The sequence below is a fragment of the Mucilaginibacter sp. genome (assembly GCF_039921305.1).
Lineage (GTDB): Bacteria > Bacteroidota > Bacteroidia > Sphingobacteriales > Sphingobacteriaceae > Mucilaginibacter.
In genome coordinates, this window is sequence record NZ_JBDSCA010000047.1 from 57,672 (window position 1) to 115,342 (window position 57,671).

The 57,671-nt window shown below is 40.6% G+C and carries 51 protein-coding genes (2 of these 51 cut by a window edge); 41 read left to right on the plus strand and 10 right to left on the minus strand.

Annotated features, from left to right (window positions below; genetic code table 11):
- The 8 genes from ABIN91_RS14580 to bglX form a co-directional block, all read left to right on the plus strand.
- Nucleotides 1-2,119: the 3' portion of a TonB-dependent receptor gene (locus ABIN91_RS14580; protein WP_348051950.1), read on the plus strand. It extends 1,061 nt beyond the left edge of the window; only the last 2,119 of its 3,180 coding nucleotides appear in the window; its start codon lies beyond the left edge, outside the window; its stop codon occupies nt 2,117-2,119.
- Nucleotides 2,120-2,123: 4 nt separating this feature from the next.
- Nucleotides 2,124-3,833 carry a RagB/SusD family nutrient uptake outer membrane protein gene (locus ABIN91_RS14585; RefSeq protein ID WP_348051952.1) on the plus strand — a complete coding sequence of 570 codons (1,710 nt, stop codon included), beginning with the start codon at nt 2,124-2,126 and terminating at the stop codon, nt 3,831-3,833.
- Between the two features lie 37 nt (nt 3,834-3,870).
- Entirely contained in the window at nt 3,871-6,948 is a 3,078-nt protein-coding gene (locus ABIN91_RS14590) for a TonB-dependent receptor (protein WP_348051954.1), read from the plus strand.
- Nucleotides 6,949-6,966: 18 nt separating this feature from the next.
- The gene (locus ABIN91_RS14595; protein WP_348051955.1) at nt 6,967-8,679 is read left to right on the plus strand and encodes a RagB/SusD family nutrient uptake outer membrane protein; all 1,713 of its coding nucleotides are present in this window, start codon (nt 6,967-6,969) and stop codon (nt 8,677-8,679) included.
- A 105-nt stretch (nt 8,680-8,784) separates the two neighbouring features.
- Nucleotides 8,785-10,305, plus strand: coding sequence for a glycoside hydrolase family 30 beta sandwich domain-containing protein (locus tag ABIN91_RS14600; RefSeq protein ID WP_348051956.1), 1,521 nt, complete (start codon nt 8,785-8,787; stop codon nt 10,303-10,305).
- A 12-nt stretch (nt 10,306-10,317) separates the two neighbouring features.
- A complete protein-coding gene (locus ABIN91_RS14605; RefSeq protein WP_348051957.1) occupies nt 10,318-12,144 on the plus strand; it encodes a glycoside hydrolase family 2 TIM barrel-domain containing protein in 1,827 nt (608 codons plus the stop codon).
- Nucleotides 12,145-12,170: 26 nt separating this feature from the next.
- Nucleotides 12,171-13,262, plus strand: coding sequence for an endo-1,4-beta-xylanase (locus tag ABIN91_RS14610; protein WP_348051958.1), 1,092 nt, complete (start codon nt 12,171-12,173; stop codon nt 13,260-13,262).
- 12 nt (nt 13,263-13,274) lie between these two features.
- Nucleotides 13,275-15,500, plus strand: a complete 2,226-nt coding sequence (gene bglX / locus ABIN91_RS14615) for a beta-glucosidase BglX (protein WP_348051959.1) — start codon at nt 13,275-13,277, stop codon at nt 15,498-15,500.
- Between the two features lie 189 nt (nt 15,501-15,689).
- Here the strand turns inward: bglX and ABIN91_RS14620 are convergent, their stop codons facing one another.
- The 3 genes from ABIN91_RS14620 to ABIN91_RS14630 form a co-directional block, all read right to left on the minus strand.
- A complete protein-coding gene (locus tag ABIN91_RS14620; protein ID WP_348051960.1) occupies nt 15,690-15,848 on the minus strand; it encodes a hypothetical protein in 159 nt (52 codons plus the stop codon).
- A 132-nt stretch (nt 15,849-15,980) separates the two neighbouring features.
- Nucleotides 15,981-18,584, minus strand: coding sequence for a galactose oxidase (locus tag ABIN91_RS14625; protein WP_348051961.1), 2,604 nt, complete (start codon nt 18,582-18,584; stop codon nt 15,981-15,983).
- A 130-nt stretch (nt 18,585-18,714) separates the two neighbouring features.
- Nucleotides 18,715-18,894 (minus strand): hypothetical protein, encoded by a 180-nt coding sequence (locus ABIN91_RS14630; protein ID WP_348051963.1) that lies wholly within the window; start codon nt 18,892-18,894, stop codon nt 18,715-18,717.
- Between the two features lie 664 nt (nt 18,895-19,558).
- Between ABIN91_RS14630 and ABIN91_RS14635 the strand changes: the two genes are divergently transcribed.
- Nucleotides 19,559-21,067 carry a CARDB domain-containing protein gene (locus ABIN91_RS14635; RefSeq protein WP_348051964.1) on the plus strand — a complete coding sequence of 503 codons (1,509 nt, stop codon included), beginning with the start codon at nt 19,559-19,561 and terminating at the stop codon, nt 21,065-21,067.
- Nucleotides 21,068-21,350: 283 nt separating this feature from the next.
- On the opposite strand, the gene ABIN91_RS14640 is transcribed toward ABIN91_RS14635, so the two are convergent.
- Nucleotides 21,351-23,816: a TonB-dependent receptor gene (locus tag ABIN91_RS14640; RefSeq protein ID WP_348051966.1), complete on the minus strand. Its 2,466-nt coding sequence runs from the start codon at nt 23,814-23,816 to the stop codon at nt 21,351-21,353.
- 111 nt (nt 23,817-23,927) lie between these two features.
- Here ABIN91_RS14640 and ABIN91_RS14645 point away from each other — a divergent pair, with 111 nt between their 5' ends.
- Nucleotides 23,928-24,581, plus strand: coding sequence for a metal-dependent transcriptional regulator (locus ABIN91_RS14645; protein WP_348051967.1), 654 nt, complete (start codon nt 23,928-23,930; stop codon nt 24,579-24,581).
- A 767-nt stretch (nt 24,582-25,348) separates the two neighbouring features.
- On the opposite strand, the gene ABIN91_RS14650 is transcribed toward ABIN91_RS14645, so the two are convergent.
- Together ABIN91_RS14650 and ABIN91_RS14655 are read right to left on the minus strand one after the other, a co-directional pair.
- Nucleotides 25,349-26,188 (minus strand): agmatine deiminase family protein, encoded by an 840-nt coding sequence (locus ABIN91_RS14650; RefSeq protein ID WP_348051968.1) that lies wholly within the window; start codon nt 26,186-26,188, stop codon nt 25,349-25,351.
- Between the two features lies 1 nt (nt 26,189).
- Nucleotides 26,190-26,873, minus strand: a complete 684-nt coding sequence (locus ABIN91_RS14655; protein ID WP_348051969.1) for a hypothetical protein — start codon at nt 26,871-26,873, stop codon at nt 26,190-26,192.
- 155 nt (nt 26,874-27,028) lie between these two features.
- On the opposite strand from ABIN91_RS14655, the gene ABIN91_RS14660 reads away from it, so the two are divergent.
- The 23 genes from ABIN91_RS14660 to ABIN91_RS14770 all read left to right on the plus strand — a co-directional run bounded on the left by ABIN91_RS14660 (nt 27,029) and on the right by ABIN91_RS14770 (nt 45,375).
- Nucleotides 27,029-27,346: a helix-turn-helix domain-containing protein gene (locus ABIN91_RS14660; RefSeq protein ID WP_348051971.1), complete on the plus strand. Its 318-nt coding sequence runs from the start codon at nt 27,029-27,031 to the stop codon at nt 27,344-27,346.
- A 3-nt stretch (nt 27,347-27,349) separates the two neighbouring features.
- Nucleotides 27,350-27,685 carry a hypothetical protein gene (locus tag ABIN91_RS14665; RefSeq protein WP_348051972.1) on the plus strand — a complete coding sequence of 112 codons (336 nt, stop codon included), beginning with the start codon at nt 27,350-27,352 and terminating at the stop codon, nt 27,683-27,685.
- A gap of 192 nt (nt 27,686-27,877) precedes the next feature.
- A complete protein-coding gene (locus tag ABIN91_RS14670; RefSeq protein ID WP_348051973.1) occupies nt 27,878-28,483 on the plus strand; it encodes a ParA family protein in 606 nt (201 codons plus the stop codon).
- 70 nt (nt 28,484-28,553) lie between these two features.
- A complete protein-coding gene (locus ABIN91_RS14675; RefSeq protein WP_348051974.1) occupies nt 28,554-28,811 on the plus strand; it encodes a hypothetical protein in 258 nt (85 codons plus the stop codon).
- Between the two features lie 179 nt (nt 28,812-28,990).
- A complete protein-coding gene (locus ABIN91_RS14680; protein ID WP_348051975.1) occupies nt 28,991-29,413 on the plus strand; it encodes a hypothetical protein in 423 nt (140 codons plus the stop codon).
- The gene (locus ABIN91_RS14685; RefSeq protein ID WP_348051976.1) at nt 29,368-30,609 is read left to right on the plus strand and encodes a relaxase/mobilization nuclease domain-containing protein; all 1,242 of its coding nucleotides are present in this window, start codon (nt 29,368-29,370) and stop codon (nt 30,607-30,609) included. The genes ABIN91_RS14680 and ABIN91_RS14685 overlap by 46 nt, the downstream gene beginning before the upstream one ends.
- A gap of 10 nt (nt 30,610-30,619) precedes the next feature.
- On the plus strand, nt 30,620-32,557 hold the full coding sequence (gene mobC / locus ABIN91_RS14690) for a conjugal transfer protein MobC (RefSeq protein ID WP_348051977.1): 1,938 nt from the start codon (nt 30,620-30,622) through the stop codon (nt 32,555-32,557).
- Between the two features lie 98 nt (nt 32,558-32,655).
- Nucleotides 32,656-32,889: a helix-turn-helix transcriptional regulator gene (locus ABIN91_RS14695; RefSeq protein ID WP_128534656.1), complete on the plus strand. Its 234-nt coding sequence runs from the start codon at nt 32,656-32,658 to the stop codon at nt 32,887-32,889.
- A 145-nt stretch (nt 32,890-33,034) separates the two neighbouring features.
- Complete coding sequence (locus ABIN91_RS14700) at nt 33,035-33,904, plus strand: RteC domain-containing protein (RefSeq protein WP_348051978.1); 870 nt, start codon at nt 33,035-33,037, stop codon at nt 33,902-33,904.
- Nucleotides 33,905-34,054: 150 nt separating this feature from the next.
- Complete coding sequence (locus ABIN91_RS14705; protein WP_348051979.1) at nt 34,055-34,594, plus strand: hypothetical protein; 540 nt, start codon at nt 34,055-34,057, stop codon at nt 34,592-34,594.
- A 27-nt stretch (nt 34,595-34,621) separates the two neighbouring features.
- Nucleotides 34,622-34,960: a DUF4134 domain-containing protein gene (locus tag ABIN91_RS14710; RefSeq protein WP_348051980.1), complete on the plus strand. Its 339-nt coding sequence runs from the start codon at nt 34,622-34,624 to the stop codon at nt 34,958-34,960.
- Between the two features lie 10 nt (nt 34,961-34,970).
- The gene (locus tag ABIN91_RS14715) at nt 34,971-35,285 is read left to right on the plus strand and encodes a DUF4133 domain-containing protein (protein WP_348051981.1); all 315 of its coding nucleotides are present in this window, start codon (nt 34,971-34,973) and stop codon (nt 35,283-35,285) included.
- A 2-nt stretch (nt 35,286-35,287) separates the two neighbouring features.
- Entirely contained in the window at nt 35,288-37,777 is a 2,490-nt protein-coding gene (locus ABIN91_RS14720; protein ID WP_348051982.1) for a TraG family conjugative transposon ATPase, read from the plus strand.
- 16 nt (nt 37,778-37,793) lie between these two features.
- Complete coding sequence (locus ABIN91_RS14725; protein WP_348051983.1) at nt 37,794-38,165, plus strand: hypothetical protein; 372 nt, start codon at nt 37,794-37,796, stop codon at nt 38,163-38,165.
- Nucleotides 38,166-38,222: 57 nt separating this feature from the next.
- On the plus strand, nt 38,223-38,906 hold the full coding sequence (locus tag ABIN91_RS14730; protein ID WP_348051984.1) for a conjugal transfer protein TraI: 684 nt from the start codon (nt 38,223-38,225) through the stop codon (nt 38,904-38,906).
- Nucleotides 38,893-39,585, plus strand: a complete 693-nt coding sequence (locus tag ABIN91_RS14735) for a hypothetical protein (RefSeq protein WP_348051985.1) — start codon at nt 38,893-38,895, stop codon at nt 39,583-39,585. Before ABIN91_RS14730 ends, ABIN91_RS14735 begins: the two co-directional genes overlap by 14 nt.
- A gap of 7 nt (nt 39,586-39,592) precedes the next feature.
- Nucleotides 39,593-40,240: a TerB family tellurite resistance protein gene (locus ABIN91_RS14740; protein WP_348051986.1), complete on the plus strand. Its 648-nt coding sequence runs from the start codon at nt 39,593-39,595 to the stop codon at nt 40,238-40,240.
- A 10-nt stretch (nt 40,241-40,250) separates the two neighbouring features.
- Nucleotides 40,251-41,468 (plus strand): conjugative transposon protein TraJ, encoded by a 1,218-nt coding sequence (gene traJ, locus ABIN91_RS14745; protein ID WP_348051987.1) that lies wholly within the window; start codon nt 40,251-40,253, stop codon nt 41,466-41,468.
- 24 nt (nt 41,469-41,492) lie between these two features.
- Nucleotides 41,493-42,107, plus strand: a complete 615-nt coding sequence (traK, locus tag ABIN91_RS14750) for a conjugative transposon protein TraK (protein ID WP_348051988.1) — start codon at nt 41,493-41,495, stop codon at nt 42,105-42,107.
- Between the two features lie 4 nt (nt 42,108-42,111).
- Nucleotides 42,112-42,453 carry a hypothetical protein gene (locus ABIN91_RS14755; protein WP_348051989.1) on the plus strand — a complete coding sequence of 114 codons (342 nt, stop codon included), beginning with the start codon at nt 42,112-42,114 and terminating at the stop codon, nt 42,451-42,453.
- A gap of 3 nt (nt 42,454-42,456) precedes the next feature.
- Entirely contained in the window at nt 42,457-43,728 is a 1,272-nt protein-coding gene (gene traM, locus ABIN91_RS14760) for a conjugative transposon protein TraM (RefSeq protein ID WP_348051990.1), read from the plus strand.
- A 10-nt stretch (nt 43,729-43,738) separates the two neighbouring features.
- Nucleotides 43,739-44,569, plus strand: coding sequence for a DUF4138 domain-containing protein (locus tag ABIN91_RS14765; protein WP_348051991.1), 831 nt, complete (start codon nt 43,739-43,741; stop codon nt 44,567-44,569).
- 35 nt (nt 44,570-44,604) lie between these two features.
- Entirely contained in the window at nt 44,605-45,375 is a 771-nt protein-coding gene (locus ABIN91_RS14770) for a hypothetical protein (protein WP_348051992.1), read from the plus strand.
- Between the two features lie 180 nt (nt 45,376-45,555).
- Here the strand turns inward: ABIN91_RS14770 and ABIN91_RS14775 are convergent, their stop codons facing one another.
- The 3 genes from ABIN91_RS14775 to ABIN91_RS14785 are packed head-to-tail and all read right to left on the minus strand — an operon-like array spanning nt 45,556 to nt 49,622.
- The gene (locus tag ABIN91_RS14775; protein ID WP_348051993.1) at nt 45,556-45,942 is read right to left on the minus strand and encodes a response regulator; all 387 of its coding nucleotides are present in this window, start codon (nt 45,940-45,942) and stop codon (nt 45,556-45,558) included.
- A gap of 32 nt (nt 45,943-45,974) precedes the next feature.
- Nucleotides 45,975-46,364, minus strand: coding sequence for a response regulator (locus ABIN91_RS14780; RefSeq protein ID WP_348051994.1), 390 nt, complete (start codon nt 46,362-46,364; stop codon nt 45,975-45,977).
- 54 nt (nt 46,365-46,418) lie between these two features.
- The gene (locus ABIN91_RS14785) at nt 46,419-49,622 is read right to left on the minus strand and encodes a chemotaxis protein CheB (RefSeq protein ID WP_348051995.1); all 3,204 of its coding nucleotides are present in this window, start codon (nt 49,620-49,622) and stop codon (nt 46,419-46,421) included.
- Nucleotides 49,623-49,993: 371 nt separating this feature from the next.
- Here ABIN91_RS14785 and ABIN91_RS14790 point away from each other — a divergent pair, with 371 nt between their 5' ends.
- The 6 genes from ABIN91_RS14790 to ABIN91_RS14815 all read left to right on the plus strand — a co-directional run bounded on the left by ABIN91_RS14790 (nt 49,994) and on the right by ABIN91_RS14815 (nt 55,347).
- Entirely contained in the window at nt 49,994-50,164 is a 171-nt protein-coding gene (locus ABIN91_RS14790; protein ID WP_348051996.1) for a hypothetical protein, read from the plus strand.
- A 96-nt stretch (nt 50,165-50,260) separates the two neighbouring features.
- Entirely contained in the window at nt 50,261-51,388 is a 1,128-nt protein-coding gene (locus ABIN91_RS14795) for an ATP-binding protein (protein ID WP_348051997.1), read from the plus strand.
- 285 nt (nt 51,389-51,673) lie between these two features.
- On the plus strand, nt 51,674-53,620 hold the full coding sequence (locus tag ABIN91_RS14800; RefSeq protein ID WP_348051998.1) for an ATP-binding protein: 1,947 nt from the start codon (nt 51,674-51,676) through the stop codon (nt 53,618-53,620).
- 353 nt (nt 53,621-53,973) lie between these two features.
- On the plus strand, nt 53,974-54,210 hold the full coding sequence (locus ABIN91_RS14805; RefSeq protein ID WP_348051999.1) for a hypothetical protein: 237 nt from the start codon (nt 53,974-53,976) through the stop codon (nt 54,208-54,210).
- A 2-nt stretch (nt 54,211-54,212) separates the two neighbouring features.
- On the plus strand, nt 54,213-55,034 hold the full coding sequence (locus tag ABIN91_RS14810) for an SOS response-associated peptidase family protein (RefSeq protein WP_348052000.1): 822 nt from the start codon (nt 54,213-54,215) through the stop codon (nt 55,032-55,034).
- Between the two features lie 88 nt (nt 55,035-55,122).
- On the plus strand, nt 55,123-55,347 hold the full coding sequence (locus ABIN91_RS14815) for a DUF4287 domain-containing protein (RefSeq protein ID WP_348052001.1): 225 nt from the start codon (nt 55,123-55,125) through the stop codon (nt 55,345-55,347).
- A gap of 53 nt (nt 55,348-55,400) precedes the next feature.
- Here the strand turns inward: ABIN91_RS14815 and ABIN91_RS14820 are convergent, their stop codons facing one another.
- Complete coding sequence (locus ABIN91_RS14820) at nt 55,401-55,637, minus strand: hypothetical protein (RefSeq protein ID WP_348052002.1); 237 nt, start codon at nt 55,635-55,637, stop codon at nt 55,401-55,403.
- 117 nt (nt 55,638-55,754) lie between these two features.
- Here ABIN91_RS14820 and dinB point away from each other — a divergent pair, with 117 nt between their 5' ends.
- Both dinB and dnaE read left to right on the plus strand, forming a co-directional pair.
- On the plus strand, nt 55,755-56,912 hold the full coding sequence (dinB, locus tag ABIN91_RS14825; RefSeq protein ID WP_128534675.1) for a DNA polymerase IV: 1,158 nt from the start codon (nt 55,755-55,757) through the stop codon (nt 56,910-56,912).
- A gap of 2 nt (nt 56,913-56,914) precedes the next feature.
- A protein-coding gene (gene dnaE, locus ABIN91_RS14830; protein ID WP_348052003.1) for a DNA polymerase III subunit alpha crosses the window boundary here: on the plus strand, nt 56,915-57,671 show its 5' end (the start). Its footprint extends 2,186 nt past the window's final position; only the first 757 of its 2,943 coding nucleotides appear in the window; it begins with the start codon at nt 56,915-56,917; its stop codon lies beyond the right edge, outside the window.

Genomic DNA, 57,671 nt, shown 5'->3' on the forward strand with positions numbered 1-57,671 from the left:
TGGGATCTTCAAAAAGTTTGATTCGCCGTTCGGTATCAATTCCACGCCCGATTATAGCCGTTATAACCTGCGCTCCAACATTGATATTACCCTGAGTAAAGATCTGACGGTTGGGATAAAACTGGGCGGCCGCTTAGAGCAGCGTTACAGCCCGTCGGGTTTACGTTCATCATCGGGTACTTTCTCTTATGATAACCTGGAGGGGATGATATCGCGTATCCTGCAAACGCCATCATTTGCCTACCCTGTGTTTTTACCCGATGGCCGTATAGCGCAAAATCCGGACGTGGGTACCAACGTTTGGAACCCCTTGGCAACCATTACCCGCTGGGGAACCCGTAACGATGATAACAATACCATTGAAAGTACCTTTAACGTAAACTACAAGCTTGATGCTTTGGTTAAAGGCTTGGGCTTTACCACCAACTATGGTTACGATTCGTACTATACCAGCACCACCCGCCGCAATGCGGTTTGGGCTGCTTATGTATGGGACAGGCAAACCGGCAACATCACCGTATCGCCGGACAGGCCGCGCGATGAGCCTTTGAGTACCCTTTTGGCAGATTATGGTGGTACCATCCGCAGCAACCTGCAATCGGGCTTTAACTTTCAGCGTAGTTTCCATGATAATCATATTTCCGCTTTAGCCTTATTTACCCGCCAATTGGTTAGCGTATCAGGTAGTACTGCTACGACTGCGCCACCGCGTGCGGCTCAGGGTTTGGTTGCCCGCGCCACTTATGATTTTAAAGAGCGCTATTTTTTAGAATTTGACGCCGCCTATAACGGGTCCGAAAATTTTGCATCAGGCAAAAAGTATGGTTTCTTCCCTGCCATATCAGCTGGATGGACGCTTACCAATATGCCGTTTCTTAAAAACACTCAAAAATGGTTAACCTTTTTAAAGATCAGAGGTAGTTACGGTTTGGTTGGTAATGATCAGTTAAACAGCCGTTACCTTTTCTTAACCAACTATGTGGCGCAAACAGGCGGGATACAGTTTGGTAATCCAACATCACCAACTACGTACCCAACTACCATACTACCTAACGACCCAAGCACAGCAGCTGGCAGTTTAGGTAATGGATTAGGCAACGAGGATGTAACCTGGGAAACCGGTACTAAAAGAAACATCGGTTTCGAGAGCCAGTTTTTTGATAGCAAATTGAAATTTAATGTTGATTTTTTTGATGAAACCCGCCGTGATATTTTGACTGCACGTACCGCAACTTCGGGTTCTGGTTTGTTACAGTTTGGTCACCTTTATCCGGCTGTTAACGTAGGCGAGGTTTACAACAAAGGTTACGAGGTTGAATTAGACTTTGGCGATAAACTTGGCGATTTTAGTTACGGTATCAACACCCAGTTATCTTATGCGCACAACCGCATCATTAATCAGGACGAACCACAAGGTAGGCCCGATTATCAAAAAAACCAGGGTAAACCGGTAGGCCAGTTTTTTGGCTATAAAACTTTAGGTTTTTACAGTGCCGATGATATTGCCAACCCAAGCGTAGCTAAACCAAACTTTGCTACCGTTATCCCCGGCGATCTGAAATATTTTGATTACAACGGCGATGGCATTATCAGCAGCGAAGATCAGGTGGCTATAGGCTACTCGCGCACGCCCGAATATACATACAGCTTTACCCCGCGCATGGCTTACAAAAGCGTTTCGCTTAATGTGATGTTTCAGGGAGTGGCCAATGTAAGTTCGGACCTGGTATTGACCGAGCAGAACAACGGCCAGCAGATGTATGATTTTATGCTTAACCGCTGGACACCTGCTACCGCTGCAACGGCTACATGGCCGGCTTTACACTCTCGTGCAAGTTCGTTCCCAAGCTACCAGCCTAACGAGTTTATTTTGCAAAACGCCGCTTATTTAAAATTGCGTAATGTGGAGCTTTCATGGCAATTGCCTAAAAACTGGGTAAGTAAAATTCACCTTTCGGGAATAAGAGTTTATGCCAGCGGGCAAAACCTGTACACCTGGACCAAGTTTAAAATGTACTTAGACCCGGAGAATGTCAACTTATCAAACACCAGTTTTTCTAAGCAGTCGCTTTACCCATCATCAAAGGTGTACAACTTAGGTGTAAACATTCAATTCTAATATCATGAAGATCAATCATATATTCAAAATATCCGCTGTTTTGCTTTTGCTGAGCCAGGCCTCATGCAAAAAGGATTTTCTGGACAGAACTCCCGGTGTTTCCCTTCCGGAAGATGCCGTATTCAGCGATCCAGTTCAAACGTCGCAGTTTGCCAATAATGCCTATAATTTTTTGGTTGACGATTATGTTCGCTTTAACGATCACCGGGGCACAACTTCACAAGCTTCGGACGAAGCCGTATCGGGTAACCTTGACCCATCGGTTTACCTTTTAAACCAGGGTTTGTTTAATGATTACTCCGAAAAAACGCCAACCCTGAATGACATTGTCGATATCTGGAACCGAGAGTACCAGGGTATCCGTATCACCAACCAGGTTTTGGCAGCCATACCAAATATTACCTGGCCATCGGCTTACAGCCCCACCCGTATTGAAGGCGAAATGCACTTTTTACGCGCCTTTTTCTATTTCGAGTTGATCAAACGTTTTGGTGGCGTACCTATTATTGATAAGGTTTATGGCGTAAATGATAATGTTGATTTTCCGCGTGCCAGTTATGATGACTGCGTAAAATTTATTGTTGCCGACCTGGATAAAGCCGAGCAGCAATTACCCGAGGATTACGATGCCAGCAATTATGGCCGTGCTACTTTAGGCGCTGCCAGGGCGTTACGCGCCCGTACCTTGCTTTATGCGGCGAGCCCGCTAAGCAACCCCACCAACGATTTAACCAAATGGCAAAAAGCTGCCGACGCGGCAAACGTGATCATCACCAGTGGAAAATACCAGTTACAGACTACCTATAACGATATATTGAACGTGGCATCGTCACCGGAATATATCATGACCAAGGTGCGGGCGGCCCGTATCAATACCGATGGTAAAATTATCGATTTTGCCATGTCGCCCGGTTCCGGTGGTGCCAACGGACAAATGAATCCGACACAAAACCACGTTGACCTGTACGAAATGTTAAACGGTAAAGCCATTACCGATGCAACATCGGGTTACAACCCACAAGCGCCTTATACTAACCGCGACCCGCGACTTACCGCCAACGTGATCTATAATGATGAAACTTACCAGGGTCGTAAAATTGGTATGTGGTCGCAAACAGCAACTAATGGAAGTATAACTTATGGTTTGGATTTTAATCCTACCAACGTAATTTACACGGCCACACGTTACTATTGCCGCAAAATGTGGCCCGAGGCTTATGTGCGTAACACATCCGGAACGGCGCTTATCAACTACGTGTTTTTCCGTTATGCCGAAATACTATTGGATTATGCCGAAGCTAAAAACGAAGCTGTAACTACACCGGGTAGCGATGTGTACTCGGCCGTTAACCTGGTAAGGCAACGGATGCACGTTGGCGATGTGTTGACTAACCCGACCATGCCTGGCTTGCCTGCCGGTTTAACCCAATCACAAATGCGCGATGCCATCCGCCATGAAAGGGCCATAGAGCTGGCCTTTGAAGACCAACGCTGGTACGATATTATGCGCTGGAAAGCCGGAATTGACATTGTGGCCCAACCCGTTTACGGGATGAATGTGGTTAAAAACACCAACGGCACATTTACTTACACCAAGGTTTTGCTATCAAACGCGTACCAAAAAACATTTAAAGATTACATGCACAGGTACCCTATCCCTCGCCAGGAGGTGTACAAAAGTGCCGGCAACTTAGTACAGAACCCGGGTTGGTAAGCAATTGATATAATTTTTAAACGTAGAATTAACCTTTATGAAATTAAGATATTTAATATATATAACCTGCTTGTTTAGCCTGTGCCTTTACGGCACAGCCCGGGCGCAAAAACCCGATGAGCAGCTTACCGTAACCGGTAAGATTACCGATAATAACAAAAGGCCGCTGCCGGGTGTGAATGTTTTTGTGCAGGAATCAAAAAACACGGGTGTAAATACCGGTGCCGATGGTTCGTTCACGTTAAAATGTTCAACCAACGATGTATTGGTTTTCCAGATGAAGGGGTACAATACCGCCACACGCACGGCATACGAATCGCGCGATATGACGCTGGCCTTAGAGCCAAGTCTAATTGATGCCGGCGATAACGATAATGTTTACATTCCGTTCGGCGTGCGTAAAAAACGCCAGGTAAGTGCATCGGTAAGTACCATTAATGGCGATGCTTTACCGCAACTGCCATCATCAACCTTAAACAATGTGTTGGCGGGCCGTTTACCGGGATTATACATACAGCAACTGGGCACACGTCCGGGTACCGATGATGCCAGCTTTTTAATTCGTGGCCGCTCATCCTACAACAGCAACCAGGCCCCCCTGGTATTGGTTGATGGTGTACAGCGCGATTTTGTGGACATGGACCTGAACGAGATAGAAAGCATCAGCGTGTTAAAAGATGCCGCGTCATTATCATGGTACGGTATGTATGGAGCCAACGGTATTATTTACGTACGCACCAAAAGGGGCGAGGCTACCAAAACCAAAGTTACCTTAGATGTGGTAGCAGGCCTGCAGGCACCAACACATGTAACCCGTCCGCTTGATTCGTATACTTACGCCACATTGTATAACGAAGCGCAAGCCAACAGCGGTATCGCCCCTTTATATGATGCCACAGCTTTGGCAGGATACCAAAACGGTACCGACCCATACAAATACCCCAGCAACAACTTTACCGATCAGTTTATTCAAAAGGTAGCCCCTGTACAACGCTACGTGGCTACGGTAAGCGGCGGTAACTCGTTTGCACGCTACTATACCATGGTAAGTTACTTTAACCAGGATGGTTTGTATAAAGGCGGTAACAACAGTTCGTACGATGCCAATGCTAACTTTCAGCGGTATAACTTCCGCACCAATCTTGATCTGCACGTTAACAAAAATTTAGATGTATCGATGGATATTGGCGGCCGCATTATGGATCTGCAATATCCAAGCGCGGGTAACTCCGGTTTGCTTAGCGCGATAAACAATACACCTCCAAATGCTTACCCTGTCTTAAATCCTGATGGGTCATACGGTGGTACCTCATTGTTCCGTACCAATCCGTTGGCTTTACTATCGGCTAACGGTAACCGCGACGATCTGACCCGTAACTTATTGGCCAATATTAACGTTCGCGAAAAGCTGGATGCTGTGATCAAAGGTTTGTCAGCCAATGTGTTGTACTCTTACGATGTGCAGAGTATATTCAGCTCGGGTATCTCTCAGGATTTCGCGGTGTACACGCCCACCACAAGCGGTAACCCAACCGGGTACGATCAGTTTGGTGTTCCGGCGGTGATCAGTTACGCGGCATCATCATTCAGCGGCAATACCCGCAGCAATGAGTTTTGGGGTGGTTTAGATTATGATAGAACATTCGGAAAACACACTATCAATTTTTCTACAAGGTATAATCGCAGAGAAACTGCTGTGCCTTCAACTTTAGATAGCCATGCCGAAGGTATCTCCAACCGTTTATCCTACAGCTATAAGCAACGTTACTTTGCCGATGTTATTGGCACCTACTCAGGTTCGCAATACTTTGCACCGGGTAAACAATATGGTTTTTTCCCGGCCATATCTGCCGGCTGGATCGTATCCGACGAAAACTTCCTTAAGTCTGTTTCTTTTTTAAGCTATCTTAAACTCAGGGGCTCGTACGGTATAGTAGGTAACGATGCCTTTAGTCTAAGCAGAAGATACGCTTATGATAACTATTACAGCCGTGGCCAAACAGGTTACGTTTACGGTACTGGTTTTACCAACGTAGCAGGTACAACCCAAAATGCTTTGGCAAATTCGGATCTAACCTGGGAACGCGCTAAAAAAGCCAGCCTTGGTTTAGATACCAAATTTTTCAACCAGATGTTAACCATCAGCGCCGATGTTTTTCAGGAAGTTAGGGATAACCTGTTAACCAATACCATTACGCCAAGTATTATTGGCCAGTCGCAAATACAAATTAATGCAGGCAAGGCCCGTTACCGCGGTATTGAGGGTGAGTTTACCTTAAACAAACGTTTTAACAAAGTTGATGTGAGCTTGTTTGGTAACTATACCTATGCCACCAGTAAAATATTGGCTATTAATGAGGAAGCCGGTTTACCTGCCTATCAAAAAGCATTGGGCCACCCCATTGCCAGCGTAGCACAGTTAAATGCCGATGCCGGTTCAACATCCGATATTACGTACATCAGCAACTTTTTAGTATCCGATGGTATTTACCAAAACGCCGCCGAAATTGCCGCTGGTCCCAAACAGCGTTTTTCTGGAACCATACAGCCGGGCGATATCCGTTATAAAGATATGAACGGCGATGGCGTGATCGATAACCTCGACTTTGTACGCAACGATTACAGCTTTGTACCAACATCGTACTTTGGTTTTGGTACCACGGTAGCCTATCATGGATTTGATCTTTCGGTATTGTTCCAGGGAGCACTGGGCAGCACCATTTCTATCAATAACATTATCAACTCAAGCACGGCCAACGCGGGTTATATTAACCAGTTTAGTGTGGATAGATGGACACCCGCTACCGCTTCTACAGCCTTATACCCCAGGTTGGCTATTGCCGACAGGGGGAACAATACTCAAAACTCCGACTACTGGTTACGCTCCGGTGATTACCTGAGACTGAAACATGCCGAACTGGGCTACACCCTGCCAAAAGGGATCATCAGCCGTTTCAACATGTCGTCGTTCCGTATTTATGCAAGCGGCTTCAACCTGCTCACCTTTGATAAGCTGAAGGGGTTGCCAATTGATCCGGAAATTCCGATGGCGGGTTACAATACCTCGTACCCTTACTTGCGCACTTTTTCGCTGGGTATAAATGCAAAATTTTAATCCATAAAACTTAGAATTATGAAAAGTAAATACCTTTTATATATATCCTTTTTAGTTGGCTCCACTATCATTGCCGGCTGTAAAAAGAACTATCTGGGTGATGGGTCATTACCGGAGGGCCAAATAACCGAGGAGCAGGTTTTTGGCAACGATAACTATGCCCGTGGTGTATTATCAAACGCTTACTCCAATTTAATGGACAGGTATAGCCTTGACGGGAATGGTGCGATGCAGGCATCGGGCAGCGATGAGGCTGTTAACTCCAATCTAAACTCCAGCATCAATATATTTAATAACGGTACCTGGAGCGCAACCCGCACCGTTGATGATGTGTACTCCGGCATGTACCAGGGCTTGCGTAAAGTGAACCTGTTTTTAGTAAAAGCCCCCGGCAGTGCCATTACGCCGGTTGCCGAGCTAACCACAACCACAGCTGCCGATTTAACCTACAGCGCACAAATTGCAAGGTTAAGAGGTGAGGCCTTCTTTTTACGCGCCATGTTCCATTTTGAACTGGTAGAGCGATACGGCAGCGCAGTTTTAGCTACCCGTATTTTTGCTCAGGATGAGGAATTGAACCTGCCCCGTAATACATTCGACCAATGTGTGAGCAGTATTTTGTTGGATTGCGATTCGGCTATAGCCAGATTGCCTTTGTATACCGAAACCTGGAATACCACCAACCGTGGCCGCGCCACACAAACCGCTGCTATGGCTTTAAAGGCTCGTTTGTTGCTGTATGCTGCCAGCCCGCAATACAATACAACCAATGACTTGACCAAATGGCAAAAAGCTGCCGATGCCGCCAAAGTCATTATTGATTTGGGTACAGGTATTCATACTTTAATAACTCCTTACAATAACATCCCTTTGTTTGGTACCGTGCCTTATAATAAGGAGGTGATATTTGCTACCCAAGCTACCAACCGTAATGATATTGAGCAAAACAACGCGCCAATCAGCTATGATGGCGCACTGGGCCGCACCAACCCAACGCAGGAAATGGTTGACGCTTTTGAGATGAAAACCACCGGCCGTTTAATTACCGATCCGCTATCGGGCTATAGCGAAGCTGCCCCATATACCAATCGCGACCCAAGGTTTGACCTTATCGTTTTTTACAATGGCCGAACGTACAAAAGCAAAACTGTTGATACCTACATAGGCGGTAAAGACGGTATTGGAGCCAATATTAACGCCACCAAAACAGGCTATTACCTGCACAAGTTTTTTAACGATGGTGTAACCTGGAACCAGGCTGCCAATACCACATCGCGCAGGCCCTGGGTTATCTTCCGTTATGGCGAGATTTTGCTAAACTATGCCGAAGCCTTGAACGAAGCTCAACCCGGCAACGCCGATGTGTTGGTTAAAGTTAATTTGCTAAGAACACGTGCTGGGATACCCGCTTTACAAACTACCAGCCCAACCGCTAACGGCTATGTTGTTAATACTAAATTGGATATCCGCGAACGGATCCACAATGAGCGCCGCGTGGAACTTTGTTTTGAGGGGCACCGCTTTTACGATATCCGCAGATGGAACGAGGGGAGCCGTTTCCTTAACTCGCCTGTAACCGGTATGCGCATCACCAAAAACACTAACAATACTTTCAGTTACCAACGTTTTCAGGCAGATACCAGGGTGTTTGCTAACAAAAATTACCTGTATCCTATATCACAAACCGAATTGAACAGGGCCCCGGCTTTAGGTCAAAACCCGGGATACTAAGCAGAAAAATGTTACCAACAGTTGGTACAAATAGTATACCGGCTGCTTTAAATAACAAAGAGAGTAATAGTTTAATAATCAAATAGCTACCTGAATGTATAAACCATGAGAAGTTTTAAAAATTTAAGTATTTTGTTTATCGCCGCTGCTGTTATCAGTTGTAAAAAAGGAAATTCGGTGCAAGCCGATGCCAAATCACAAACAACAGATGCTTCAACTACTTCAACCTCATTAAGCGCAACCGTTACCAATCCGATTATTGTTTACACCACACTGGCCGATGGCAGCAAAAAACTGCTTAAAGAAGCCAATATCAATTATAACACCACTATAACAACCAATCCGGTGATCACGGTAACTACCGATGCATCGCACCAATACCAAACAATGGATGGCATTGGCCTGGCTTTGACGGGATCAGCAGCTTACACTCTAAAAACATCCATACCAAGTGCAACCAACCGGGCAACGCTGTTTACCGAACTGTTTACCACATCGGGTATTAACCTCAATGTGTTGCGGATAACCATTGGCTGTTCTGATTTTTCTACCACGCCTTATACCTATGATGATATGCCCGCCGGGCAAACCAATGGCTCGTTAAGCAATTTTAATTTGCTGGTGCAGGATGATGTGAACTACGTGATCCCTATCCTCAAAGAAATTTTGGCCATTAACCCCAACATCTATATCATAGCCACACCCTGGAGCCCACCCGCCTGGATGAAACGCAGTGGTACCTTAAACGGAACAAGCAGCAGTCTGGCCGATTCCACCCAAAATGGGATACTTACCGGTTACTACAGCGTTTATGCCAAATACCTGGTTAAATACCTGCAAGGTATGGAAGCGCAAGGCATCCACATTAACGCCATCACGCCACAAAATGAGCCTCGTACCTTAAGTAGTAATTACCCAACCACCTACCTCGGTCCATCAAGTGAGGCTAGTTTTGTTACCACCTATTTAAAACCCGAGATAGACAATGCTGGATTGAGTACCAAAATATTGTGTGGCGATAATAACTGGTCGGGTTCAAGTTACCACACCTCCTTTATGCAAAACGGTAACGCCCGTGCGGCCGTAGCTGGCACGGCTTATCACGGCTACGGTGGTACACCTGATGTAATGACCACGATGCACAACCTGTATCCAACCAAAGAAGTTCACTACACCGAATTTTCGGGCAACGTGAACGATTCTTTCAGCTCGGTACTGGCATCAATGGCGGCCAATGACATTTGCGAATCGGCAGGTAACTGGGCGCAAACCATTGTAGACTGGAACCTGGCTTTGGATGGCAGCAGCCTACCTAATATTAAAGGTAGCAGCTCGTCGAGGCCGGTTATGGTGATCACTTCCGCGGGCGCTATAACCCGCAATGCCGATTATTATGTATTGGGGCACGCCGCCAAAACTATGCGTGTGGGAGCTAAGCGCATCAATACCACCGATATTACATCAAGCAGTATATCAAACGTAGGCTTTATCAATCCCGATGGCTGGAAGACGCTGGTAGTTACCAATACCGGTACAACGGCCAAGGCGGTTGATGTAAAATTAGGAACTCAAAAATTTACTTATACCATAGCGGCTAAGGCCGTAAACACTTTTAACTGGCAATAACCAGCAACATTTATGCAAAAACCACACTACCTTCTGCTTTTAATTTTAGCGCTTGTATTTCAGGGCGCCGTCGCGCAAAACCCGCTTTTACAAAATCCGCAGGCACGTACCGTACTGAGCCTTAACGGGAGGTGGAACTACATTATAGACCCGTATGAGAATGGTTATTATGATTACCGCCATATGGCCTTTGATGCTTCATCATCGGGTTCGGGAGGTTTTTATGATGACAGAAAACCTAAGGATAAAGGCGAACTACTGGAGTACGATTTTGATACCACACCGACCCTGAATGTGCCGGGCGACTGGAATTCGCAGGTTGAAAAATTACAATTGTACGAAGGTACCGTATGGTACAGGCGCAAATTTGTAGCCGAAGTTAAACCCGGTAAACATTACCTGCTATATTTTGGCGCGGTAAATTATGAGGCGCACGTTTATTTGAACGGCAAAAAAGTAGGCATCCACAAAGGTGGGTTCACCCCATTCCAGTTTGATGTTACAGGTTTGGTTAAAAACGGTGAGAACAGCATTGTTGTTAAGGCCGATAATACCCGCCATCAGGATGAGATACCTACCATTAACACCGATTGGTGGAACTATGGCGGTATAACCCGCGATGTATCGCTCATTGAATTACCCGGAACCTACGTGGCCGATTACAAAGTACAGTTAGCTAAAAACGATGCTACGCATATTGAAGGCTTTGTACAACTAAGCACTAAATCATCTCAAAATATAACGTTGAGTATCCCCGAAGCCAATATCAATTCTGTTTTGAAAACCGATGCTGAGGGTAAGGCAACCTTTAATATTCCGGTTAAAAAACTCAGCTATTGGTCGCCGCAAAACCCTAAGCTTTATAAAGTAAATGTGATAAGCTCCGGCGATACCATTGCCGATAAAATTGGTTTCCGAACCATTCAGGTTAAAGGCCCCGATATTTTGCTGAACGGTAAATCGGTGTTTTTACGTGGTATCTCTATTCACGATGAAAATCCGCTTATCCCTGGAAGGACACGCTCGACCGCCGATCTGCGCATTTTGTTAACCTGGGCCAAAGAGCTGAATTGTAATTATGTTCGCCTTGCACATTACCAGCACAACGAAGAAATGCTGAAGCTTGCCGACGAGATGGGCCTGATGGTTTGGGCCGAAGTACCGGTTTACTGGACCATATCATGGGAAAACCCCGCCACCTATCAAAATGCCGAAGCGCAATTAACCGCCTTAATAACCCGTGATATTAACCGTGCCAGTGTAATAGTATGGTCGATAGGGAATGAAACGCCGATAAGCGATCCACGCCAAAAATTTATGGGTAGTTTGGCCGATAAGGCCCGCAATTTGGACAATACCCGACTAGTAGCTGCCGCTTTGGAGCTGCACCGCAAAAACTACGAGGTTTATGTTGACGACCCCCTGGCCGAAAAACTGGACCTGGTAAGCTTTAACGAATATGCAGGTTGGTACTGGGCCAAAGGACCGTCGGAAATAACCAAATATCACTTCAATATTAAATACCCTAAACCGGTAGTGATCACCGAGTTTGGCGGCGACGCGCTTGCCGGTTTGCACGGAACGGCCGATACCCGCTGGACAGAAGAATACCAAAAAGCGCTATACATAAACCAGATTGAGATGCTGAGCAAAATTGGCGCTTTGCGCGGGATGACACCCTGGATACTGGCCGATTTTCGTTCGCCGCGCAGACAGCACCCCGTTTACCAGGATTTTTGGAACCGTAAAGGTTTAATATCCGAAACGGGTAAAAAGAAAGAAGCCTTTTTTGTACTGAAAGGTTTTTATAATGAAGTACAAAAGAAGTATGAAAAATAAACTGGGATTAATTAACACTAACCATAATGAAAAGAGAAATTAAGGTTTTGGTATTAGCATTGGCGGTAACGTTTACCGCCTGCTCAAAAAGTAATTCGGGTACTGATTCTGGGGGCATAACTACGCCTACCACGCCAACCAATCCGGTTACACCAACCGCAACGTTGCAAAGCAGTATGCCATTCCCGTTTGGGGCGGCTGTAAATATTAGTTTGCTTAAAAATAACACGGCCTACAGGGCTTTGGTAATCAAAGAATATAACAGCTTAACTGCCGAAAGTGTGATGAAAACCGCTGCCCTGCACCCGGCACAAAACACTTACGATTTTACCGATGCCGATTACCTGTGCGATTTTGCCAAAACCAATGGCAAGCGCGTGCATGGCCATACGCTCATCTGGTATAAATCGCTGCCCGCGTGGATCACCAATTTTCAGGGTGACGCCGCCGCCTGGGAAAACTTGTTGAAAACACACATCCAAACCATCGTGGCACATTTTAAAGGCAAGGTAGTATCGTGGGATGTGGTGAACGAAGCTTTTGAAGATGACGGAACCCTGCGCAACAGTATTTGGCTGCAAAAGTTAGGTCCCGATTATATCGCCCGCTGTTACACATACGCCCATGAGGCGGACCCGGACGCACTATTGTTTTATAATGATTACGGCCACGAATACGGCCCCACAAAAAGAGCTGCCATACTAAGTATGGTTAACGGTTTGGTCAGCCGTGGTATCCCTATCAATGGTATCGGCATGCAAATGCATACCCGTTATAATTTGGGCGATAGCAACTGGGCAACCGCTATTAACGCCTGTGCGGCAACTGGTTTAAAGGTCCATATTTCAGAACTGGATATTGCCATGAATCCGAATAACGATCAAACTTTAACCTATACTGCCGCTTTATCCGAAGCGCAAACTCAAAAGTATAAGCTGATCGTTCAGGATTACAACGCCATACCAAAAGCACAGCAATTTGGTATAACCACCTGGAATGTGAGCGATGCTGATTCGTGGATACCAGGTAACTATAACCGTCCGGATTGGCCTTTACCCTTCGACTTTAACTACGCCCGTAAACCTTGTTATCAGGGGATATTAGACGGCGTAAAATAATTTGAATACTATATGCTATTATCTAAAACCAGGCTGCTTTTAATTGCCATGTTATGTGTAAGTATAAACGGCTTCGCTCAAAAGAAGACCATCAATCAGCGGGTTGATTCACTTTTACGATTGATGACGCTCGAAGAAAAAGTGGGCCAACTCAACCAATACTCAGGCAGGGAAGTAACTGGCCCGGTTACCGATAAAAAAACTAACCAGCTTAATGATATCAAGTCAGGCATGGTAGGTTCAATGCTTAATGTAAAGGGCGTTAAAAATACCAGTGAGATCCAAGCGGTAGCATTGCAATCAAGATTAAAAATCCCTTTGTTGTTTAGTCTGGATGTAATTCATGGTTACAAAACCGTTTTCCCAATTCCTTTGGCGGAAGCCGCCTCATGGGATCTGGATGCCATCCGCCAATCGGCACACATAGCCGCCGAAGAAACCGCGGCATCTGGCGTACATTGGACATTTGCCCCCATGGTTGATGTGGCTCACGACCCACGCTGGGGCCGTGTAATGGAAGGAGCAGGTGAGGATACCTACCTGGGTTCGCAAATTGCAAAGGCACGTGTGCTGGGTTTTCAAGGCGAAAAACTGGGGGGGCTTGATGCGGTAATGGCTTGTGCCAAACACTTTGCCGCTTACGGCGCGGTAACCGCAGGGCGCGATTATAACTTTGTAGAGATGAGCGATCATCAGCTTTGGGAACAATATTTGCCGCCTTTTAAAGCCGCTGTTGATGTCGGTGTGGCCACTTTTATGAACTCCTTTAACACCTTAAACGGCATCCCGGCAACGGGGAACTCTTATTTGCAGCGCGATATTTTAAAAGGCAAATGGGCCTACCAAGGTTTTGTGGTGAGCGATTGGGGATCGATAGGTGAGATGGTTGATTGGGGCTACGCCACCAACAAAGCCGATGCCGCTCTTAAAGCTATTAAAGCCGGTAGCGATATGGATATGGAAAGCAATGCTTATCGCTATAATCTGGGCATATTGGTGAAAAGCGGTCAGGTTGATGTTAAGTTGATAGACGACGCCGTTAGGCGCATTTTATACAAAAAATTTGAATTAGGCTTATTTGACGATCCGTACCGGTTTAGCAATGAGGCCCGAGAGCAAAAGGTTTTGAACGATCCAAGCCATAAACTGATAGCCCGCGATGTGTCACAAAAATCAATTGTACTATTGAAGAACCAGAATAATGTTTTGCCGCTGTCAAATTCAATAAAGAACATTGCATTGATCGGCCCGTTGATGAAAGCAAAACGTGATCTGGAAGGTAGTTGGATTCCACAATCGGATACAACTCAGGTTACTAATTTATACGATGGTATACGCAACAAAGTGGGCTCATCTGCAAATATCACCTATGTAAAAGGAACAGAGATACACGGCAAAGAGCAGGATGATTTTGCCGGTGCGGTTGCTGCTGCTCAAAAAGCAGATGTAGTAGTAATGGCTTTAGGTGAAGATTGGGATATGAGCGGCGAATCGAAATCACGCACGGACATTAACCTGCCCGGCCGCCAGAAAGAACTTTTTAAAGCCGTATCCGCAACAGGAAAACCCGTAATTGTGGTATTAATGGCTGGCCGACCGATGATATTTGATGAGATAAGCGATAAAGCACAAAGCATTGTTTACGCCTGGTGGTTAGGTGCCGAAGCTGGAAACGCGATTGCCAATGTTTTGTATGGAGATTATAACCCATCAGGTAAACTACCGATGAGTTTTCCACGCTCTGTAGGGCAGATACCGCTTACCTATGCAGGTTATAGCACTGGTCGCCCGGTTAAAAAACTGAGCGATATCAAATACAAATCGGCTTATATCGATATGGTCAATACACCGCGCTACGCCTTTGGTTATGGCTTAAGTTATACCACGTTTACTTACACTGATATGAAATTGAGCAGTGCATCCATGTCAAAAAGCCAAAAGATAAATGGCTGTTTTACTTTAACCAATACGGGCAAATACGCAGGGGAAGAGGTAGTCCAGTTATATATTCAGGATATGGTTGCATCCGTGGTCCGGCCCTTAAAGGAATTAAAGGATTTTCAGAAAGTATCCCTTAAGCCGGGTGAATCTAAAACTGTCAGATTTGTGATCGATAACGAAAAACTGTCGTTTTATAACAATGACCTTCAATGGGTTGCCGAGCCAGGTAAATTCAGGTTGATGATAGGAAGCGCATCTGATGATATCAGGCTGCAGGATAGTTTTGACCTCAAATAAAGGAATAGACTTTATTCTTAAAAGCTGGATCATCAGATGTCCGGCTTTTTATTTTACCATTTAATCATAAAAAGGTAACGCTGCAGCATTGATAACAGCAGATAAAAACGTGCCATGTGGCAAAGGTTTCATAAAGATGATCGAAGGATCACCGCCCCTATATTCGCATTAAAAGACAAGGATGCCCCACTATTTATTCTCAACAGTATCGCAAAATACAGCATCCGCTTTTACACGGTAGCTTTTTTTATTCCATGATATAGTAATGGTTACAGCAGTATTTGCTGTAGACTTACCCCAAAGCTGTGTGGTAGTTTTTTGCTGCAGCATTATGTTGCTACTCAGCATATCGGGCAATATAACTTTAGCTACATTGATATGGCAACGTAAGCAAGAAAAGGGTAATTAACAAATCAACCTTATTAGGTCATTAATTATGGACAGATAAAATTATGGGTGAGGATGATGGGATTAATAAAGCTATTCAATAATTGAGTGGAATGACCGGTTATAATCTTCGTTATAAATATTTTTATACTCCTTCACAAACTTTTCGTAAACGTGCTTTGATACAGAATGCTTCCCTAACAAGGCCAACACTTTGCATTGAATTTGCATCGCATCTTCGTTCACCGGGTCGAAATGAAAGATATGATTAGTGGTTTGTATTAAAATTTCGGGGTCGTCGGCCATATTTACCGATCGTGCAAAGAGCAGCAATCGGTTTATTACTTCGTTAGTTACTTCGGTTTTAAATTCGTCCAACCATTCATAATCGGTATCTAACAATATAGATCCGCGCTGAATCAGCGCAAACAGGCTTTGAATTTTTTGTTTATCCAATACTTGCTTGGTATCTATCAAGCTTAAATATTGCCGGTAATCAACATGTGCCTGGTTATGGTCAATTTCAATTTTCCAGTAACCGGTAGTTTTAGATAACTCGCAGTTTCCAATTTTTTCTAATATGGTTTTTAGCTTGGCAATATTAACGGAGCGGTTATTTAAAGCATCCTTTTTCGACTTATCAAACCAAAGGATTTCGTTCAATTTCTCAGATGAAACCCCGGTCTTCCTGCGGATACTATAAATTAAAATCAATAAAAATAATTCTTTTAGCAAGGGTGTAAACAAACGCGATACGTTATTGCCCTCAGCATCAAATACTTGTAGGTTTCCAAACAAAAAGACAGAACTTTTTTGCGGAAGCGGTTGGTTGTTAGCATAATCACCTATAGCTTCACGGGTTTCAACCGCTGTAGTCTCTTGCTGTTTAGCAGGTTCATTTGCTTTAGCATTGGTTGGTGTAGTACCGTGATGCTTATTTGGCTTTTTAGTTTTAAATCGTCGCCCAACAAAATATAAGCCGCCCAATAAAACAAGTGTAGCGCCGGCGTAAAGCAGGTATGTTAACCAAGGTTTCCCACCTGCCATATTTTTAACTTGAAGCATATTGGGAGGAAAACCTATGGTATAAATTTTAACCTCGGTTTGATTATCAGTCCTGAACAAGGTAACCGCTACCAGTTTTTTACTTGCGGGGCAATAATACAAATCAGCAAACGACCGGATATCATAAAAATGATACGGTATACTGTTCCCTACGATCTGGTACTCGGGTTTAGTTAATGTACCTTTAATGAGTTGCAGGTTTGACTTAAACTTTTGATTGGGAAATATCAGTCCATAAAATTCATTGCTTTTAGTATCGATGATCAGCGAATTAGCAAACGCGAAATCGTTTCCGGGATAGCTGAATTTATATACCTGGTTAAACTGCCGGGTTTTAACATTAAACTTAACCAAATCATAATAATTACGCGGGTTAAGCATTTGTAAACCCGATAAACTGCCATATCCACCTATAATATATGCATTGCCAGTATGGGCACTTTGCCCTAAAGCGGCCAGATACCGCGGCCCAAACACCGTACTGTCTACCAGCAACACCGCCCAGGGCTTACTACTGAAATCACTTTTTTGAACCAGTTTTTTATACTTCAATTCGCCATAGCCGCCCAAAACGTACAAGGATTGATCAACATCTGAAATGAATTTATTGGCATGCCAAAATTGGGTAACCCGCCCGTTATCTAAAACTTCGGCATCCCATTTTTGGGTGACAAAGCTATAGGCAGTTACTTTATTTTTATCGATATTAATATTGTACAGCTTGCCAGAAATGGTATCGTAAAGCGATTGATTACCTTGCAGCAAAGTATAGCTGCCGCTTTTATATTCGGTATTTTTTAATCCATTATCATTTACCGAATAGCTGTATAAAGCATTAGTAGAAATAATGTACACTTGCTCGGTTTTGGGGTTAAACCCTACACTCGCGTTGCCTTTTACCTCAAAACTACTTACCTGCTCCCAGTTATAATGCATAGATTTAATCCATACCGGGTTAGCCACTTTAGCTTTTACATTTTGAATTTTGTCGGTAGCAATGTTTCCGTTAATTTCATCGAGCGGCCAATGATGTGTGGGCTTTCCATTTTCAGATAGTTGGATATCTTTTATCCGCATATCGGGTACATCGGTAGTTCTAAACTTGTTGTATAAGTTGGCCCCGAACAACATTTTAAAACAATCGGCATTTCTAAGGTCGGTGCTATTTTCGCTTAGTGCTTTATCATTAACATAAACCGTGAGCGTGTTGCGCTTCCGGTCAAACTTTAGTTTAAACCTGTTCCACTGGTTATACAGGTGGTTGCTATCTAAATTAAATTCAATGTTCGAAAACTTTTCGCCAATAATTATCCTTACGTTTTTTGATTTCTTCCCTTCCGGATCGTACATCATCAAGTCGATATTACGCGACCGGTTATCTATAACACGTACGATGTAACCAAAATAAGTTTTGCTATTTGGTAGAAAGTTTATTTTAAAGGCCAGTTCAAAATCGTTTTTTAAACATAACGGCGCATCCGGACTAAGGTCGAGCGATGTCCGATTATCCTGAATAGGATTATTTTGCCCTGAAAAACGAAGTCCCTGATTTTGAGAATATGTTTGCTGTACACAAAAAGCTAATAATAACGATATAAAGAGAATAAGCGTTTTATGTCCCATAAATTTCATAACAGGCGGTAGCTATTGGCGTTACCCAACGCAAAGCAGCTGAATGTTTAGTTGGTTCTTCCCTCAATAATAGCAATTGTTATTTTATATTATCGTAATAATTTCGGAAGAAATCATCGCGATCACCTTTCTATCCAAATGATATAGCTGTACTGTAGGGCGTGTAGGTTCGAGGTATTAAACCTACACCACCAATGGTAGGGTCAACGTACGATAGGTTATCCCGCGCTGATGAGGTGCTATAGGATAGTAAGAAAACAATAATGTAAAGAGCGTTTTTTACAGCCACTCCCGGTGTATAAGGGTTCATAAATTAATAATTGGTTGCGAAAGTTATTCCTCTGGTTTATCAGCAGCAAATAAACTCGGCAAAAATTAAAATTTGATTAAAAAACCATTAACGCTGTCGCGGATTAGGGAATTTTAAAAAAAATATCAATCCATATTCAGGCAACCTGATGCAGGTAGACGAAAAAAATCCGGCCTTTTATTAAAAAATAAAACATTTATTACAGGCCGGGCTAACCCATATTTCTGCTTAACATACGGGCAATAGTATCCTGCGACATGGTTTTACGCTAAAAACAAAGCCCCGAATTTCTCTTTATGATATTTCTCTTAATTTTTAATTAATGTTTTATTAAACAGTCTATATGTAATTGCATTCACCAATTATTTAATGCTGTATTTATTAATTAGGGTTTATGCCACCGCATGCCGTAGTTAATTAGATGCCGCACAGATGTCTATCACATCAAAACCTATTTTATGTATAAAGCAAGTACTCCAAGTACCGCATTCACTTTGCTGCAACGCATTAAGCACGTACTGCTATATGGTGCTCGCCATGTGTTCAATCTGCTGTTTAAATATTCGCAACGCCCCCGCACACACCCTCGGGCGGCACTGTTGCCGATTTTACTATTATAATAAAGCCTCCAAACAATAACAAATAATCATACTAAAACAAAATCATGAGAGAAAAAAGAACAGGGTTTATGCTCCCTTTTAAAAGCACAGTAGTTTTATTAGCATTTTTAGCTGCAGCCGGATGTAAAAAAGCACAGGCACCAGCTGATGAAGCACAACAAGCTAACAAAACACCTGTGGCTAACCTGCAAACCTTATCAACCGGGTTAATTGTTGGTATTAACGGCCATCCGCTAAACACAGTAGCGTACAATGCCAACTCATCTACCATTGCAGGGGTTGATTATACTACCCAATCTGCTATGGTTAAGGCAATGAATATGACTTATTACCGGGTTGACGTGGCTACAGATGCTAATGGTAAAGCCACTAACGAAGCTAAGCTTTTAGATATTATTGCTAAGTGCCAGGTAAATAATATTAAAGTATTACCTATGATTTATGACCGTTGTAATTATAGCGGTACCACAACCAGTAACTATAATGCAGCTTATACACAAATGGCTGGCTTTGCCACTTTATACGGGCAGTATTTTGATTACTTTGAATTAGGCAACGAATGGGAATTGTTTGATGATTTGCTACTATCGGGCACTGGGCAATCGCAAAGTAATTACGATATGCCAAAAGTTTTACTGGCCGAACAATATGTAAAAGGTATGGAAAACGGCTTAAAATCGGTACTGCCAAGTAAACAGAGCATTGTAAATACGGCCGGCTATTTACCTACTTTTTGGATGGACAGAATGTATGCGGCCGCACCATCAATTAATATATGCGGCTGGCATTTATATGCCGATATGCCCCCTGCTTATCTAGCCAATTTGGGTATATCCAATATTCATCAATATTTATGGAACCGCTACCACAGGCCAATTTGGTATACCGAAAGTGGTTACAGATTTAAAACAACGTATACACAACAGCAAAACGAAGATGCATCTAACACATGGCGGACTACGCTTACCCAAGACGCTACAGCTGATCCTAATGTAAAGGCCATTATATTTTACGAGTTGTTAGATGAGCCGGAGCGTTCTGGATTTAGCCCATATAATTTCCAGGAAGAAAACTTTGGCTGGGTTAAGTTTAATGGTTATCCGGGCAAAACTAATCAAACTACTTGGAATACATGGAAAGCCGACCCTAACAGGTACCAAAACTGGAGTTACAAAACACCGGCTGCCGAATTGGTTGGGCCTGATTTGATTGTGACCGATATTACCTGGGCACCATCAAGCCCGCATACCGGCAACTCGGTAGTATTTACGGTGACGGTTAAAAATGTTGGTGTGGCGGCAACTCCTGCCGGCACTATTTTAGGGGTCAGCTTTAAAGTTGATGGCAACAGCGCTGGCTGTAATGGCACTTCTACAGCATCCCTGGCACCGGGTGCTACCCGCATACTTACAGCCAATGGTTGCTCGCCAAGCAGTTGGACGGCCATTGTTGGCACACACAGTGTAGTTGCCATGGTTGATGATCAATCAAGAATAAGGGAAAGTGACGAAACCAATAACACCCGAACCGAAAGCGTCACAGTAACTAATTAATTTTCATATAATTAGTTACTGTTAAATGTTTTTTTTTTAATTAAACAAACATTAATATAAAAAGCTCAAACATCTTTTGGGGATGTTTGAGCTTTTATTTGTAGTAGCGGTTAGAGTAGATGATCGTTGTGCCGATACCAAGTCGCCCTTCCAGTAAAAAGCCTCAGCACGCAGCAGGTAATTTTTCGGTCAGGCGGTAAATGCGTGTGTTTTTAAGAAATCTAAATATTCGTTGATGATACCGGTATTTCGGTAGGGTAGAAAAAACGGGTTTATCGGTAAATTAAAAAGGAAATATGGCTTTAAAGCTGATGTTTCGGCCAATGTTATAAATGCCCAGGTACCCGTTGGGGGATGACTGGTAGTATTCAAAATACTTTAGCCGGTTCAGATTGGATTGATATGCGGTATCAAACAAATTATCTATCTGCAAAAACAACTCACAAAAGGTTTTGTCTGATCGTTTTTTGATCGTTGTGCCCGCTCCTAAATTAAACAATGCGTAACCGGGCGTAGCCGTTTCGGTGTTATCCAAGGCATAAAAACGGTTTTGGGTGGTGTAGGCATCCATTTCGGCCTTGAAATATATTTTTGAAAATGTGCCGTATGATCTTTGCAACGTTGTTTTAACCTCAGACCGGATATGCAACGGCGGGATAAAGGGCAGGTATTTAGCCGCCCCCTTAGATTCATCAATGAGTCGCTGATCCCCATTGATCCCTGTTACGTAGGCCAGGCTATTATTAAAAGCCAGCCATTTAATATTTTGCGGATGCACATTGAGGGTAAACTCCGCGCCATATAAGCTGGCACTGCTTTGCTGGTACTGGTAAGTGCTGTTGCCCGGTACGATCACCACCGGGTTGCCATTGGCATCGGTCAGTTTGGCCTGGTAAATGTAATTATCAATATGGTTATTAAATAGCTCAACGATCAAGTCAATATCTTTCAGGTAAGCGATAAAGCCGAGGTCTTCCTGTAAACTAAATTCGGGGTTAAAGTTGCGATTACCCAGGTAAACGATATGTGCGCCCGGATCAAGCCCGTTAGATCCGATCTCGGTAATATTTGGCGCGCGGTAGCCCCGGGCTATATTGGCTTTGAGTAATAAACGCTCGCTGATATTATATGTTAAACCCAAACTACCAGATACCCCCTGGTAAACATGCTTAAACGCGGGGAACTGTAAACTTGCCCCCGCAGTATCCGGCAGTTTCACCTGCTGGTCAAACCCATTTTTCGGGTTGGGGCCAACATAAAGATCATTCCAACTGATGTGCCGGTTATCATAGCGTATACCCCCGGAGATATCCACTTTCCCGATGGTCTTTTTGGCGAACAGGAAAGTACCCGCGTCAAACAGGTTATAATCCGGGATCGGGAAGTCTGTAGCGGCATTGCTGCGGTTGGTTTGGTACATACCGTTTATTCCGATGGTACTTTCTATCCCACCAATTGACGGCAAATTATATTTCAGGTCGTAATTTAAAGTATTAAGTACGACGTACAAACCAGGCTGATCGGCCAAAGTAGGGTGGTTATACTCCCGTCTGACACTTTGCTGCAAGCCTACCGAGGCATCAATACTGCTACCTTCGCCCAGTTTAAACTCGTTATGCGAATAAATACGGTAATGCTGAATGCACTGATGCAGCGGATCTATACTGTACGATCTCAGCTGGTCGTTACCCACGATCGGCCGGTTCTTAATATCATCGGTATTGCTTTCAGCTACCTGTCTGGTAAACTGCCTGCTGAGCGAATCGCGGCTGCCATCGGGTATTTCCTGCCGGTTATCATAAACGGTTGCCGCCAATTGCGAGTATCCCCACTTTTTATCCACCCTGACCATGCCCGATAAGTTGTACTCCCGGAAACCGGTATTGAATACAAAACCATCTACGCTATTCTGATAATCATGTGCCGTTTTTGCCGTAGCCCGAAAGGCATACCGCCAGTCATCTTTTTTGTACGATAAACCCAGCGAAGTACCTATCATGCCATTATTGGTATGATAATCTGTAATGTAATCACCTTTTAGTACGCTGCTTTCGCCAGCCGGGATATAAGGGATCATGTTGATCACCCCGGCTAAGGCATCGGAGCCATAAGTTAAACTGGCCGGCCCTTTTACTACTTCAGCACGACCTATTCCGTACTGGTCTATTTCTATGCCATGTTCATCTCCCCATTGCTGCCCTTCCTGGCGCATCCCATCATATAAAGTTAAAACCCGGTTGTAACCTAATCCGCGAATGAATGGTTTGGAGATATTTGGCCCGGTGGTAACCGCGTTAACTCCAGGTACACCTTTTACAATGGCATCAATAATGTTGTTGTTAACGTTTTCGTCCATCTCTTTTTTCGTCATCACCGCAATGGGTATCGGGTTGCTGCGCAGTTCCGTTTTACGGGAGACACCTGTTACCACCACCTCATTTAGCTTTGAACTGTTTTCTTTAAGATTGCCGTTCAAAACTGTTGCCTCATCAGGCCTGATGATAACTTTATACCGCTCGGTAGCGTAACCGATATTAGAGAACACGACGGTATATGTTCCTGCCGGGATGTTTTTTAAATTATAATAACCTTTATCATTACTGGTAACCCCCATTGAAATTCCTGTGAGTGCCACAGAGGCGAAAGACAAGGGTTCACTACCCGTGGTTAACCTGCCTTTAAGGGAGCCGTTCTGTGCAGAAACGGTCATCGGTATCAATAATAAATAGAGTAAACGTAATAATTTCATTTGTATTAACTTTTTTAATAATTATACAAATCAAATTAAAATAATTAGTTATATCTAATTTTATTAGTTTATTAATTTTACTTTATATTTGTGGGTATTCAAATCATTAACATGCATACCCTATCAGAAGAAAATTACCTCAAGTCTATTTATAAGCTCTCGCTCAGGGATGGTGAGAAGATAACACCTACAGCCATTGCTGAACTATTGGGTAACAATGCTGCCTCTGTAGTGGATATGATTAGGAAACTGAGTGATAAGCAGCTCATTGAATACGATAAGAAAAAAGGCGCAAGTTTAACCGCGCAAGGACTAAAAGATGCCATTCTAATCGTAAGAAAGCACCGGCTTTGGGAGGTTTTCTTATTGGAAAAATTAGGTTTTCATTGGGACGAGATACATGATATTGCCGAAGAACTGGAGCATGTAAGCAACGCTACTTTGGCAGATCGCTTAGATGAGTTTTTGGGTTTCCCGGAATATGACCCACATGGCGACCCCATACCGAAAGCCAATGGTAAAGTGCCTAAAACCTATTCTGTTACTTTAGCCGATGTTAAAACAGGTACGACATGCCGTGTAGCTGCCGTTAGGGATACCAGCAGTTCATTTTTGCAATATTTATTAAAGTTAAACATCGGTATAGGCACACAGGTTCAAGTTTTAGAAAAAATCACCTTCGATCAGTCATTGGTCGTCAGTATTAACGGGGAAGAAAGAACAACAGTGTCTCAAAAATTTGGAGAGAATGTATTGATCAGTTAATGAATGGTGTAATTGGTTTGGTATTCAATTTAAGAAATAATTTGACTTTCTTCTCCGCTCCATCACCTCCATATACATATTCTTTTTGCAGATAACTATACCATATCGCCGCATTGAATAAAAATGTTTTTCGCTGGTTTAAGTACTGTACCCGGATTGGATGAAGTATTTTTCACCTATTTTCTATAAACAGTTACCCGGAGATGAGTCTCATCACATTAAATCAACGAATCGGTTACACCGGAAAACCGGTCAGCACAATTGCTCTTTAAGCTCCTTTATCACAAGCATTTACCACTCAAAGTGGTGCCCAAATTTAAGCAACATAATTGGGCACCAGTCAGGTTGATTCGAATTGATCAGAAATGATTTTATTTATCTTTTTTGAGAAGATTGAAAAGCCATCGAAAACGGCTAAAAAACCTATTAAAACAAAAAAAGGCGCATATTATGCGCCTTTTTGACCTAAAAACAGTGACGTCGTTGGGGACGTTTAGTGATCCCGCTGGGATTATTTTTTGAAGGGACATGTCCCTTATTTTCAGTATGTTAGAACGATTCTAATTATATAGGGTACCGAAAAGAGTACCGATATGGTTTGTACTAAATTGTACTGATTTGGAATCGTTTAAAGAACTATTTTTAACGTCAACAAATATACAATTTATACATAGAACTACTATACCTGTATTTAAGTAATGATAATTAATTTCGCTATGCAAATACATAAAACTGCATTTGCATAATTCTAAATTTATGTAATCTTTTTACAACACTTTTATATTCCAACTGATACAATTTAAGATTCCACCTTTTCTTGCTATTTCAATTGAGTTTAATGTTAAAATCTTTTTGGTTCCAAATAATTCCTCTATTAATTTCACTGCCTCTTCATCTTCCACCAGGTTAAATATAGGGACTATCAAAAATTCATTCATTTCTAAATAATTTATGTAGATACCACAAGCGTCATCATTTGAGGGATTATTATAGGGGTTATATGGCAACTCAATGGTTTCAAATCCGGCATTGTGCAAGGCCATTCTTACCCCTAATTGAAATTTTCGGTCTTCTTTTACATATCTATTTATCAATAACGTTTCGTTATCGATAAACCTAACCATACCATCAGCATGCCCAGTAAAGTCATCTTTATGAGTTGGTAAGAAAATAATTCTGTCTACATTAAATATTTCTTCCAATTTTTTAATCATGTCCTTTTCATTATGCCGAGGATTTTCTTTAAAAACCTTGTCACATAAAATTACCGTGTTCTTATTCTTAACTACATTTCCACCATCTAATACAATATCAGAGTTTGTTGCTGTTATGCCAATTTCTTTTAAGATAGCAGGTACGTCAGATATTGTCTTTGATCCGGCTATAGTTTGTAAATAATCAGGGTTATATATAAAATTTACAAATTTGTTCAATTCCAACTGCAATGGCATATAATCTACAGCCCAGATGTCTTTAGTATTCGGAAGGTATTTGTATTTAATATAATTGTGGTTGAGTAGTTGTAGAAACTCGCCGGTAAACGCAGGATTTTTTTTTGGCAGGCAATCAGCCAGATACAGTAGATTGGTTTCACTATCCTGAATCATGTTATTTAAGTGAGTACCCTAAAATATCTTTAGCTTGATCTGCATCTAATTCTCCGTTAGATAATTTATTTCTTACAATGTTCTCTATTCCTTTTATCGATTGTTTAAAGTTAGGAAAGGATTGTAATACGATGATATACCTAAGATCAAGGTTTAAATAATAGTTTGTTAAATCTGTTTTCTTGGCTGTTAACCCTACACGATTTGTTTTTAGTATTGCTTTGCCTGGGAAGAATTGATTGTCTTGATTATGCCCTTCAATATCTATCAGCCGTATTTCATTAACCCCGACACCATCTAAGGGATATAGATTGGAAAATAACTCAGTTGCCACTTTTTGTGGCCCGTCAAATTGCTTGCCCATAAAGCCGGTTGACTTATCCGCGTTACCATAAAGTTTTACGACGCTGCGTAATAATATCCCTCCGTGATTTTTACCGTCACCAAAAGTAATATCTACACCCGATCCGTGCAGATAAAATTTGTTGAACTTCAATTGCAAATCATGCTTATAGGTGTGCGGATCAGGTATCGTTTCCGAATAAGTATAAAATTCAAAGTCTACTATACGATAAAATGCTTCATTAACTTTTAATTGAATATCTCGGGAAAGCTTATCGGCTATTTTATCAAAGCTTGCTAAGGTTGTTTCTTGTGATTGATAGTTTACCGTTAAAAAGTCCATTGGTGTATAAAGTTAATAAATACTTAATCAGCACAAGTTATGGTAATACGAGCATTTAAGTTCAATATTTTTTCAAAAAAAACACCTACCTCATGTACGAGTGGTGAAAAACTTAATTTCTTCCTGTTCAATTTTGTCGAATTAAAATATTGATTATGGAAAAAGTCATTTCACATTTTGAAAAACATGGCAAGGTATTCCGCGATCAGTTAATTACTGTGGGCGACCTTTTAGAATTTAAAGACTTGTTATTATCAGAACTCAAATCTGTCCTTAAGGAACAGGTTACTGGCAAAACTAAGAAATGGCTCAAAGCCATTGAAGTACGGAAAGTTTTGAATATATCTCATGGTAAGTTACAGCGATTGCGGGATAATGGTAAAATACCTTTTACCATGTTAGGGAATACAACCTATTACGATGCCGACAAAATTGAGGAATTAATGCAAAGTCCAATGACTGTAAAGTATTAACCTATGTTGAAGAGGAAAGCTAAACGGAGGGTGGTAGCGGCTAAGGATGTTATCAATATATATGATGACAAAATGACTGATTCTAACAATCAGGGAATGGGTTACATCATCCCTCCCCTGATCAATCATGTAGCAATTTATTTCCTTCAACAAAACCTTGATTTTCCTGATGCACAAAGTTTTTATATGCACTATGAAAAAATGGAATGGAAAACGGTCAGTGGCGTGGCGCAAAAGAATTGGAAAGTATTGGCAAAGGACTGGATAGATAATACAATTCAAAACACAAAATTGCTGGAACGAAAGGCAGCTAAACGTATCGCCTTTCCTGATACATAAATACAGATTTATGTATTTACAGTGATATGTATTTATCGAATTATGCAATTCAAGATACCTGCATTTATGTAAATACAGGTTTACAGGATTATGTATTTACAAAAGTCTGCAAATGAAGATTTATGTATTTAAAGATTTACAGCATTATGCAATTACAGCATTATGTATTTATAACAATTTAGAATTACAGAAATGGGAAAGATCATCACAGTAGCCCACCAAAAAGGTGGCGTCGGAAAAAGCACACTGGCCATGAATTTGGCAGTATGCTTTCAGGATCAACTAAATGTTGCTTTAGTTGATACAGATTTACAAGGAAGCCTTTATCACATCAAAGACGAGTTACCAGGTCTTGCTGTAGTAGGCAACGAGCAACTACAGGAAATTAAAGATTTAGACTATGACTTGATTATAGTTGATACCCCTCCGTACCTATCAAATAAACTGCTTGAACTATTCAGCCTTTCGGATTTTATACTAATTCCTACAAAGGCTGGTTTTTTTGATGTTATGGCGATACGTTCGACTATTGCCCTGGTGAAAGACGCACAGGCAAGGCAGCCGGAAATTCGGGCCGGAATAGTTATGAATATGATTAAGCCGCGTTCAGGTATTACTAAAGAGGTCAGCGGCCTGTTGGAAGGCATGGAAATACCTGTTTTAGAAACTATGATCCATGATCGTGTGAGCATTGCAAGATCATCAATTACCGCTGGTGTACTTCAGGGCACGGATGTTAAAGCAAAGGAGGAAATAACATCCTTAGCGGAAGAGATCGTTAACCGCATCAGTGCATAATTACATAAATACATATTTATGTAATTGCCAAAATCTCTTATGTAATGGGGAGCTTAAAGAAAGGTTTACAATGACAGATTATAAAGACAAGCTGGGTGGTTTAGCAGATAAGCTAAAGAAGGAAACTCCAAAAACACCGATACAGGAGGTTCATCCTGTCAAGCAAAATGTTATTGCTAAGGAAGACGAAGCGCAATTAAATGTGTGGATTCCAAAAGGGCTTTTAAAGCGCATGAAGTCTTATGGAGTGGAATATGACCAATCTCTTAAAGACATCAGTATTGAAGCTTTAAAATTCTTCTTAGATGCCAAATTGAAGAAGTCATAACGACGGCAGTTATTAACGAATGGAGGAATGTGGAAGACTTCCTAAAGGATCAGATTGCCTCTTAATAGCAATCAGCAAGATAAACGTTTGTCCGACAAACGAATCTTGCCCCTACCTTCCGAAGTCAGTCGGGGGCATGGAAAAATCTTCCGAGGTCGGATTTTTTTAAGATATAAGGAATGGAAAATGAAGAAGAAAACAGGGAACGCAAAGTAACCACAAGGTTCAAGCCCAACGAATTTAAAGTAATTGATACCCGCTTTAAAAAAACAAGATTTTTAAAAATGAGCGAGTACATCCGCTCTGTTTTGCTTGAAAAACCAATCACCGTAAACTACCGGGATAAATCAATGGATGATTTACTGGAAGAGCTGGCTCTGCTGCGGAGAGAACTGAATGCTATTGGTAATAATCTCAACCAGGCAGTACGGCAAATCAACAGTGCCCATGGAAATGCAGATAGCAGGTTATGGCTTAATCTACTTTCGATTATTGGAAGTAAGGTTGATCCGGCCATTGCTCAAATCAAAGAACGAATGCAAAATTTCTCAGAGTTATGGTCGCAAAAATTAAAACCGGACGAAGTATCATCGGTGCAATAAATTACAATGAACATAAGGTGGGATTGGGCAAAGCAGAACTGATTTTAGCACAAGGTTATCTTAAAGACCCGCTCGATCTAACATTCAACGATAAGTTGGAAAGGCTTACAGATCTTGCCAAACGTAACCAGCTTACCCTTGTCAATACTTTGCATGTTTCGTTAAATTTTGCAGTAGGTGAAAACTTGGATAAAGATATCCTTCAGCAGATTGCAGACGACTACATGGAGGGCTTAGGTTTTGGAAAACAACCTTATTTAGTGTATCAGCATCATGATGCAGGGCATCCCCATTTACATATCGTAACAACTAACATTAAGCCCGATGGTAAACGAATTAGCTTTCATTTATTGGCCAACAGGGCTTCAGAAAGTTCCCGAAAACAAGTTGAGTTAAACTATAATCTTGTTAAAGCGGAGGATCAGGGAAAGCAACAAAACATCATTGGCAAGCCCCTGGAACAAGTAAGTTATGGCAAGTCAGAAGTTAAAAGATCAATCACGAATGTTGTAAATGAAGTGGTCAGAGCCTATAAATTTACCAGCATTCCTGAACTCAATGCCGTACTCAATCAGTACAATATTACCGCAGATCGTGGGTCTAAAGATTCAAGAATGTATGAAAAAAAAGGGTTGGTTTATTGGGTGTTGGATGGGAAAGGCAAAAAACTTGGAGTGCCTATAAAGGCGAGTAGCATTTATGGGAAGCCTACTATGAAAGCTTTGGAGGATAGATTTCGATTAAATGAAATGCTTAGGAAGCCATTAAAAGACCAATTAAAAACAACAATTGATAAGGCATTATTGAAACCAATGTCGCAATCCGCTTTTCAAAAACAGCTAAAAACGGAAGGTATTCAAGTCATATTCCGGCAAAATGAAGAAGGGCGTTTATATGGAATAACGTTCGTAGATCATAAAGCAAAAACAGTATTTAACGGCAGCGATTTAGGGAAAGCTTATAGTGCTGCTTCACTTGCAGGGTGGTTCAAAAATGATAACACAACTTATAAAAAGGAAACGGATAAGGTAAATCCGTCTTACAATTTTACTGACAATATTTCAGGTTCCCAATCAAATAGCAGCGGAGAATCTTTGTTAGATATGTTGTTTAAAGAGGAACAACAGGACATGGCCGCCATTGGACGGCTTACTCAAAACAAACGGAAAAAGAAACGAAAAGGTCATTCACTTTAATTTATATTTTATGCAAACCGGAGAAAATGAACAGGCACTAAGAAAGATCATTGACTTTACAAGATTGTTGAGTTTAGCAATATTGATCGTGCATTTTTACTTATCGTGTTATGCCGCTTTTCAGGCATGGGGTTTAACAAAACCGTTGGTTAATCATGTGTTATTACCGCTATCCAGGATGGTGATTTTTAAAAAGGTTTTGTATGCAAAAGCAACGGCGCTGCTGTTGTTACTGGCTTCTTTAATCGGGAGCAAAGGTAAGAAGGACGAAACGATCAGGATTAAAACAATCGTTACTTATTGTTTATCAGGCTTAATAATTTACTTTATCAGCAATCTGATATTGCGTCTAAATTACCCATTTAATACGATTACAATACTGTATATCAGCTTGACTTCCTTAGGGTACTTTTTAATAATGTCCGGAGGAAGTCTGCTTTTCAGAATCATTAAATTAAACCTGGGAAAAGATATTTTTAACAAAGACAATGAATCCTTCCCGCAGGAAGAGCGGCTACTCGAAAATGAATATTCTATTAATCTTCCTGCAATCTATAACCTTAAAGGTAAACCCCGGAAAAGCTGGATAAACATTATCAACCCATTTCGGGGTACATTGATAGGAGGAAGCCCCGGTTCCGGTAAGTCGTATTTTGTGATCCGCCATATCATTCAGCAGCATATCCAAAAGGGGTTTACAATGTTGGTTTACGATTTCAAATATGATGATTTAACCAAAATCGTTTACAATGCGTTGCTCAAATACGGTCACTTATATAAAGTTAAACCGGTTCAATACATCATCAACTTGGAACAGATCATGCACAGGGCTAATCCGTTAGAACCGCATACTATGATAGATATTACCGATGCCATAGATTCCAGCCGCACGATCATGTTGGGCCTTAACCGCGAGTGGATAAAAAAACAAGGGGACTTTTTTGTTGAATCACCGATCAACTTTATAACCGCCATCATGTGGTTTTTAAAGAAGTACGAGAATGGTCGCTTCTGTACCCTTCCCCATGTAATCGAACTGGCACAGGTGGAGTATAAAGACTTGTTTGAAGTGTTGCTTCAGGAACCAGAAATAGAAGTTTTGATCAATCCTTTTGTATCAGCTTGGCAAAATGAAGCGTATGAACAGTTAGAAGGTCAGATAGCCAGTGCTAAAATCAGTCTGGCCCGCATATCATCCCCACAATTATACTATGTGTTAAGCGGTAACGATTTTTCATTGGATATAAATAATCCTGATGAACCGAAGATCGTTTGTTTAGCTAATAATCCGCAAAAATCGCAGGTATATGGCGCAGTATTATCATTATACATCAACCGCATTAATAAACTGGTCAACCGTAAAAATCAGCAAAAATGCAGTATGATATTTGACGAGTTCCCAACCATTTACTTTAATGGTATTGATAATCTTATCGCCACGGCGCGATCAAACAAAGTAGCAGTTACTTTAGCAGTTCAGGATTACAGCCAGTTGAAAAAGGACTATGGCCGTGAACAGGCAGAAGTAATTTTAAATATAGTTGGTAATGTAGTGTTCGGCCAGGTAACCGGTGATACAGCGAAACAGTTGTCCGAACGCTTTGGTAAAATTAACCAGGAAAAGGAAAGCGTTTCAATCAACAGTCAGGATACCTCAATAAGTAAGTCAGTACAATTGGATTATGCTATACCGGCTTCAAAAATATCCGGCCTTTCTTCAGGCGAATTTGTGGGCATGGTCGCCGATGATCCTGATAATAAAATCGACCTAAAGGCATTTCATAATGCTATCCAAAACGACCATGAGGCCATACGGCAGGAAGAGGCGAAATATCAACCTATCCCCTTAGTCAGGGATGTGGATCAGGCAGAAGTATTGATGAATTACCATCAGATAAAAGAGGATATAAAAATTTTGGTCGAAACGGTGATAAGCCAGCTTTGTTGAATTAAGTAATAATTTTGCTTATTATTTATAAGTAACATAATAATACAACGTATCCGTTGTACTGATTTCATTTGCTTTACATTTCTTTTATACTTCCGATGAATAAGGAAGTATTATTAAAAGAGCTGGGTGATAAAATTCGCTTAATCCGTAAGGATAAGGGTATTACACAAGTGCAGCTTGCCCATTCTATCGGAAAAGACCAGCAGTCAATTCAACGCTTAGAAGCAGGAAATATAAACCCCACATATATCTATCTTCAGGAAATTGCAGAAGGCCTAAATGTGCCGCTGTTAGATCTGCTAAGTAATCAGTTGCCTGCAAAAACCTAATTTGAATTTTATCTTCCTGGACAACTTTTTTGATTATATAATCGTAATCAAGCTGTGCTGTATATAAAAATTTTAACCCCTATTAAAAAATTGGCCTATTGATTTAAAACGAACGTAATTATAAACCTTATCTATCTATTATCTTATGAGAACATTTGCAGAGCGTTTCTACAGTGCTTTGGAAAATCAGCTAAACGAAGTTTCTATAAACGAAGAATCTGTTGCTGAACAATATAAAACGTCTATTACGCTTTGTAAAAAAGCAATGGCGAAGTTAAAGAACTATATTTCCAGTTATGCCTTTGAAAACAAGGAAGATGAAATCTACTTTTTCAAGGTTGTTAAACCACAATTCTACAGCAAATATATCTACTTCATAAACGTCTATAAATTTATTATGCAAACGCCGCCCGGTAGTGAAGGTATATTAAAAGACTATATTAATTATGAGTTAGCAGACATCAAACGGTTTTTTGATCATAACCAGGCATTCTATCAGTACTATCGCTCGGGTTCTACTCAAATGGACGAACTTTACTTTACCCGTGGAGGATTTGATGTACATGTAGATTTAGAGGAATTTGAAGAAGATGAACAGTATTCTACAAGCCACGATTATAAACTTTCGAAAATTATCGCCAATGAGAAGTATCAGGATTTTCTAAATCTTCAACTTCAAAAGTCTATAGAGCATGATGAAACACCGCCGGAAATGGGCCTTGAATTACCGCTGACCTGGACTTTTAATAAAACTGACCTTGTGGAACTTATTTACGCTTTAGTGGCTTTAGGTGTTTTCAATAATGGAAATACCGAGATAAGATCAGTGGTCAGTTTTTTTCAAACCGTCTTTCAAGTTGATCTTGGGTCTTATTATCATAAATACCAGGATATAATGAAGCGAAAAAAAGAACGTACAGCGTTTTTGGATAAACTTAAGCTGGCCTTATTACGACGAATTGAAGAAAAACTGGACGAAGAGGCTTCGGCTCAACAAAAGCTAAAATTTAGTTGATTTATAATAAATTATCTATCAGGCAGTTACTGGCTTAATTAAATAAAAAACACCTAACTCATGTACAGGTGGTGAAAAAATAATTTCTACTACTCCAACCTTTGCTTTCAGAATCGCCGCATGGAGTGGCGAGGATTAAAGTAAAGCAATATGTTGTCTTCTATTTCCTGGCAGCACTATCTGGCAGCCATCGTTATCCTATCCGTTTCTTATTACGGTTATGTGATACTCCGCTATTACCAACAAGAAATCTCAAACCTGTTTAACCGCAAACAGAACAATGCTAATTTATTTCCAAATGCTTCGGTAGCAACGGCAAATGTAATGGGCGCGGCGAAATTGGATGTTGGCGTTTCTTTAACAAAATCCGAAGAGTTGCATTTTACAGATTCATTACCTGATGAGGTTGAACCTAACGCCACAGCGAATGTGAGCGCAATTCCAAACACAACGGTAATCTATTCTCCTTCCGAAGAATTAGAAGTTGAAGCAGGGAATCTTATTAGGGCTTTTCATGAAATCGACAATAAACCTGAATTTATAACGCTGCTAAAGATTTTAATAAATTCTTACATAAGGTTTCAGGACGAAATTGATCTACCAGCCACGCTAAACAGGATCATCGAAATTTCCAAAGAACGGCTCATGTTCCCTTTGACTTTAACCGACCTGCAAGGAACCTGGGCATAAATTTTTTAACACTTAAAATTATTCATTATGAAAGTTCAAAAATTCGAAAGCCGTGTAGTCGCGGTAAGTTTTGTCAGGCATGTACTGGCGACGATAACGCTAATTTTAATTAGTCTGTCGCTATATGCACAAGATGGCAATGCGGGAATAACACAAGCTACAACACAGGTTAAAAGCTATTTCTCAACGGGTACAAGCTTAATGTATGCTATCGGGGCAATAATGGGCCTTGTAGGAGCAATTAAAGTTTTCAAAAAATGGAACGATGGCGAACATGATACAGGCAAAGTAGCATCCAGTTGGTTTGGTAGCTGTATTTTCCTTGTTGTTGTTGCAACTGTCTTGAAATCATTTTTCGGAGTTTAAAACTAAGGTTATGGCATTATATCAAATTAATAAAGGCATTAATAAGCCAATCGAGTTTAAAGGTTTAAAAGCTCAATACATAGGCTATTTGGCAGGCGGGCTTGTCGCTTTGTTAATAGGCTTCGCCATAATTTATTTGCTTGGCGTTCCTGTTCACTATTGTATCATGATCATTGCCGCTTTAGGAAGTGCCTTGTTTTATCAGGTATTCAAATTAAGCCATAAATACGGCGAACATGGCCTGATGAAAAAGGCTGCTAAACACTACATCCCGAATCATCTAAAATTCACGACCCGAAAGGTCTTTTTAAACTTAAAAAAATAGACATGGTATCACATAGCAAAGCAGAACAGGTATTTCCTGTTTACAAGGTAGAGCATCAATGTATGATCTCTGCGCAAGGTGATTTGACCATTGGCTTCAAAGTTAACCTGCCTGAAATATTCACTTTGTCCAATGACGAGTACCTGGCTTTCCATGAGGTTTTAATTAAAGCATTGCGGTTATTACCCAAGAATAGCGTGTTTCATAAACAGGATTGGTTTATAAACGAGCAGTACGAAGCTGTGTTTGCTAAAAACAACCAGGGCAGCGTTAAAACTTTTCTATCACATTCAAGTGAAAGGTATTTTAATGAGCGTGCTTATATGCACCACCATTGCCATATCTATTTAACCAAGAAGCCGGATAAATTCAAGCAGTATTCCAGTGCCACCAGCCTGTTAATGCGTAAAAGAATCGTGCCTGTGCAAACAACTTGTGATGAATTATTTCGTGATTTTTTGGATAGTGCAGGGCAGTTTGTTCGGGTGTTGGAGGATAGCGGATTAATTTCCTTGAAAAGATTAACCGACGACGAATTAACTGGTACTCTTCAAAATCCGGGTATTTTAGAACAATATTGCTTCCTTTTAAATAAGGATCAATCCCCTGTGCTAAAGGATATTCATATCGAGGACGAGATCAGGATTGGTGACAGCCATTGTCAGCTTTATACCCTTAGCGATGTGGAAGACCTTCCGGCACTTTGCGGGCCACGCATTACTTATGATAAGTATAGCACAGATAAAACAAAATTCAGCACCGGCTTTGCCACGCCAATAGGTACTTTGTTAAAATGTAATCATTTATATAATCAGTACATTTTTATTGGGGACAGTAAACAGACGATAAAGAAACTGGAAGCGAAGAAACTAAGGCTACAATCCCTTTCAGCTTATTCCCGCGAAAATGCTATTGGCCGGGATGCTACACATGATTTTTTAAATGAAGCGATCAGTCAGCAACGGCTACCCGTTAAAGCGCATTTTAATATTTTGGCATGGACGGACGATACTTCTAATTTAAAAGATCTCAAAAACAAGGTCAGCTCATCATTAGCCCAGATGGATGCACAGCCGAAACAGGAAACCGACGGCGCAGCACAAATATGGTGGTCAGGATTACCCGGCAACGAAGCCAGCTTTCCGATGAACGATACGTTTGATACTTTCGTCGAGCAGGCCACCTGCTTTTTAAATCTCGAAACGAATTATCAGTCAAGCATAAGTCCTTGCGGTATTCGCCTGGGTGACCGTTTATCAGGAAAGCCGATACACGTTGATATCAGCGATGATCCAATGAAAAAAGGTATTACGACCAACCGGAACAAATTTATTTTAGGTCCATCCGGCAGCGGTAAATCTTTCTTTACCAATCATATGTTGCGCAGCTACTTTGAACAGGGTTCCCATGTGGTTATTGTTGATGTCGGACACAGTTATCAGGGTTTATGTGAATTTGTAGGCGGTTATTACTTTACTTATAAAGAAGACAAACCGATCAGCTTTAATCCTTTTTATGTTCCTGAAGGTGAATATCTTGACACGGAAAAGCGAGAGAGTATAAAGGCTATGATATTAGCATTATGGAAGAAGGAGGATGAGGGTGTGCAACGTTCTGAATATGTCGCGATCTCTGATGCTTTATATCATTACTACGAGAAATTAAAGATCCAAACCGAGATATTTCCTTGCTTCGATAGCTTTTATGAATTTCTATCGACAGAATTTTATGAAACAATGAAGCAATCAAAAGTGAAGGATATTCGTTTTGATATTGATAACATGCTATTTGTATTGAAACCATACTACAAAGGCGGTGAATATTCCTACCTGCTGAATGCAAAAGAAAATCTTGACTTATTGCAGAAGCGCTTTATTGTCTTTGAGTTGGACAATATCAAAGATCACCCAATATTATTTCCGGTCGTAACCTTAATTATCATGGAAACATTTGTTTCCAAAATGCGCAAACTAAGTATGGAAACCCGTAAAATGATACTGATTGAAGAAGCTTGGAAAGCTATTGCGCGGGAAGGGATGGCGGAATATATCAAGTATCTGTTCAAAACAGTCCGTAAATATTTTGGCGAGGCTTTGGTGGTTACCCAGGATATTGAAGATATAATCAGTTCGCCCGTAGTAAAGCAAGCAATCATCAATAATAGTGATTGCAAGATATTACTTGACCAGCGTAAATATCAAAATGACTTTCCAAAAATTCAAGCTTTATTAGGTATTACTGATAAAGAAACAGCCTTGATTATGAGCATGAACAGGAACAATGATGAAGACTTTAAGTACAAGGAGGTTTTTATCAGCCTTAATGGTCAGCTATCTAAGGTTTATCGTACCGAAGTTAGCCGGGAAGAGTATTGGACTTATACGACTGAATCATCGGAGAAAGCAAAAGTACATGCCTATGCGAAAAAGTACGGCAGTATGCAATTGGGCATAGCCGCAATTGTAAGGGAAGAATTAGAACAAGCAGCATAACTTAAATACAACTATTATGAAAGTATCCATCATTTTAATCGCTTTAACTATAACCGTGTTATTCGGTTGCAGCCCTGCCAGTAATAAAAGTGATATCTCAGGCACCTATGTAACTCAATTTAAAAATGAATACAGTATCACATCTGATACATTAGTTATAGCATTGGAAGGAAATTCGCAAACCTATAACGTCGAAAGAAAAACTGGCTTTAATAAAGTTAGAGATGGTAAAACACTTCCCAAAGAATTTAAAGTTGCGAAATGGGTATCATCATACGACACAGATAAGCATTTATTGCAAGAAACCGAATTGGGTAAACAAATTTCCGTATTACCCGAAAAACAAAGTTTAAAATTCGGTGATACTGAATATCAAAAAGTAAAATAACAATCCTGATTTCTTGATATAATTTAACTGATCAATTTGACCAGAATGGGAGGCTTTATGAAAAAAATTAAGCAATTATTGGTATTACTTACCTTAACTACAGCTCTTTTGACACCTGCAAAATCGGCTAATGCCCAGTTTGTAATTGGCGAAGTTATCAAGCTGACCGTAACCAAGGTAATAAAGGCAATTGACCTGAAAGTTCAGCGTATGCAGAACAAAACGATTTGGCTTCAAAACGCTCAAAAGGTGATTGAAAACCAAATGTCAAAAACAAAATTGACCGAAATTTCAGGTTGGACAGAACAGCAAAAACAACTCTATAGTAACTACTACTCGGAATTAGGGAAGATAAAATCAGTAATCGCGAACTATCAGCGAATCAAAGATATTACCCTAAAACAAGCCGCTTTGGTTAGTGAATATAAACAAGCCTGGGGTTTGTTCCGACAAGATAGCCATTTCAACCCGCAGGAATTAAGTTATATGCAACAGGTCTATTCAGGGATTTTAGATGCCAGTGTTAAAAATTTAGATGAGATCATGCTTGTTGTTAGTCCCACCAAAACACAAATGACTGATGAACAGAGGCTGGAATTAATAAATAAAGCCAGTGATCACCTTGATGAAAATTATAATGATCTGCACCAGTTCAATAATCAGGGCATCCAATTGAGCCTGCAACGAAGTAAGGAGTTAAATGATACGCAATCAATTAAAAAACTTTATGGAATCAATTGACCGCTTAAAAATTCAGGCGGATGAGATCCGTCGGAAAAGTAAAAAATTACTGGCATTTGCTTTAATGACCTTAACAGCGTCAGCATTTGCTACAAAGGTAAAAGCGCAAACATTTGCTGAATGGTTCGATCAGAAAAACACGCAGAAAAAGTATCTGTTACAGCAAATTGCCGCTCTGCAGGTTTATGCAACCTATTATAAACAAGCAAATAATATCGCGCACAATGGTTTGAGTTCTATTGGTGGCTCATTGACTTCAGAAAACGGTTTACATATTACCTACTACAATAACTTAAAAAATGTCAGTCCTGTAGTGAAGAACAATAAACAGGTTAGCGATATCATCCAATGGCAAAAAGATATTCTAATCCGAATGGGCAGCCTGGACAAAACCGCGAATCTGAACGAAAGTGAAAAAAAATATATCGTACAGGTGAAATCAGCATTGTTTAAAGATTGCAACGAGCTAATAACCGAATTACAAAATGTAGTTACCGATAATAAACTGCAAATGAGTGATGAAGAAAGACTAAAACACATTGGCGTAATACACAAGGCAATGCAGGATAATTACCGCTTTGCTTCATCGTTTGGCGATCAGGTCAAGGTTTATGCTGTCCAAAGGGTGCAGGAAAACAATAATGTTATGGCGGCAAAGAAAATTTACGGTATTCAATAATAGCGTTATGAAAAAGAATTTCAAATATATCATGACTATGCTGGTGATTTTCGGCTGTCTTGGAATTTCAAAAAAGAGCAAGGCCCAGGCGCAGGAAATGCAGCAATTAATTTTAGATATTGAAAAGCTGACCCAATTGAAGGGAATCCTAACCGATATGAAAACCGGTTATCAGATATATTCCCAGGGATATGGCAGCATATCACAGTTATCAAAAGGAAACTTTGACCTGCATAGCGTTTATCTAAATGGTTTATTAGCAATCAGCCCAACTGTAAGGAACTACGGGCGAATTGCCGAAATAATAACACAACAGGCCAGCTTGATCAGCGAGTATAAAAGTTCTTACAAGCAGTTCAGGCAAAGCGGCACTTTCAGTGTAAGTGAAATAACCTATATGAGTAGGGTCTACACACAGTTAGTAACACAAAGCCTGCAAAATCTCGACGAATTAACAAACGTGCTTACTGCGGGTAAACTGAGAATGTCTGATGATGAGCGCATGAGAGCGATAGACCGTATTTACGCAAGCAGTTCCGATAAGCTTCAATTTCTCCGGCATTTCAACCGGCAAGGGGTAATTCTCAGCCTTCAGCGAACTAAAGAAAAAGGCGACACCCAAACCCTGAAACAGCTTTATGGTATAAATAACTAATTCAAAAATTATGAAAAAGAAGATTTATTTAACCGCAATTCTTGCGGTAACGGGGATAGCTTTTCCTTTATTTTCCAGGGCAGACGGACTTGCAACTGATATCCAGGGTTTACAGGGTACGTTGAACGGAGTTTACAATGATATGCTTCCAATGTGCAGCCAGTTGATTGGAGTAGGTCGGGCGATAGCTGGTTTTGGTGCACTTTTTTATATCGGCAGCCGTGTTTGGCGACAAATTGCCAATGCGGAACCAATAGACTTTTATCCGTTAATGCGTCCGTTTGCTTTAGGTTTAGCTATCCTTTTATTCCCTACAGTAATAGCAATTATTAATGGGATTATGTCACCTACGGTAAGTGCGACTGGTGGAATGGTGCAAAACTCTGATGCCGCTATTGCAAAATTATTAAAAGCGAAGGAAGCAGCAGTTGAGAAAACCGACACCTGGCAAATGTATGTTGGTGCTGATGGGGATGGCGACCGGGACAAATGGTATAAATATACTCATCCAGAAGACAAAGACGGTAGCGGTGAAGGAATGCTTGCCAGCGTGGGTAACGATATGAAATTCGCTATGTCCAAAGCTTCATATAATTTCAGGAACACCATTAAAGAATGGATGTCTGAAATATTACAGATATTATATGAAGCGGCAGCTTTATGTATAAATACCATTCGTACCTTCTATTTAATCATCCTTGCCATTTTGGGGCCAATAGTTTTTGGATTGGCGGTTTTCGATGGGTTTCAGCACACCCTAACGGTCTGGTTGGCTAAATATATCAATGTATTCCTTTGGCTGCCGGTTGCAAATATCTTCGGTGCCATTATCGGAAAAGTTCAGGAGAATATGCTGAAACTGGATATTGCTCAGGTTCAAAGCGCGGGCGATACGTTTTTCAGTTCCACCGATACGGCTTACCTCATTTTCTTAATTATAGGAATTATCGGCTATTTCACTGTACCAAGCGTAGCCAATTACATCGTTAACGCAGGTGGTGGCAATGGTTTATTGCAAAAGGTAAATAGCATAGTTAGCAGTACAAGTCAGTCCGTCACAGGAGCGGCGAGTTCAGGCGGCAGCATGGCTGCTGATGCTTTTGGTAACCAGCGATCCAATACAAGCCAAAGTGTGGCAGCAAATGCAGTATCCAATCCTTATTTCCAGGATAAAGGCCAAAGTGCTAATAGCCAGCAGGCCTCCAAGATCAGTCCCCAAAAAGTTTAATCATTCACCTTTAAAATTTGATATATGTTTTCACAACTCAAAAATATCGACACAGCTTTTAAGCATATTAAGCTGTTTAGCTACCTGCTCATCGCAGCATGTACGCTAATTTCCTGCTTCGCACTTTTTAAAAGTTACCAGGCGGCAAACATCGCTGGTAATCATGTTTATATCCTTGCCAATGGTAAGGCATTGGAAGCATTTGCCGCAGACCGAAAGGATAATATTCCGGTTGAGGCAAGGGATCATATCCGCATGTTCCATCACTATTTTTTTACGCTTGATCCTGATGAAAAAGTGATCGATGCCAATATTGGCAAAGCACTTTACCTCGCTGATGAAAGTGCTAAGAACCAGTACAACGACCTCAAAGAAAAGAGTTACTACAATAATTTGATCTCCGGTAATATAAGTCAACAGATCACGGTTGACAGCATACAACTGGACATCAACCAATATCCCTACTATTTTAAATGTTTTGCAACTCAAAAGCTGATACGCTCAACATCAACAGCAAACCGAAGCCTGATCACGCAAGGTTATTTACGCAATGTTGCCAGGTCAGACAATAACCCCCACGGATTTTTGATACTTCATTGGGAAACATTGGCGAACAGGGACACTACAATTCAACGATAAAATTATGAAAGCACTAAAAAAAGATTCACAGTCCGGGACTAATAGTTTGGTTTCAGATAAGATCGCGGCAATGATCGCAGGAAAAATTATCAGTATTCAGCTTCAAGTATCAGGTTCATTAAACCGGTGGTTTAACAAGTTTTCTACCCGCGGAAAAAAGAGCCTATTACTAACTATTGGTATTTTATCGGCTATCATATTGATTACAAGCGCATTTTCTTCTTTATATACGATACCTAAACTTTCACAGAACTACACTTCGGCACATATCGGGATGCCTTCCGAATTGCCGGGGCCGAAATTTAATAAACATCAATTAACAGATTCATTAACCATAAAAAAGTAAATCATGGAAGCTACATTAACAAGCGGCAAAATGCCGCAGCAAACTCCTGAATTTCTAAAGGAGCGCAAATTCTTAATGGTCATACCGTTACTCATTCTGCCATTTATAACAATGGGCTTTTGGGCATTGGGCGGTGGAAAACAAAGTGGTGCCCTTTACGACACGGCAGCTACTAAGGGATTAAATACTACGTTACCACAAGCGCAGTTTAAAGATCAGAAGTCGCAAGACAAAATGGACGTTTACCAAAATGCCAAAACGGATTCAGTTAGTTCGTCGGGAAGCGGCGTAAGCGAAAGTTTCGTTCGGTCAATGGGCCTGAATGCTACCAAAGCTAATCAGGCTGATTCTATTACTAAAAGATCTACTGCAAATTTAACGGGCGCGCCAACTACTGCGGATATGAACGAAGCGAAAATACAGGCGAAGCTTGCGGCGATTAATCAGCAGATCAATCAGCCCCAAACGCCGGATTATAACACGGGTTCATCGGGACAATCAAATGCGGATGTCAAAAGGCTTCAATTGATGGCCAAAGCCATGAACAATAATAGCGGCGGTAATGATCCTGAAATGAAGCAGCTTACACAAATGCTGCAACAGATCAATGATATACAAAATCCCGGCAATGCAAATAGCAGGTCAAGAAGCCAGTCACTAAAAAACCATCAACGCGTTTATCCCGTGTTGGCCGCCAAAGATGACGACGATGATAATAATCCCAATAGCCAAATGAGTGTACAATATGCTTCTTACGATGGTGGCAAAGGGAAAAAACATCATTCCGCCGGGAGTGAACAAGCGGCTGGCAATACTATTCAGGCCGTTGTACACGAAGATCAAACGTTGGTAAGCGGTGCGGTCATCAAATTGAGACTGGAAGATGGCATTTATGTAAATGGCAGGATGATCCCAAAAGGAAGTTTTGTTTACGGCACTTGCGCCCTTAATAATGAACGCCTGGAGATCAAAATCGCAAGTATTCGCTACCTCAATAATATCCTGCCAGTTTCACTTTCTGTCTATGATCTGGACGGTATGGAAGGTTTATATGTTCCAGGATCTATTGGTCGTGATGCTGCAAAAAATGGCGTGGGCGATGCGGTTCAGTCTATGCAGATGATGTCAATGAACCAATCAGTTGGAACACAAGCAGCCAGTGCAGGAGTTGAAGCTGCAAAAGGGCTTTTCAATCATAAGGTAAAACAAATTAAAGTTAAGGTCAAAGCAGGTTATGAAGTGCTGCTTAAAGACAGTAACGATAGAGACAATTAAATAAATAGCCATGAAAAAATCATTCATTATTTTAATTTTCAGTGCCTGGGGGACAGTTTCCTTTGCACAGGACACCGCTTATATAAGCCGTGATAAAACGACAGCGCTATTCTTTAAATCCGCAGTCAAAATTATAAGTAAATCAACTTCTGACTTTGATATCACACAGAAAGAAGATGCGCTTATTACCATTAAAGCACTCGACACGGATTTTTCGCCTACAAAAATCAATGTACAGGAGATTAGTACTGCGAAAATTTACCGCATCCCGGTTGAATATTCTTATGGCCGTGCAGGAAGACGAATTGAGGTGGGAGGCGAAACGCCAATGACCGTTAAGGTCATTAAAACTTCCGATTATAATTACGGCGCAGTCGTTACTCAATTAGCAACAGGTAAGCGTAAAGATGTTGTGGATCACGAAAAAACTGGTGGAGTAAAAGCCTGGGTTGACAAACTATCACTTGCCGGTAATAGGGTTTTCTTTAGGCTTGACATTCGTAACAAATCCAACTTGCCCTATGAAATTGATTTTGTTCGGTTTTATATAAGGGATTTGAAAACTGTTGCAAGAATGGCAACTCATGAACAGGAAATAGTACCGTTAATCACCACACTGCATAAAAAAACGGCTATTGCTCATAAACAGGAGATTGCAAAAGTGTTTGGCTTTCATCGTTTTTCCCTTTCGGAAGACCAGGCGCTCAATATTGAATTATACGAGAAAAACGGCAACCGTCACCTTTATCTGCAAATCAAGCAAAAGGATCTGGACGATTTAAAAACGATAAACCCGGCACCGCAGCAGCCGGTAAACGCAATTGCTGCAAATACACTTTAATTAACTATTTATTTCATTTTTTAAACAAGTACGTTATGAATACTCAAAATGCAGAATTTTTAAAAAAGAGCCTTTTAAATTTAGGCTTTGGAGACACATTGAACAGCCAGCTTGACAAAGAAATGGCGGCTAAGAAGCCTGATTTTAAATTAGGCTTAAGCCACGAGTTTAATCAGAAATCTGTCGATTATACCCTTCATTTTAAGGCAGGTGATAATCAGGATATGTATTTTTTTAATAAATACGATGCCACAGTAAATCACAAGGATGATCCGGCCAAAGATGTCCATCAATCCTTTTTTATTAATAAAGGTAGTGGAATTACTGCCAAAGAAGCCTTTAATCTGATGGAAGGCAGGGCCGTACACAAACAACTTTACAATTTGGAAGGGCAGAAATATCAATCGTGGTTAACGCTTGATGATAAGAACCTAACTGAAAACGGCAACAAAAAGATCAAGCATTACCATGAGAACTATGGATATGATATTGACAAGGTTATTGCCGGAAAAGGTATCAAGGAATTGGAAGACCCTAAAGCTAAAGACGAATTAATGTATTCATTGAAGAAAGGTAACGCCCAGCAAATAACCGTAGGCGGCGATGACGGTGATAAAAAGTATTTTATTGCCGCTAATCCCCAATTCAAGACAGTTGACCTTTACGATCATCAAATGAAGAAGATTAAAAGGGAAGAATTGTTACAGGTCGAACAAAAACCGGTTAGAAACTTAAAACAACGCGAGCAGCAAAAGGAGGATGCTCCTGTAAAAAAGCAGTCGCGTAAAGCGAAGATGAGCGTTTAATGTAAAAAAAACAGGTCCTTACCAGACCTGTTTTTTTTATTATTTAGTTCGCAGAGGCGTTGATTTGTTTACATCGGTTATAATATTTTCGGTTTTATATACAGGGGCTTGTAGTGTCTTTGTATGTTATCGTCAGATTAACAGGTATAACATAACTTATAGATATAAAGCACCATTTCCTTAACCATCAGAGGATTGGCGAATCTTCAACACCGAGTTAATTGTTGTTAGTAAGTCCACGCCGTCAAACGGCTTGATCAGATAATAGTCCACGCCAAGAGCCTTTGCTTTTTGTATATCCATTGGTTCAGATTTTGTAGTAGAAAACATAAAAGGAATATTGCGGATACGCGGATTGGACTTTAAATGGCTAAAGAATTCAAAGCCATCCATAACAGGCATGTGTATATCACAAATGATAAGGTCAGGCAAATTAGATACTAATTGAATTAGCGCTAAAGAGCCATCTTCTGAAGTACTTACGTTAAAACCTTCCAAAGTTAGTAATTCTGACATGCACTCCCTGGTTTCGGTATTGTCTTCAATAACTAAAATATTCTGTTTCATACATAATGTTATTAAATGGTGATCGTATGCTTTTAAAAGCATTTATTTGAGGGCTCTTGAAATGATAATTGTTTCTTTATTTTCTCAAGTAGGTTGTCGATGTCAAAAGGTTTGCCTAAGAAATCATCAGGGCCCCCAGGCTGAAGAATGGATTCAGCGAGATCATGGGTTCCTGAAATTAAGATTACCGGTAACGAATTGGTTAAATGATTGTCTTTAATGTCTTTGCAAATGGTTCGCCCATCCATACCAGCAAGCATAACGTCCATAATGATGATATCCGGATGAAAATCTTTTATATCTTCAAACACAGTATCGCCACAATTTAACGTCTTTACATCGTAACCTGTTTCAGATAATAGTAAGGTTAGGATTTCAAGTATATCAGCATCGTCATCCAGGATTAAAATTTTGTTTTTCATAGTTTCGTCGATCGGAATAACTCGCACTTATTAAAAGCTAAGATCATGCCGTTATTAATTTAAAAATGGCAATAAAACGAGATCTTCTGTCTCGACCTTCAGATAGATCATAAAAGTTGAACCAATGCCAGGTTCGCTTTCAACTATAATATTACCGCCAGCTGCATTGACGATTTTTTTTGCAAGATATAATCCGATACCGTGTCCCTCTACATCCTGGTTTAGTCGCCCATACATGTTAAAGATCTTGTCAATCCCTCCTTTGGGTATGCCTTTGCCATTATCTCTAACCGACAATACGATATGGTCACTTTCGCTCCAGGTATGAATAGTAATAGCCGGTGCTTCTTCACGCCGGAACTTGATGGCATTTGATATTAAATTGTAAACGATACTTCTTAAATTCTTTTTTGAAAAAAGGATTTGCTTTACTTCAAGGTTTCGTGTGATGACTGCTTTAGAATCAACGATCTTATTTTCCAAACTCCACTCTATATTGTTCATAATCTCTTCAATATCCACCATCTCCGTTGCAATCATATCGCTTTCTACCTTAGCAATGGTAGCAATGTCGGTAATCAATTCTCTGAATTTTTTGATCGAAGTATTAATAATTTTTAAAAATTCCATTAGCTTGACATCCGATAAAGTTATTTTGTTCATAATATTAATACTGGTTTCAATGTTACCGAGTGGGGCTAATAGATCGTGGGACGCTGCATGGATGAAATGGTCCAGATCTGAATTGATACGTTGTAACGTTTTGTTTTTCTTATCGATCTCCAGTTGCGTATGTTTCAGCTCGGTTATATCATTGAAGGTGATGATCGCGCCATTATTTTTGTTGGTGGCCTGTTGCACATAAGGCATGGTCATAATCTGGTACCACTTGCCATTGTTCGTCTCAATTTCTTTAGTAATGACAAATCCGTCAGATAATACCTGTTTAATGTCATCCACAATAGTTTCAAATTTAATGTTAGTGGATATATTACTCAATGGCCTTCCGATATCGGTTTCCAACAGGTTGATCTGTTTAACGGTGCCTGGTGAGAACCGCATTAACTCCAGGTCATTGTTTATAAATAGCTGACCGTTAATATTGCTCCTGAAATAGTTATTCAAGTCATCATTAATATCCAATAGCTCTTTGTTTTTCAATTGATAATCAGCATTAATTGTATGCAACTCTTCATTTACAGACTGCATTTCTTCGTTGGTACTTTGCATTTCCTCATTAGCAGAGATCAGTTCTTCATTGAACGACTGCATATTTTCGTTTGAAGCATCAAGTCTTTCGTAAGACGAATGCAGCTTATCTTTTAATTCCTTTAGTTCCGCTTCGAGGTTCTGGGTATATTGATCCAGATATATAGTTTCATCATATACCAGGTCTTCTTTTTGACCGGTAGCCTGAAACTCAGTAAATATCACCATCAACAATTTAGCATCTCCTTTAATTTCTAAAGGACTGACTGACAGATTTACCTTAAAAACTTCTTTTTGCTGTTTGATCTTTATCCCTTTAACCTCAGCTTTTCCGTTGAGTTTCAATGCACTTGTGCGCAACGTATTGAATGCTATGGCAAGTGGTTTCGCTAAAAGTTCTGTTAAATTGGAAGTAAAGTGTTTTTGAAGCAAATATTTTGTGGTGTCGCCGTAAGAGTTTACAACCTGGTTGTCTTCATCAACACAAATAGCCAGATAATCAAGGTCGCTGGCTAAGGCAAGGTGCATAGTTTCGGATAATACTGGATTAACACTTTTAGCGATATCTTCTATCGCAAACCGGGAGGGAGTTCTTTTAATATCCAAAAGATCAGGCAATGAAAAAGCGTCAAAACTTATACCCCGCTTACTCTCCAGATTTTTATATATTTTCCATTTTTTTTGCACTACCTCCAAGTTTTTTAAGATAGGCATCGGGTTTTCGCTGGAACCTAAAAACAGGTACCCGTCCATCTTTAGTCCGAAAAGCAACATGGAAAAGATCCTTTTTTGCAGCACCGATGTCATGTATATGAGCAAATTGCGGCAACTGATAAAGTGCATATTACAATATGGCGGGTTTTTAACCAGATCGTGTTGTGCAAAGATCACCATTTTACGAATGACCGGGCTCACCCTGAAGTTTTCACCCTCCTTTATGAAATATTTTTCAAGACGCGCAGGAGTAACGTCCTTTGTAATATTTGCCGCATAAATACCCTTGCCGGCATGGATCAAGGCTGCGCCGTCAATATCAGTGGCAAATATTTTGACAACAGTATCCTCGTATTCGCCTTTTAGCAATTCAGCGATCAAGATAGCCAGGGAATAAACTTCTTCGCCTGTTGCGCATCCGGCAACCCACATCTTTAATTCGTCACCCGGCGTAAGTTTTTTCAAAATCTCCGGCATCACTTCTTTTTGAATAAATTCGAATGCGCCTTTATCTCTGAAAAATGAGGTTACACTGATCAGGAATTCTTTGGAAAGCGCGACCACCTCTTCCGGGGTAACTCTTAGGAAATTCAGATAATTAGTTAAAGATGTAAAATTACCGTAAGAAGCCCTGCGTTTTGTTCTCCGAAGTATCGTGGTTTGTTTATAATCCGTAAAGTCCAGTGGTAAACTCTCTTTAATCAGCTCGATGATCAATTTTAGGTTTTTCTCATCATCTTCATGATCAGTCAACAATTCGCCCGCATTTTTAACATAGTCTTCGATGGCTCCAGGCATCAAAGCCGGTTCCAATACAAAGTCTACCAAGCCTGTTGAAATCGCACTGGAAGGCATGCTGCCAAATTCAGAGGTAGACGGGTTTCTGGCAATTACCATCCCACCCGCTTTTTTGATTGATTTGACACCTTCTGTACCATCGCTTCCTAAACCTGAAAGAATAATTCCAATTGATTTTTTTCCGCAATCCGCTGCAAGGGAATTGAAGAAAGTATTGATCGTCAAATGCGGACCTTTAACCTGGTTCTTTTCTGTTAAATATAACGTACCGTCATTTATAGTCATGAATTTATCATGCGGTATCAGATAAACCTCATTACAAACCACGGTCATTCCATTCTCGGCCTCTTTTACAACGAGCTTGCTGTGCCTGGCCAGTAATTCGACCATGCGGCTTTTGAAGTCAGATGATAGGTGTTGTATGATGATATAGGAAACACCATCTAACGGTGTATGATCGAAAAAGGAGTTAATTTCATCCATTCCACCAGCGGATGCGCCAATGGCAATAATATGGTGGGGTTCTGCTGTAAACATTTTAGCGTGAAATTAAATGAGGTAAGAATTAAAATTCTATAAGAAGGGTAATGCAAGATCTCAAATTTACCCTTAATTTTTTGACAATCAGTAGTTTATTATTAGCTGTTTATATTAGGCAATTTCTTCTGCAAATCGTATCTAATTTCACCATAGTGATGTTTTATTTTTTGGTAAACGACCTTTTAGCCAATTCCGCAATTGTCGCGATGCCGATTTGCCGAAAAATACTTCCGGCGAAGCAAAAATCAGTACTATTTGGGAAATTGATGAACTCTGACTTACGGAAGAATATTTTTCTATATAAACAAACAGTTGCGACAGATCACTAATGGCCTAAAACAATAACTCCATTGGACGCTTGTAATTGCATGAAAGCGCCGAAACCAAAAAGAACAAGAATTTCAGTTAAAGTTACTCCATTGAATGATGGCACCAATACGCCTGTTCCCGGTCCTGGTAAACCAGCTAAATTAACCGAAGGCGAGGCTGCACTATATAAACAGGCAGAAAATCCTCTTGGCGATCCTCATAAAGTCTAATAGTAGCCTGTCTGAATTATTTGTAATTAATAATTAATTTATTATCACAAAATAATCTTGAAGTTGTATATATATCTGTATTAATCATTTGACAGGATGGATATGGATGATAGAAATACCTCATTGATAAATGGAATAGAGGGTCAGGGACAATTATTGATTGCAGCATTAAGTGCATCTATTAGTGGTATTGTAATAACTGATTGGTTGCAGAATGATAACCCAATAATCTTTTGTAACAGTGCTTTTGAAGAAATGACCGGCTTCAGTCAGGACGAAATATTAGGAAAAAATTGCCGCTTTTTGCAGGCTGAAAATCGAGACCAAATTGGCAGATTTAAATTGCAGGAAGCATTGTCAGCAGGTACTGAATGCCATGTTGAACTGGCAAATTACCGTAAGGACGGCACCATGTTTTATAATGAGCTTTACATTGCGCCGATTAAAAATCATCATGGAATTGTAACTCACTACATTGGCATACAGAATGATATTACGGTGCGAAAGCAAAAGGAAATATCATTAGAGTTAGAATTAAATCTACAAAAGCAAAAAGATGAATTTACGAATCTTGCCAGCCATGAATTAAGAACACCGATTACCAGCCTTCGGGCAACGCTCCAATTAATCAATCGCATCATCAAGGAAAAACAAATAGAAGATGAACGGCTCATTGAACTCGCTCAAAATGCGGAGCGTCATACTAAAAAACTCGGCTCATTGGTTGACGATTTATTGATCACAACCATTTTACCGAATGAGGAACTTGCACTTAATAAAACAGTTTTTTCCTTTTCAGATGTCTTGGACGGCTGTTGTAACCACATTTCGCTTAACGGCACACATACCGTGGAGAAAGCCGGAGATATGAAGGTGAAAATTTGTGCTGACCAGCATAAGATTGACCAGGTGATGATCAATCTACTCAATAATGCGGTAAAATTCGCTCCCAACTCTAAAAATATAATTATCGGAGTTGAGCAAATTAATAGTTTTATTAAAATATCAGTAACAGATAAAGGCATAGGAATTGCCGATAAAAATATCGCTTTTATCTTTGAGCGCTTTAAAAAGGTGGACAACGGACAGCACAGCCAGTCTGGACTTGGAATGGGTCTTTATGTTTGTTCTGAAATCATCAAAAGGCATGGTGGGGAAATTGGAGTTTACAGTACTTTGGGACAAGGATCATCCTTTTGGTTCACTATCCCGACTACAGCTTAGAATAAAACAATATAAGTTTGAATTCATCAGTGCATATTTATTATTAACAACGCAGGTTTATTTAAACCTGCTGTCCCTGTGGCCGCGCGATACGCTATATCTATCCTGCAGAAAAGTATGCCTTTGCAATCACTGACAATGAATGTGTGAAAATTCCGACCCAAAAAACTCAAATTCAGATCAATCATAATATTCATCAACTATGATTACGTTCCACTATTATTTTAAATTATGATTTTCGATCTAATGCTTTATTTTTACCTATCTAAATAGCGATTTTCAACAATGACAAATGCTGATTACCATTTCTTAAAAGGTGGCGATGAAATGGGAGAGTTAATCCGATCAATAGATTGGTCAAAAACACCTATTGGCCCGGTTGCTAAATGGCCTCAAAGCCTCCGGATAGCTACCAGCATTATGCTATCAACACCATTTCCCATGTACATAGCCTGGGGAAACGAATATACTCAACTTTACAACAATGGCTACCGGCCCATACTCGGGTCGTCCAAACATCCGCAGGCGATGGGGATTAGTACCCGCGAAACTTTTGCGGAGATATGGCATATTATCGGTTCTATGTTTGATGGTGTAATGGAGGGAAAGGCAGTAGGTTTCCCCAATTTTATGCTGCCGCTTGATCGGAATGGTTATGTGGAAGAATGTTTTTTTGATTTCTCCTACAGCCCGATTTATAACGACGATGAAACTGTAGGCGGCGTACTGGTAACGGTTATAGAAACAACCGAAAATTTAAAAAACGTTCAAAAACTTAAAGAAAGTAATCTGGCACTAAAACGAAGCGAGGAAAACTTAAGTAACCTAATAAGCCATGCCCCTGTGGCTATGACCGTTTTTAGAGGCCCTGACTATGTGATAGAAATAGTTAACCAAAAAGTGCTTGAGATTTGGGGTAAAACCTACGAACAGGTCATTAACAAGCCTGTCTTTGAAGGTTTACCTGAAGTAAAAGGACAAGGCATTGATGTGTTGTTAAACAATGTGTATACAACCGGTGAACCATTTATTGCTAATGAATTACCAGTTAAGTTGTTCAGAAATGGCGAATTACAACAGGTTTATCTAAATTTCGTTTACGAAGCACTAAAAGACAACGACGATAAAATTTACGGCATAGCGGCGATTGCCATTGAAGTTACAGAACAGGTTAATGCAAGACAAAAAGTTGAAGAGGCCGAAGAACGGGCCAGATTAGCTATTGAAGCGGCTAAAATTGGAACATTTGATTACACTTTATTTAATAACACAGTGGTAACCTCGCCACGTTTTGATGAGATTATGGGAATAGACAATACGTCAGACCATAAATATTATTTATCTGCCCTTCACCCGGACGATCTCGTGGTACGTGATAAAGCCTTTGAAAAAGCCTATAATACCGGCCAGTTATTTTATAAAGCGAGGGTTAAAAAAGGCAATGAAACCCGATGGGTGCAGGCAGAGGGAAAGGTATACTACGATGATGAAGATAAGCCATCGAGAATATTGGGAACAATGGTTGACATAACCGAGCAAAAATCGGACGAAATCCGAAAAAATGACTTTATTGGGATGGTCAGTCATGAACTAAAAACACCGCTAACGTCCCTTACAGCCATTATACAGCTCGCGAATACCAAGCTAAAAGTCAGCGACGATAGTTTTCTCGCAAGCGCGATGGAAAAGGCAAACACACAGGTCAAAAAAATGACCGCTATGATTAATGGATTTCTAAATATTTCTCGTTTAGAATCCAGTAAAATTCAGATTGACAGGCAGGAAATAAATCTGGAGCATTTGTTGGAAGAAACGATCAGTGAAATTGAATTAACAGTTACCAGCCACGAAATCCATTTTGAACCTTGTAATCCAATAATGGTAAGCGCGGATCATGACAAAATATCTTCTGTGATTTCGAATTTAATCAGTAACGCTGTAAAATATTCTCCTAAAGGGAAAGAAATTGAGGTGAAATGTTTAGTCGTCGATAACAACGCTCAGGTAAGCGTCCGGGATGAAGGAATGGGCATTAAGATGGCTGATATAGATAAATTATTTGAACGTTACTATCGCGTGGAAAGTGATCACACGAGGAACATTTCAGGTTTCGGAATTGGGTTATATTTAAGCGCAGAGATCATTCAGCGGCATGATGGAAAAATATGGGCTGAAAGTGAAATTGGAAACGGTTCTACTTTCTATTTTAGCTTGCCGCTTACACGTGATTAATTTAAACAGAATAAAATTACCTTTTAGCCTAATTGTTCGTCTTCTCTGACCTATGATAGCCATCACTGGAAATCTTTAAAATTCATTGCGGTAAATCCGCTCCGTATTTTCGCTTCACTTCAAAGCATTTGCTTTATTTTATAAATCCTTAAAAGTCCGCCCAAGAGCATTATTCAGGGCTTTACCTGTTACCCGCTGATTGCATTGCGCCGGGAAAGCTCCGCTTTCCTTAATGCTGCACTTGACCTATTGCTAAAGATCAGATGCTTTCAATGTGCCATTTTCCAATCGAAACGGAGAAAAAGGACTACTAAGGTTTCAGCTTTTAATTAAAATTGTAAATTTATTCTTTTATGGAAACCAGCCCTACTTTTGAAATTATATTATCCGACATCACTATGGTTGTAACCAGTCATATCGTAGCGAGTGACGAAGTTTTCAGAATTGAATTTTCAGATGGAAGACCGGCATTGGTCGTTCACGAAGCGTTGGGCGGTAATCGCCCATTTTGGGCATCTATCCCCCAGGGCCGCCAGAAAGAAGCTGAATTTTTTGGTGCAAGAATTGCAGAGTATTTAAAAAACAAATAGGTATGTGTTATTACAACGGTCAAAAAGTTTCGAGAGCAGAGTTCATCAGGTTACTTAACCTTGAACGCTCGGTAAAAAAATATGATTTCCTGAATGTAAAACTACATCATGGGTTTAATTATGGAAACGTTGCAGTTTTAAAACGTACTGAAGATGAAACGAATTTCGACATCGTTCAGATGGAATGGGGATTTATACCGCCTTACTGGAAGAACCGGGAAGAAGTCAAAAAAAACAGGGCGGGTTACGTTGACCCCGTTACCAAAAAATTCGTGCAATACCTCACCATGAATGCTAAAGCTGAGGAAATGCTTTTCCCCCGAAAAATGTATCGTGATGCGGCGTTAAAACGCCGCTGCTTAGTACTTTCTACAGGTTTTTTCGAATGGCGTGATATTTACCCAAAGAATAAAAGAACGGGTGAGCCGGTTAAAAAAGCAGTTAAATACCCTTACTATATTAGCTTAAAAGAACACGAATATTTTTATATGGCCGGAATTTGGCAAGCCTGGACAGATCAGGAAACCGGGGAGCATGTAGAAACTGTTTCTGTTGTTACTACCGCAGCTAATGGTTTAATGCGGGAAATTCATAATGGCAAACTTAGAATGCCAACCATTTTAAATGATGAACTGGCTTACGAGTGGATGTTTGGTGATTTGAGTGAAGAACGAATTACCGAAATTGCTTCAACGCAATATTCATCTAAGGCAATGGAATTTTGTTCTGTTGACAAGAGTTTCAGGGAATCGGAAGAACCCGCGACACCCTTTGAGTATAAAGAAGAAGACCTGCCAGCTTTTGAAATTGCATTTGCAGATTAAAATTTTTAAGCAATTTTTGCGTGAATTAACAGATGAACAAACTGGAAAAATGGCATATTAATATATCCATTACATTTACTACAATTCAATGAATAAGATCAATTTAACCGCCTACTACGCCACCATCAAAAAGAAAACCGGTAAAACACCAGCCGACTTCAAGGAACTGGCTATAGCTAAGGGCTATTTCGAGAATGGGACACTAAAACCAATGGTGAAACCCGCAGAAGTTATTGCCTGGCTAAAAGCGGATTTTGAATTGGGGCATGGACACGGATTGGCTATTTACCATAGTATGAAAGATTCCGAATAAAGTTTTAACCTGGTTTTATCAAGTTGATCTCCCGCTGTTAGGTACTTGAATTCTTATAAATAATGGCCTTCTATGGCACATATCACTTCATCTACAACTTTTTCATTTAGGTTGTCAGGGTTGCTAAATACCTTGAATAATCCACTATCGGGTTCAAGACAAAGCATTAGTTTCCCATTATCAAACACCTCGAATTTACACGGTCTGTCCGCGCCGTCCGCATAGTCTTGCACTTGGAGCCTCTGCATCCCATCGATATCTACCATTATTTCAAAAGCCTCTGTTTCCATAGTCTAATTTACTGATAAACAATACAGGAAAACAAATCTCCAAAATTATTTGTAAACAGTCTATGAAATGCTAATATTTTTAGCATAATTTTATAGCCCGCAAATGTTTATCGGATAATGAATACAGACCGCCAGATAATTCACATGGATCAAGATGCTTTTTTCGTATCCGTTGAGGTACGAAAGAACCCTGCTTTAGTGGGTAAACCGGTTATTATCGGCAGCCTGTCAGATCGCGGGGTGGTTGCATCTTGCAGTTATGAAGCACGGAAATTTGGTGTCCATTCGGCCATGCCTGCGCGTTTGGCTCGTCGTTTATGCCCTCACGGTATCTGGATAAGAGGAAGTATGGATGAATATTCCAAAGCTTCACATGAAATTACAGAGATCATTCAGGGTGAAGTTCCATTGCTGGAAAAAGCGAGTATTGACGAGCACTACATTGATATGACCGGTATGGATAAACATTACGGTACACTTAAATGCGCCAAAGAAATAAGGTCAAAAGTGATCAAAGAAACAGGTTTGCCGATTTCTTTTGGCTTATCTGTCAATAAAACCGTTTCGAAAATGGCCACCAACGAGTGTAAACCTAATGGTGAATTAAGTATTGAAAAAGGTATTGTTCAGCCGTTTTTGAACCCCCTATCTATTCGGAAGATCCCGGGCTTAGGTGAAAAAACTTTCATCAAGTTAAGCGATATGGGTATTAAAAAAATTCATACGCTTGCCCAGGTCCATCCTGAATATATGACAAGTATTTTAGGCAAGAACGGGCTTTGGCTTTTACAAAAGGCCAAAGGGATTGACGAATCACCCGTTATCCCTTACCATGAACAAAAAACCATTGGTACACAATGTACCTTCAAACAGGATAGCATTGATGTGGAAACGATCAATCATCTGTTAACTTCAATGGTGATGGAACTGGCTTTTGAACTACGGCAAAAGAAAAAGCAGACCGCCTGTATAACGGTTACTGTTCGTTATTCCACATTTGAGGATGTTACCAAACAAATGCGTATTCCTTACACGGCTTTGGACGGTGTATTAATTACTAAGACTAAGGAATTGTTTAAACAACTCTATCAAAAACGGATTCTGATCCGTTTGGTCGGCGTTCGCTTGTCCAACCTCGTGAGCGGCTTTGAACAAATTGATCTGTACAGTGAATCCGAAGAACAATACAGTCTTTGCCAGGCAATGGACAAGATACGAAGGCGCTTCGGCCCGGATTCTATTAAACTGGCTTCTGGTATCGATCTAAATTTATAGCCATGTATCTAAACGTCCATTCACAATATAGCCTGCGCTACGGCACGATGCCCATACCAAAACTGGTGGAGGAAGCCGCAGCGCGTGGTATTACCCAAATGGTACTCACAGATATTAATAACTCCACGGGTATCATGGAGTTCATGCGGGAATGTGATGAAAAAGCAGTTAAACCCATCGGTGGCATAGAATTTCGCAGGGATAAGCATTTGCTTTATATAGGGATAGCACAGAATCGGGAGGGTATGAAAGAACTCAACGACTTTCTGACTGAACATAATCTGGAAAAGAAACCGTTACCTGATATCGCACCGGAATTTAAGTATGCGTTTACTATTTATGCTTATGGACACCAGGCAGAATTAAAAAAAAATGAATACTTAGGAGTTCGCTTCGATCAGCTTAACCAGCTATTTAATAAAGACCTATCTATCCTGAAAGATAAACTGGTAGCGTTACAGCCCGTTTTTGTATTGGATAAAATTGAATACCGCCTCCATGAATATTTGAGAGGGATTGACCTCAATGCGTTGCTAACTTTGGTGAAGCCGGAGGATAAATGTACCCCAACGGATATGTTCCTGCCACCGGGACAACTGGAGGCCAAATTTTCACGGTACGCTTTTATTTTAGATAATACCCGCAACCTGATGAACGGTTGCGTCATGGATTATCCCAAAGGCCGGATAAATCTTAACCGCAGGACTTTTACAGGCAATAAAAAAAACGATAAGGAGCTACTGGAAAAACTGGCAATGA

Excerpts from the sequence above, each read along its gene's own strand:
- ABIN91_RS14585 (WP_348051952.1), top strand. The coding sequence starts at position 2,124 with ATGAAGATCAATCATATATTCAAAATATCCGCTGTTTTGCTTTTGCTG.
- ABIN91_RS14590 (WP_348051954.1), top strand. The coding sequence starts at position 3,871 with ATGAAATTAAGATATTTAATATATATAACCTGCTTGTTTAGCCTGTGC.
- ABIN91_RS14595 (WP_348051955.1), top strand. The coding sequence starts at position 6,967 with ATGAAAAGTAAATACCTTTTATATATATCCTTTTTAGTTGGCTCCACT.
- ABIN91_RS14600 (WP_348051956.1), top strand. The coding sequence starts at position 8,785 with ATGAGAAGTTTTAAAAATTTAAGTATTTTGTTTATCGCCGCTGCTGTT.
- ABIN91_RS14605 (WP_348051957.1), top strand. The coding sequence starts at position 10,318 with ATGCAAAAACCACACTACCTTCTGCTTTTAATTTTAGCGCTTGTATTT.
- ABIN91_RS14610 (WP_348051958.1), top strand. The coding sequence starts at position 12,171 with ATGAAAAGAGAAATTAAGGTTTTGGTATTAGCATTGGCGGTAACGTTT.
- bglX (WP_348051959.1), top strand. The coding sequence starts at position 13,275 with ATGCTATTATCTAAAACCAGGCTGCTTTTAATTGCCATGTTATGTGTA.
- ABIN91_RS14620 (WP_348051960.1), bottom strand. The coding sequence starts at position 15,848 with ATGCTGAGTAGCAACATAATGCTGCAGCAAAAAACTACCACACAGCTT.
- ABIN91_RS14625 (WP_348051961.1), bottom strand. The coding sequence starts at position 18,584 with ATGAAATTTATGGGACATAAAACGCTTATTCTCTTTATATCGTTATTA.
- ABIN91_RS14630 (WP_348051963.1), bottom strand. The coding sequence starts at position 18,894 with ATGAACCCTTATACACCGGGAGTGGCTGTAAAAAACGCTCTTTACATT.
- ABIN91_RS14635 (WP_348051964.1), top strand. The coding sequence starts at position 19,559 with ATGAGAGAAAAAAGAACAGGGTTTATGCTCCCTTTTAAAAGCACAGTA.
- ABIN91_RS14640 (WP_348051966.1), bottom strand. The coding sequence starts at position 23,816 with ATGAAATTATTACGTTTACTCTATTTATTATTGATACCGATGACCGTT.
- ABIN91_RS14645 (WP_348051967.1), top strand. The coding sequence starts at position 23,928 with ATGCATACCCTATCAGAAGAAAATTACCTCAAGTCTATTTATAAGCTC.
- ABIN91_RS14650 (WP_348051968.1), bottom strand. The coding sequence starts at position 26,188 with ATGATTCAGGATAGTGAAACCAATCTACTGTATCTGGCTGATTGCCTG.
- ABIN91_RS14655 (WP_348051969.1), bottom strand. The coding sequence starts at position 26,873 with ATGGACTTTTTAACGGTAAACTATCAATCACAAGAAACAACCTTAGCA.
- ABIN91_RS14660 (WP_348051971.1), top strand. The coding sequence starts at position 27,029 with ATGGAAAAAGTCATTTCACATTTTGAAAAACATGGCAAGGTATTCCGC.
- ABIN91_RS14665 (WP_348051972.1), top strand. The coding sequence starts at position 27,350 with ATGTTGAAGAGGAAAGCTAAACGGAGGGTGGTAGCGGCTAAGGATGTT.
- ABIN91_RS14670 (WP_348051973.1), top strand. The coding sequence starts at position 27,878 with ATGGGAAAGATCATCACAGTAGCCCACCAAAAAGGTGGCGTCGGAAAA.
- ABIN91_RS14675 (WP_348051974.1), top strand. The coding sequence starts at position 28,554 with ATGACAGATTATAAAGACAAGCTGGGTGGTTTAGCAGATAAGCTAAAG.
- ABIN91_RS14680 (WP_348051975.1), top strand. The coding sequence starts at position 28,991 with ATGGAAAATGAAGAAGAAAACAGGGAACGCAAAGTAACCACAAGGTTC.
- ABIN91_RS14685 (WP_348051976.1), top strand. The coding sequence starts at position 29,368 with ATGGTCGCAAAAATTAAAACCGGACGAAGTATCATCGGTGCAATAAAT.
- mobC (WP_348051977.1), top strand. The coding sequence starts at position 30,620 with ATGCAAACCGGAGAAAATGAACAGGCACTAAGAAAGATCATTGACTTT.
- ABIN91_RS14695 (WP_128534656.1), top strand. The coding sequence starts at position 32,656 with ATGAATAAGGAAGTATTATTAAAAGAGCTGGGTGATAAAATTCGCTTA.
- ABIN91_RS14700 (WP_348051978.1), top strand. The coding sequence starts at position 33,035 with ATGAGAACATTTGCAGAGCGTTTCTACAGTGCTTTGGAAAATCAGCTA.
- ABIN91_RS14705 (WP_348051979.1), top strand. The coding sequence starts at position 34,055 with ATGTTGTCTTCTATTTCCTGGCAGCACTATCTGGCAGCCATCGTTATC.
- ABIN91_RS14710 (WP_348051980.1), top strand. The coding sequence starts at position 34,622 with ATGAAAGTTCAAAAATTCGAAAGCCGTGTAGTCGCGGTAAGTTTTGTC.
- ABIN91_RS14715 (WP_348051981.1), top strand. The coding sequence starts at position 34,971 with ATGGCATTATATCAAATTAATAAAGGCATTAATAAGCCAATCGAGTTT.
- ABIN91_RS14720 (WP_348051982.1), top strand. The coding sequence starts at position 35,288 with ATGGTATCACATAGCAAAGCAGAACAGGTATTTCCTGTTTACAAGGTA.
- ABIN91_RS14725 (WP_348051983.1), top strand. The coding sequence starts at position 37,794 with ATGAAAGTATCCATCATTTTAATCGCTTTAACTATAACCGTGTTATTC.
- ABIN91_RS14730 (WP_348051984.1), top strand. The coding sequence starts at position 38,223 with ATGAAAAAAATTAAGCAATTATTGGTATTACTTACCTTAACTACAGCT.
- ABIN91_RS14735 (WP_348051985.1), top strand. The coding sequence starts at position 38,893 with ATGGAATCAATTGACCGCTTAAAAATTCAGGCGGATGAGATCCGTCGG.
- ABIN91_RS14740 (WP_348051986.1), top strand. The coding sequence starts at position 39,593 with ATGAAAAAGAATTTCAAATATATCATGACTATGCTGGTGATTTTCGGC.
- traJ (WP_348051987.1), top strand. The coding sequence starts at position 40,251 with ATGAAAAAGAAGATTTATTTAACCGCAATTCTTGCGGTAACGGGGATA.
- traK (WP_348051988.1), top strand. The coding sequence starts at position 41,493 with ATGTTTTCACAACTCAAAAATATCGACACAGCTTTTAAGCATATTAAG.
- ABIN91_RS14755 (WP_348051989.1), top strand. The coding sequence starts at position 42,112 with ATGAAAGCACTAAAAAAAGATTCACAGTCCGGGACTAATAGTTTGGTT.
- traM (WP_348051990.1), top strand. The coding sequence starts at position 42,457 with ATGGAAGCTACATTAACAAGCGGCAAAATGCCGCAGCAAACTCCTGAA.
- ABIN91_RS14765 (WP_348051991.1), top strand. The coding sequence starts at position 43,739 with ATGAAAAAATCATTCATTATTTTAATTTTCAGTGCCTGGGGGACAGTT.
- ABIN91_RS14770 (WP_348051992.1), top strand. The coding sequence starts at position 44,605 with ATGAATACTCAAAATGCAGAATTTTTAAAAAAGAGCCTTTTAAATTTA.
- ABIN91_RS14775 (WP_348051993.1), bottom strand. The coding sequence starts at position 45,942 with ATGAAACAGAATATTTTAGTTATTGAAGACAATACCGAAACCAGGGAG.
- ABIN91_RS14780 (WP_348051994.1), bottom strand. The coding sequence starts at position 46,364 with ATGAAAAACAAAATTTTAATCCTGGATGACGATGCTGATATACTTGAA.
- ABIN91_RS14785 (WP_348051995.1), bottom strand. The coding sequence starts at position 49,622 with ATGTTTACAGCAGAACCCCACCATATTATTGCCATTGGCGCATCCGCT.
- ABIN91_RS14790 (WP_348051996.1), top strand. The coding sequence starts at position 49,994 with ATGAAAGCGCCGAAACCAAAAAGAACAAGAATTTCAGTTAAAGTTACT.
- ABIN91_RS14795 (WP_348051997.1), top strand. The coding sequence starts at position 50,261 with ATGGATATGGATGATAGAAATACCTCATTGATAAATGGAATAGAGGGT.
- ABIN91_RS14800 (WP_348051998.1), top strand. The coding sequence starts at position 51,674 with ATGACAAATGCTGATTACCATTTCTTAAAAGGTGGCGATGAAATGGGA.
- ABIN91_RS14805 (WP_348051999.1), top strand. The coding sequence starts at position 53,974 with ATGGAAACCAGCCCTACTTTTGAAATTATATTATCCGACATCACTATG.
- ABIN91_RS14810 (WP_348052000.1), top strand. The coding sequence starts at position 54,213 with ATGTGTTATTACAACGGTCAAAAAGTTTCGAGAGCAGAGTTCATCAGG.
- ABIN91_RS14815 (WP_348052001.1), top strand. The coding sequence starts at position 55,123 with ATGAATAAGATCAATTTAACCGCCTACTACGCCACCATCAAAAAGAAA.
- ABIN91_RS14820 (WP_348052002.1), bottom strand. The coding sequence starts at position 55,637 with ATGGAAACAGAGGCTTTTGAAATAATGGTAGATATCGATGGGATGCAG.
- dinB (WP_128534675.1), top strand. The coding sequence starts at position 55,755 with ATGAATACAGACCGCCAGATAATTCACATGGATCAAGATGCTTTTTTC.